Origin of the sequence: Streptosporangium sp. H16, assembly GCF_051918855.1 — a bacterium.
Taxonomy (GTDB): Bacteria; Actinomycetota; Actinomycetes; order Streptosporangiales; family Streptosporangiaceae; genus Streptosporangium.
The window spans coordinates 288,137-342,866 of the sequence record NZ_JBPXMD010000006.1; the positions used below are offsets into that span (position 1 = coordinate 288,137).

The window sequence follows — 54,730 nt, forward strand, 5'->3', positions numbered from 1 at the left end:
CCCGGACGGGCCCAGTAGACCTTGCGCGCCGGGAGGAAGACCGCGCCCGCCTGGGAGAACTTCGCCGACCACGCCCGTTCCAGGCAGTCGGTGACGGCGTTGAGATAGGCCAGCATGTCGCGGGGCTGGGTCGAGGGCCGCGGGGCGCGGCAGGTGGTCCGGCGCATCAGGCCCGTGCCGTACAGCGGGTTGCGCTTGAGCCGGGCCGTGGTGTCCGAGCGCCGCATGTAGCGGAGGTCGACGGCCATGTTCCGCGCCGCGGCGACCGGCGCGATCTCGACGCCGCCCAGCGAGCCGAGGTCTAGCTTCTCCGGCGGGGTGAAGTCCGGCGTGGTGATCTCGGTGTCCCCCGTCTGCCGAGGGGGTGCGCTTCCCGTCGCCACCGGTGCGGTTCCGGGGCCGGCGGGGACCTCGGCCTTCTCCTCACCGGCAAGACCGGCGATCACCACGACCATGGCGAACGCCAGGGCGAGAACACCGAGTACGCCGAAGGCCAGCGGGTTCGACCCCCGTGGGCGCATGTGACCGCCTCTCCAAAGAGTGGATCTCCGGGCGGCAATCTAGCGGATATACACACATATGGGTTTATGAGCGGGAAAAAATGGATACGCGGTGGGCCATCACGGGCCGGTGGATCTCGCTAAGCTCCCGACACATGGCGGCATCTTTCTCGTACCGAGCGGCTTCCTCGCGCCGAGCGACTGCCCTGCGCAGGACGGCCTCCTCGCGCAGGACGGCTTTCCCGCGCAGGACGGTTTTCTCCCGCCGAGCAGCCGGAAGCCTGGCCGCGACGGCCATCCTCGCGCTGGCCCTCGGCGCGTCCCCTGCTCTCGCGTCCTCGGCACCGGCGAGCGGCCCGGGCGCGGAGCCCTCCCAGGCCTGGCGGGCCGCGGCGGGACCTTCCCCGGCCGGGCAGAGCACCCGGCTCGCACAGGCCGCACAGCCCGCACAGGCCGGGCAGGTCGCGCAGGCCGGGCAGGTCGCGCAGGCCGGGCAGGTCGCGCAGGCCGGCAAGGTGACGAGCACGACGGTCCAGCTGGAGCTCCGGCAGGACGGCGTGCTCCACGTCAAGGAGGAGGTCGTCTTCGAGGGTGACGCGCCGTCGCGCGACCTCGTCGACCGGACCCGCTACGACGACAGCAGCGACCGGCTCTACCGGGTCACCGGTCTCAAGGGCGACGCCACGCTGACCGGCGAGACCATCACCCTGAAGGGCACCGGAAGCGCCACCCTGGAGTACGACGTCCAGGGCGCCGTCACGCCGCTGGCCGACGCCCAGGAGCTGCGGTGGTACGCGGTGGGCGCCTGGTCCGTCCCCGTCGAGCAGGCCAAGGTCAGTGTGAGCGGGCCGGCCACCATGCAGAACCTGTCGTGCTTCGCCGGACCCCTGAGCTCGGCGATCGCCTGCACCGAGGCCTCCATGGACCACACGGGCGTCACCGCCGAGTTCGGGCAGCAGGACCTCGGCACCGGCGAGGTGCTCACCGTGGTCGTCGGCTACCCCACCGGTGCGACCAAGGGCGCGCCGATCCTGGAGCGCCGCTTCGAGCTGTCCAACGCCTTCACCCTGAACGCCGTCACCGGCGGCGCGCTGGCCGGTCTGCTGCTCCTGCTACTCGGCGGCCTCGGTCTCCTCTACTGGACCCGGGGCCGCGACGCCCGCGTGGTCGGCCACGAGTCGGGCTCGCTCAGCGGTGTCGAGAACGGTCACTTCGCCCCGCCGGACGGCGTCCGCCCCGGCCAGATCGGCACCCTCATGGACGAGCAGGCCGACGTGATCGACGTGACCGCCACGATCGTCGACCTGGCCGTCCGGGGCTACCTCAGGATCGACGAGCAGCCCCGGCAGACGTACGAGACCCCCGACTGGAGGCTGGTACGGATGCCCGCCGCCCAGGTCGCCTCGCTGATGCCCTACGAGCGGGAGCTCTACGACGCCATCTTCGACGGCCACGACGCGGTGCTGCTGTCGGAGCTCAAGGGATCGTTCGGGACCAAACTGGGCAAGGTCCGCGAGGCGCTCTACCGCGACGTGGTCACGCAGGGCTGGTTCGCCCGCCGCCCCGACACCGTCCGCACCCGCTGGACGACCATCGGCGTGGTCCTCACCGGGCTCGGCGTCCTCGCCACCGTCGCGCTGGCCTGGTTCACCACCTACGGGGTGCTCGGCCTGGCTCTGATCATCGCCGGCGCCGCCCTGGCCGTGGGCGGCCAGTACATGCCCGCCAAGACCGCGAAGGGCGCGGGTGCCCTCGCCCACACCCTGGGCTTCAGGGAGTATCTGTCCGGCGCCGACATCGGCGGGGACGTCCCGGTGGCCCAGCGGGTGGAGCTGTTCTCCCGCTACCTGCCCTACGCCGTGATCTTCGACAGCGTCGACCGCTGGGCCCGCGTGGTCTCCTCGGTCACCGGCAACGGCCAGCAGGCCGACCACCTGTACTGGTATCACGGCCCGGCCGAGTGGGACCTGTCCAGGTTCGCCGACTCGATGCGGACCTTCACCATGACCACCTCCGGGGCGATCTCCACCACCCGCCAGTTCCGCTCCCTGTGAGGACCGCCGTACGCGAATCCGCGGCGGCTACCTGACGCGGATCTCGCCCACCGGGCGCCCCCCGCCGAGCAGGACCCCGGCGGCGAACTCGTCGAGCCCGGGAGCCTCGAAGCCGAGAGCGGTCAGGGCCGCGACGGTGACCGGGACCCGGGCACGCTGGCCGCCGTCCTCGATCTTGACGGTTCCCGAGCGGCCGTCGGTGAAGACGAAGGCGTCGAACGCCTCGGCCCCGGCCTTGACCAGCAGCCCGGGGACCGCCCGCATCAGCCGGGCCTCGGGGCGGGCGGTCCCCGACGTCCACTCGGGGTGGGCGCGGAAGGCGTCGGCGACGCGGCGCTCCGGGGTGCCCGGGTCGGCCCGGACGAGGGCGCGGAACGCCCGCGTCACGCCCAGCATCGAGACGAAGAACAGCGGGGCGCCGCAACCGTCCACCCCGCTGGCGGCGACGCGCTCGCCGGTCAGCTCCTCGACCGTGGCGCGCACGGCCCGCTGCAGCGGATGCGCCGGATCGAGGTAGGTCTCCAGCGGCCAGCCGTTGACCGCGCAGGTGGCGAGCATCGCCGCGTGCTTGCCCGAGCAGTTCATGTAGACCCTGGCCCGGTTCCCTCCGGAGCGCAGCACCTCGTCGCGGGAGGCGACGTCCTCCGGCAGGTCCTCCGGGCAGCCGAGCGCGCTCTCGTCCAGCCCGGCCCCGGCCAGGATCCTCCGTACCCCGTCCACGTGGAACGGCTCCCCCGCGTGACTCGCGCACGCCAGCGCGAGTAGCTCCCCCTCCAGAGCGAGGCCGGCGCGGACCATGGCGAGCGCCTGCAGGGGCTTCATGGACGAGCGCGGCGAGACCAGCGCGTCCACCTCCCCGTGGACTCGCACCAGCGACCCGTCGGCGGCCACCGCGAGCATCCGCGCCCGGTGGGTGGACTCCACGAACCCCGAGCGGACGACCTCGACCAACAATGACTCAGCAGACACCTTTGTCTCCTTTCGCCCGAAGTCTAGAGATGCCCGGGAGCACGGGATGATGGGGGCATGCGTGCGGTCGTACAGCGGGTGAGTTCCGCGTCGGTGGTGGTGGACGGCGTGACGGTCGGGGCGATCGACGAGCCGGGGCTGCTGGTCCTGGTCGGCGTGACCCACACCGACACGCGCGCCGAGGCGGCCAGGCTCGCCGCCAAGCTCTGGGGCCTGCGGATCCTCTCCGGCGAGAAGTCCTGCTCCGACATCGGCGCGCCCCTGCTGGTGGTCAGCCAGTTCACCCTGTACGGCGACACCCGCAAGGGACGCCGTCCCACCTGGCAGGCCGCCGCCCCGGGTCCGGTCGCCGAACCGCTGGTGGAGGCGGTCTGCGCCGAGCTGCGCGGGCTGGGCGCCCGCGTGGAGACAGGGGTGTTCGGTGCCGACATGAAGGTCGGGCTGACCAACGACGGCCCGATCACCCTGGTTCTGGACATCTGACCGCCCGGGACCGTACGCGCGCGCCCCGGGACGGCCGAGCGGCCCGGGACCGGGACAGCGGCCATCCGGGCGGGCCGGACAGCCGGGAACGATGACGGCGGCATCCGGGCGGGCCGGAAGCGGCCCGCCCGGGACGCGACGCCGTCAGGCGTGAGCCGTCAGCGGATGCGGCGGCGCAGGTTCGGGTCGATCTGGACGTTGCGCCCGGCGTCCGGCGGCACGATGACCTCCTGGGACGCGGCCACTCCCGCGGCCTCCAGCGTGGTGTCCACCGGCACGGTCCGCTTGACCACGGCCAGCGCGACCGGACCCAGCTCGTGATGGCGCGCCGAGCTTCCCACGAAACCGATCTCCGCGCCGTCGAGGGTCACCGGGGCGCCGTGCTTGGGCAGGGTGTCGACGCTGCCGTCCAGGTGCAGGAAGACCAGCCGGCGCGGCGGGTGGCCCAGGTTGTGCACGCGGGCCACGGTCTCCTGGCCCTTGTAGCAGCCCTTGTTGAGGTGGAGGGCCGTGCCGATCCAGCCCACCTCGTGCGGAATCGTCTTGTGGTCGGTCTCGAAGCCCAGGCGGGGGCGGTGCTCCTCGATCCGCAGCGCCTCGTACGCCCAGAGCCCGGCGGGCCTCAGCCCGAGATGCCCGGCCAGCAGGTCACGCGGGAGCAGGATGTCCCGCCCGACGGCGATGGCGCCCTCGGGCAGGTCGGGGTGCGCCTCCCCCGCCACGGAGACCACGGCGTAGCGATCCGTCACGTCGGCGACCTCGACCCTCAGCATGAACCGCATCTTGTCGAGGAACGCGGCCACCTCCGCGCCGGTGCCCGGCTCGACGTGGGCCCACACCGCCTCGCCGTCGTCGACGAGGACGAGGTGGTGCTCCACCCTGCCCTGGGCGTCCAGCAGCAGCGTCTCGGTGGGCCGGCCGGGTTGCAGATCGTCGAGTTTCTGCGAGCTGAGGCTGTTGAGCCAGCTCAGACGGTCGGGGCCGGAGATCCGGACGACCTCGCGGTTGCTCCGGTCGACCATCGCCTCCCCGGCGAGCAGCGCGCGCTGCTCGGCGAACGGGTCGCCGTAGTGTCCGGCGACGTCGGCGTCGGGGGTCTCAGCCGCGACCGCGCCGGGAGTGTCCAGCAGAGGGCTTCGCATGCACACAGCCTACGAGGCCTCGCCAAAGAGGGCTGCGGCGACTCTTCCCCCGGCGAGTCCCGGACCGTACGACACACCTCGGCGGCTCGGCGGGACAGAGGCAGAAGCGTGTCCCCCTGCGGCTCGGTGACGTACCCCGGCACCGGTCCCCCTGCGGCCCGGCGAACGTACTCCGGCGACGGCCTCCCCTGCGGCTCAGCGGCACTTGCGGCAGCGGCCGAAGACCGTCAGGTGGTGCACGTCGGTGAGGAACCCGAGCTTCTGGTCGAGGTTGGCGACGAAGTTCTCCACCAGGTCGGGGCTGACCTCGCTGATCTCCCCGCAGCCGCGGCAGACCAGATGCACATGATCGGCCTCGGCCGTCAGGTGGTAGGTGGGGGCGCCGTGCCCGAGATGGGAGTGGGTGACCATGCCGAGCTCCTCGAGGAGCTCAAGGGTCCGGTAGACGGTTGATATGTTCACCCCGCGCGCGGTCTCCCGCACCCGGGTGCAGATCTCCTCTGGAGTGGCGTGCTCGCAGGCCTTGACCGCCTCAAGCACCAGCTGGCGTTGCGGAGTGACCCGGTAACCGCGTGCCCGCAGTTCCTCATGCCACGACGTCTCGGTCATATCCAGAGTCTATGAGCATCGGGGCTCTCCCCGTCGTCCTACGGCCCGAGAGGCCAGGGAACGACGATCCGGTGCTCGAAAGGGGCCCATGACCCGACCACACCAGGCACCCTGAACACGTATCGCCGGACGGGAGTCGAGCCCTCAGGCCCGTTTCAGTAGGGGCTCATCTGGTCCAGCACTTTGGTGGCGAGCGCCAGGAACTCCTCTGCCTTCGCCATGTCCCGCACGACGTCTTCGGGAGTGATCTCCGGAGTATCGGGGCGGGGATACTCGGCGCTGTTACGTCTGCGGCGCATCCGGTCGAACGAGCGGAGCGACTGCCCGAGCGGAGGATCCAACTGGGCGGTGACCGCGTCCAGCACGGCGAGGTGACCGCCTCTGCTGGTGACTCGCAGACCTTGGTTCTCCAGAATGGACGCGAGGGCCTTTCGAGAGGCGTCGTAGAGAAGTTGATACGCTCCCGTCGCGTCCGTTTTGAAGCCGCTGCGAGCGAGCTCGATATGCCGCCCAGCCTGTGCCAGCAGGGTGTCCGCGTGTTCCCGGCTCGGTGGGACGCGCTCCAGCTGCCCCGAGGCCAGCATGCTGTCGACCTGGTCGCGTCCTTGCGTCCATCTCATGGGACGACCCGTTTCTGCATCAAAGAGTGAAGAGGCTTGTTTCGCAGGGATGCCACGAAGGGGTTGTCCACGTCGTCGGTCCACGTCGCCAAGGAGATCCTGCTGATGTTCACCTCGCGACCGAGAATTCGTTCGGCCGCTCGCGCCGCGTCGTAGAGCTCGTCCTCGTCTGCGGATCCCACGACGAGAACGTCGATATCACGTGGCGGCGGTCCGGCCTGATTCGCATATCGAGCAGCCCAGGAGCCGTAGATGTAAGCCTCGTCGATGCCGGAGATCGGCTCAAGAAGAGGCGGCAGGACGGCTGCCGGGCCAAAGGTCACCGCCAGCAGATCGGTCAGTGGCCGCGCGACGATCGTGTCAGGATTGGCGCGAACGAGACGAAGGTTGCCGTGTCGCCTCTCCGAGGTCAGCCCGGCATCCATGAGCCTGTCCACCTCACGGCTCACCGTCGCCTGGGACGAGCCTGTTCGTGCGGTGAGGTCGGTTATCGAATACTCGTTCTCTGGATGTAGATACAGCCAGGCGAGCAGCTCCCCTGTAACGTTGGAGCGGAGTAGAGGCAGCAGCAGAGGTGGCATTGCCCTCATAGATGAATAGTACCATCCATCTATAGCAAGTAGTTCACTTTAAGTGATCAAATTATCGCTAGAAGTGGCCACAGCCGCACAGGATGCCGACGGCGGTCGAACGACGGGCTCCGGCCGCCGTGGCGTCCCGCCGGCTCCTCGTCGAGCCGCGTCGGGGCTGGTCAGAAGGCGGGTTCTGGTGGGCGGCGGCGGGTCTGGAAAATTCATTTGCCCCGGGGGCGCGGAGTTTCATAACGTACAGGCACGCCGAAAGGAGGTGGTCCGAACGATGGTTGATCATAGTTGGGCTAGCGAGGTGGCTGTCCGCTAGGACGCCGCGACCGGACTCTGTCCGGGCGTCAGGCGACGTTCGGCGAATCCACGACAATCACCGGAACCCCGGGCCGCCGGAGGCGGGCGATCCCGCCTGTAGTCCACCGGCCCTCCTGCCGAGCAGGGGGAAGTGGCCCGGGGTTCTTCCCTTTCCAGCGCCTTCCTTCTGGAGTGTCCTGCTTCCGCGAAGCACCCCTCCGGAAGCCGTCCCTTTACAAGACCGTCACTCCTGGAAGCCGGGGTTGGCGCAGTGCAGCGGGCGCTCACCGCCGAGGACCCTGACGACGTCCTCGCAGATCATCCGGGTGTGGTTGATCTCGGTGTCGTAGGTTCCGGAGCCCAGATGCGGGGTCAGCACCACGTTGTCCATGTCGGCGAGCGGGTGGGCCGGGTCGAGCCACTCCCCGGTGAACCGGTCGAGGGCCGCTCCACCGAGATGGCCGGCCTTCAGGGCTCCGACGAGCGCGTCCATGTCGTGCAGGGCCGCGTCCGCGGTGTTGACGAAGATCGATCCGGGCTTCATCGCGGCGAACTCCGCCGCCCCGACCGACCGGCCCCCGGACGCGGAGGCGTGCACGGAGACGACGTCGGCCTGGGCCAGCAGGACGTCGAGCCCGTACCGGTTCTCCGCCGCGTCGGGGTCGTGGACCATGACGCGCATGCCCAGCCCCTTCATCCGCCAGGCCAGCGCGCGGCCGACCACCCCGTAACCGACCAGGCCGATGGTCCGGCCCGCGAGCTCCCACGCGCGGTACCGCCGGTAGGAGGCCATGCCTCGCCGGATCTCCCTGTCGCCGACCGCGACCCGGCGGGTCACCGCGAGGATCAGGGCGAGGGTGAGCTCGGCGATCGCGTCGGCGTCGCGTCCCGGGGCGCAGACGACGGGGATGCCCTTCGCCGTGGCGACCGGGAGGTCCACGTTCCCCGCCTCGCCACGGGCGCAGCCCACCACCAGCAGGGGAAGGTCCAGGACCGGACCGGCGACCTCGTCGGACTCGGTGATGAGGATGCGCGCGCCGGTGTCCGCGAGCTGCCTGGCGAGCTCGGCCGCCGGGTGGGGACGGTGGTCGGCCGGGTCGTAGTGGACGTCGATCAGCTCTCTCAGGCGGTTCCACTCCTGGCCTCGCATCGGCGCCAGTACGAGTGCTCGTGGTTTCACCGCGCCTCCTTTTCAGGAAATTTTGGTATTTGGGAGCTTTCCACGAACGTCACGATCGGTCTCGACAGTGACCGGACCGTCATCAACCGGCCCACCTGCTCCTCCCGTTTCCCGGTTCCCGTTCGGAAGGAGGGTCCCTGGCGAACGACGGCCGGGCGGCACGGGCCATGCCGGATCACCGCCTCCACCGAATCCGGCCCGGCGCGCGAGCGGTGTGAAGAACGGGGAGAGAACGCGGATCCGCCGGTCAGTGCTCGCCGCGGGCGGGGACGCCGAGGGCGGCGCAGGCGTCACGGTAGAGGCGGACGACCTCCGTGCGGACCTGGGCGCGCTCGGTCAGCGTGGTGCTCCAGGGGACCCGGACCGTGACGTCCCGCCCGCCGACCACGGCGGCGAACTCGATCGCCTCGGCGTCGACGCCGGTCGTCGTCGCGCCGGTGGCCTCGGGTTGCCCGCCGAGGCCCTTGCAGATCAGCAGCGCGTCATCGGCGTGGTCGTCGTTCATGTGGCGCCTGATGGCCTCGACCACGTCGGGGGTGAAGGGGGTGCTCATCCTCAGAGGGTAACCAGCGCCCCGCCGCACCCCATCGCGGGCAGCGGGCGAAGACCCGGGCCTCACCCGGCGTCGGGGACGAACCTCACCCGGCCCCGGGTGCGGACCTCACACCTCGTCGGGTACGAAGTCACCGACCCGCTTGAGCTCGGCCGAGATGTGGGACTGGAGCGGCTGCCCCATGGAGGCCATGTCGTACGCCCACATCAGGTTGCCGTTGACCAGCCCGTATAGGCGGTGGCCCGCCGTGTACTCCTTGGCGGTCGCGGTTCGGGCCACCACGTCGGTCTGGAGCTCGATCTTGTTGAAGACCACCTCGCCGACGTAGATCTCCACGATGCCCGTGGGGTGTGACAGGCACACCTCAAGCTGGCGGCCGGGGAGCTGGCGCCAGAAACCGGTCTCGGTGCCCAGCGGCCGGACCTTGTCACCCGCCTCGTCGAGCAGCCAGGTGCGGCTGGTGTAGGTCAGGAACGGCTTGCCGTTGTGACCGAAGACGATCTCCTGGCCGAAGTTGAAACTCTCGATCGTCGGATACCCCCCGACCCCGGCGCCTTCCCATCGGCCCAGGAGGAAGGCGATCGGCTCAAGGTCGGAATGCAGTTCGGGAACGTCCATGAAACGAGCCTAGGGCCGCTCAGGTACGGTTCGCGCCGGTGACACCGGGCCGCATAGGCTTCGAGCATGGCACGATCACTGGTGATCAAGGTTACCGCAGGCGAAGACTCACCTGAGCGCTGCAATCAGGCGTTCACGGTGGCCGCGGCGGCGTTGGCGAGCGGGGTTCCCGTCTCGCTCTGGCTGACAGGCGAATCCGCCTGGTTCGCCCTTCCCGGCCGGGCGAAGGAGTTCACCCTCCCGCACGCCGCCCAGCTCGGGGACCTGCTCGACGCGGTGCTCGCGGGGGGCAGGGTGACCCTGTGCACGCAGTGCGCGGCCCGGCGGGACATCACGGTCGACGACGTGATCGAGGGCATCCGCATCGCGGGCGCCCCTACCTTCGTGGAAGAGGTGCTGGGTGAGGGCGTCCAGGCCCTCGTCTACTGAGACCACCGGAACACCGCCCGCCCCGAGCCCGAGCCCACGGCCGTCGGGCCACCGGCCGCCCCGAGCTCGCGGCCGTCGGGCCACCGGCCGCCTGGCGAGGCCGGGCAGCCTGTCTCCCCCGCCGGTGGGGCGCCATCGTCAGCAGGACGCCTCCACCGGCGAGACGCCCCGTCGGCGAGGCGGCACCCGATCAGCGGGGCAGCACCGCGGCCAGACGCTCCTCGCGGAGCCGGTCGAACCAGGCGTCGTCGATCGGCGGCAGCTGGGCACCCACCGCCCAGGTGAGCAGCAGGTCGGCGAGGCCGTGGTTGCGGGCGAGCGCGGGGCCGTGCAGGTAGGTGCCGACGATCTTGCCGATGTGGCAGCCCTCGGTGCCGTCGCCGTTGCCCGTACCGACCGCCGTACGCGCCAGCGGCCGGATCCCGGCCCCGAGCCGGGTGACGCCCATGTGGTTCTCGAAACCGGTCAGCGTCGGGATGCCGAGCGCCGGGTCCGCCTCCCCCGCCAGCTCCCCGACGGCCCGGCCCTGGCCACGCCCGCTGGAGATGTCGATCAGGCCGATGCCGTCGACCGGCTGGCCCTCCTCGCCGCCGAACGTGGTGCCGATGATCTGGTAGCCCGCGCACACGGCCAGCAGGGCGGCGCCCCGCTGGATGGCCCGGTGCAGGCCGCCGTCGCGCCGGAGCCTTTCTGCGGCCAGGATCTGCGGCCGGTCCTCACCGCCGCCGATCAGGTAGATGTCGCCGCCCTCCGGGACCGGATCGGCCGAGCGCACGTGCACGGTCTCGACCGGGATGCCCCGGCGCTTGGCGCGCTGCTCCAGGACCAGGACGTTGCCCTGGTCGCCGTACGTGCTCAGTAGGTCCGGATAGATCCAGACAAGGCGCAGGGCGCTGTCAGACTGCACGACCGAACTCCGATCGGATCTGCTGGAAGGCGGTGTAGTTGGCGATCACGTCGACCTTGCCCGGTGGTTGCGCGGCGAGCGCCTGCTCGAACGAGCCCGCCAGCTGGAACGGCACGTCGGCCACGTCCAGCCGGAGCGCGAGGTCGAGCCGCCGTTCACCGGCCACGAAGACCGGCCTGCCGCGCAGCACCCGGTAGTCGACGTCCCACAGCCATGAGGTGTCGCGGCCGTCGGGCCCCTGGGCGTTGACGGAGAGGATCACCGGGAGCGAGGAGTCGAGCACGTCGAACGCCTCCAGCCAGCCGGCCGGGTTCTTGGCGAGCAGCAGCCGGGCGTGCCGGCCGTCGCGTTCCACCGTGGTGTACCGGCCGGCGACCGACCTGACCTCGCGCAGCCGGGGAAGCGCCCGCTCGACGGGCAGGCCGAACACTTCGGCGGTGGCCAGCGCGATCGCCGCGTTGGCCCGGTTGGCGCGCCCGGGAAGCTGGATGTCGAGCACCCAGCGCTGCCCGCGCGGGTCGATCACCGCGTCGTCGTCGAGGATCCAGGACGGCTCGGGCCGCCGGAAGGTGCACTCGCGGCAGGCCCAGTCGTTCTCCCCCGACTTCGAGGGGGCACCGGCGCCGATGCTGCCGGGCGGGACGTACTCCATGCCCTTGCGGTCGAGGGGGCCGCCGCACTCGGGGCAGCACCAGGAGTCCTCCTTCCACGGCTGGCCCGCCGACACCCAGGTGACCGAGGCGGCCGTGGATGCGCCCCAGGCCACCAGCGGGTCGTCCGCGTTGGCGATCACGTGGGTGTTCCTGCCGGCCAGCGCCCGCCGCCACTTCTGGGCGAGCAGCCAGATCTCGCCCGCCCGGTCCATCTGGTCGCGGCTGAGGTTCATCAGGCAGATGACCCCGGCACCGGTGGTGTCGATCACCTCGGGCAGGTACTTCTCGTCGACCTCCAGCACGCCGTACGGGGCGTGCTTGGCCGACGACAGCGCCGAGACGTGCCCGGCGGGCATGTTGGCGCCGAAGGCGTTGGTGGCGACGTCGCCGAGCTCCGACAGCGCGGAGGTGATCAGGCGGGTCGTCGTGGTCTTGCCGTTGGTCGCGCTCACCAGCACGAGCTTGCGGTCGTGCGCGAGCTTGCGCAGCAGGTCGGGCTCCAGGACCAGGCTCACCCGGCCCCCGATCACCGACCCGTCTCCGCGCCCGGTGACCCGGGACAGGGTCGCGGCCGTCCGGCCGAGAGCGGTGGCGAGCTGCGCCCGCAGCGGAAGCTGAGTCATGCCGTCTCCTCGCTTGGCGACCCGTCGCGGGACGACCCGGCGGCCGACCGGCCCGGCCGCGGGACCGGAATCACCGAATCGTTCATGCCGCAGATCTTAGCCCTGCTTCGGCACCGTCACCCCCCGGCGGCACGTCACACGCACCACCCGGTGACGGTGAGGTACGCGAGCCCCCGGATCCGGTCGGAGGACACCGGAAAGGACCCGGGCAAAGCCCATGGCGGAGCTCGGGGAAAGGCTCATGGCGAAGCTCGTGGAGCGAACCTTCCGCACGCCGGGGGACACCCCGGCCGAACCGCCCTCACTGCTCGGCGAAGGCGAGCTCCGCGGGCTCCGGCGAGTCGGCGTCGAAGGGCAGCACGAACCGGTGCGGCCACGACAGCACGCTCTCCAGCCAGCCCGCCCCCATCGTCTGGGACACGTGCCGGAGCCGGTCGGCCGGGTCGACGCCGATGGTGACCGTGAGGATGTCGCGCTCCACGCTCTCGCGCTCGTCGTCGCCGAGGATCACCCGCCAGGCCAGCTCCCTGTTCCTGTCCACCTCCATGGACAGCGGGTGGTGGCGGAGCGCCTTGGCCCGGTGGCCGAGCAGCTCGGTGCCGCCCGCGGGACGGTTGAACAGGGCGTACTCCATGACCGGTGCGGAGCCGCGCGGGTTGGGCGCGGGCTGACCGTGCGGGAAGAGCCTGTCCACCTCGTGCAGCCACCGCACCTGCGGGATGACCCAGGCGGGCCCCGGCCGCTCGCCGGGGTCACGGTCGGGACCGAGCAGCCTGGTCGCGATCGTGGCGACCTGCTCGGTCAGCTTGACCGGGTCGCTGACGGTACGCAGCGACCAGGCGCGGCGGCCCACGCAGCGCTCCACCGCCGTGGCCAGCAGGCACTCGCGCCGCCGCGGCGGGAGCTCCGCCCAGAGGTCGGCCAGCACCCTGGGAACCCCGGGCACCGGCCGGTTGGTGCAGAACGCCAGCACCAGCGTGTCGGTCCAGATCCGCAGCCAGGCCCATTCGGACGCCCCGGCGAGCAGGTCCGCCTCGCGCAGCTCGACCAGCGTGCACGCCCGGCCGGTGCGGCACTCCTGCCCGCAGGCCGCCGACCGGCGACCGCAGATGGGCGGCATGTGGCCGGGGACCGGGCGCTCGCGGTCCTCGCCCAGCGGCACCTGGATGCGCAGCGGCCGGTCCATGCCGTCGGCGAAGACCGCGGCGACGCCGGGCGGGAGCGAGACGACCTGCCGGGACTGCTCCTCGCTCAGGTTCGTCGCCGCGCCGACCAGCTGGCGGTCGTCCTCGGCGGGGAGCCGGTGGATGACCTTCAGCGCGGTGTTCTTCACCACGTCGGAGACCAGCTTCGTGGGGATCTGCTCGGCGACCACGATGCCCTCGCCGTACGCGCGGATCTCGGCGAGCATGCCCGCCAGGAGCTCGACGGCGTGCGTGCTGGCCCGCCCCGCGCCCCGGTCGCGCAGCAGCCGGTGCGCCTCCTCGATCACGATGACGTGCTTGAGCCCGCTGCTGCGCTCCTTCCTGGCCCGCATCCGCAGGTGCTCCACGATCCGGATGATCAAGGTGCCCATCAGGAACGCCTTGTCCTCGTCGTTGGCGACGTCCTCGATCGCGAGCACCACGTTGCGCTGGAGCAGGTCGCCGATGTCGGCGGGGTGCCCGCCCTCGAAGAACCGGCCCGCGGAGCCGACCCGCAGCGACCGCAGCCGCAGCGAGATGAAGCCCTCCACGTCGGCCTGGACCTCCCGGCCGTAGCCGATCTCCTTGATCACGTCCATCGCGTGCTGCTGAAGCTGTTCGAGGGTCGGTACGGCGGGCCTGACAGCGGCGCCCGGGGCGGCCCAGCCGGTGACCACGTCCCAGCCGTTGGCCTCGTACACCCGCTGCAGGGCGAGAGACATGATCTGCGGGAACGGCTCCTCGGCGTCGAAGGCCGCCATGAACAGCGCACGGACCATGTCGATGTGGGCCTGCACCGGATAGCCGGGCTCGGGGGCGAGCGGGTTGACGCTGAACGGCACGCTCTCCGGGGCCGACGGGTTGATCACGGTCACCGGGGCGAGGTGCTCGATCCGGCCGCCCATCGAGGCGTACTCGGACTTGGCCGGTTCGATGGCCAGCCACGGGATGCCCGCGCCGGTGAGCTGTTCCAGCAGGTGCCTGACGGTCTGGGACTTGCCGGAGCCGGTGGCGCCGGTGATGAACGCGTGCCGGTTGAGGGTGGCCAGCGGGACCTTGAACGAGCCGACCGGCCTGTCCTGGCCGTCGAGGATGGACCCGAGTTCGACGGTGAGCGCGCCGGGCACGTTGTCCGCCTCGCTGGTCACGTCGAAGAAGCCCGCGTCGAGGACCCGTACCCCCGGCACCTCCCGGTGCGGCAGCCCGGCGAGCGCGGCGAGCGCCCCCGCGGTGGCCGCGAACGGGGAGGCCGCGCCGTCCGCCGGGTCCTGCAGGGTCGTGGCCAGCGCCTCGGCGAAGCCGTACACGGGGCCGGACAGCGCGCTGCGCAGGCGGTAGGGGTGGTGGCTCATCTCGGCGGAGCCGACGAGCACCGGGGCGATCTGGCGCAGTTCCTCGGGCCCGGCGGCCCCGGCGAGCACCCGGACGTTCCACAGCCCGGCCTCGCGGAAGGCGTCCAGCTCCTGCATGCGCCGCTCGGCCCGCTCGGCGTCATAGCGGGAGCGCTCGGAGGCGTCACCGTACTGCCGCAGCACGTTGAGCTGGGTGCGCAGGTGCGCGACCTCGGCGTCGAGCAGGTCGGTCTGCTCGGCCACCACCAGCCAGGCGAACGGCCGGGACATGAGCGTGACCAGCGTCGACTCGAAGAGCGTGGGCCGCCTGATCTCGTCGGCGTCCGGCTCGCGGCGCCCGCCCAGCGGCGGGGCCTGCCGTCCCGGGCAGACGGTCCAGGCGAGGTCGGACAGGTCGCGAAGCCACTCGTCGCCGATCCGGACACCCCGGGCACCGCTGGGGAACAGCAGCGGCTCGGGACCGCCGGGGGCGTGCTCGGCCTCGGTGGCGGCCCTGCGGGGCGGGCGCGGCGGGGTGAGCGGCCCCGCGTTGGTGATCAGCTCCAGCGGGGCCCCGGACCCGCGCGAGAGCCAGCCGACCACGAAGGGCCGGTTGCGCTGGGCCGTGGAGAGTACGGCGGGCAGGACGGTGACGAAGTCCCACTCGGCGGAGGAGCTGCGCGAGGGCGCCGTGATCGCCTGGATTCTGTACCAGGGACCGGTCAGGGCATTGGGCGGACGGGACACACTTGGCTGCATTTGGTCTCCACCCGGGGGACCCGGCTCCAGGCCGGAGGGTTGACGCTTCACGGATCGCTCCGTCGTACCGGCCGACGCATGATCGAGATCGAGGGTAGGTCACCCCCGCAACCACGGTCGAACCTGACTCGGGGCTCGCACCCCGGCATTGACCATCCCATTACGAGATACGGACGGCTCGTTGACGCACCCGGTGAAAACGCCGCCGCTCGAACGGTCCTCACCCGAGCCTCCTTCGCCTGAGCCTCCCCCCTCCGGGTTGACGCCGCCCGGACCCGTACCGCCCGAGCCTCCGCCCTCCGGTCCCGCATCACCCGGGCTCTCGTCGGCGTGGGCCGGGATCTCATTGGCGGCGACGCCAGTCGAGCCTGGCCGGGGGCGGGCCGAGGTTGGGCGGCGCGTCCTCGAACGCGCTCGACGCGCGCGGCTCCGCCTTCCTCTCCTGGTGCGCGTGGTCCAGCGCGGCTTCCTTGATCTCGTCGAACTCGCCCAGCGTCGTCTTGGGGAAGGTCAGTATGGCCGGGTTCGCATCGGCGAGACGGACCCTGCGCCCCTCGGCGGTGGCGTCGGTAACGATCACCGAGGTGGTGGGAAGCTGCTGGAGCTGGTGGGGCTCGACGAGGAACTCCCTGGAGCGGTGCAGCACCCGCTCGGTCTCCCCCATCGCCTTGGTCGCGCGACGGCCCCACTCGGTGGACTCGGTGATGTCCTCCTTGAGGTCCGTGTGGCTCACGTCGCGTTCCTCGTCGCCCTCCTCGGCCTGGCCGACCGTGGAGACGTAGCCGCCGTCCATCCCGGCCCCGGCGGCGCTGATCGTCTCGGTGAGCTGGGCGAGCTCCAGCCGGTGCTCGGTGCCGACGTGCTCGCTGGCGACCCGGGCGTCCTCGGCGTTGCCGAGCCGCATGAACGTCACCGCCGCGTGCCCGCGCCCGAGCCGCTCCCGCACGGTCGGGGTCAGCGACCGGTAGGTGAGCACGAGGCCGGTCCTGGAGGTCTCGCAGGCGTCCATCAGCCGGTCGAGCACGTCACCGCGGAGCTTGTCCGCGCCCGCGACGATGATCGTGTGGTACCACGGCCGCTCGGAGGCGGGCGACTGGCGCAGGATGTGGGTGAGCGCGGTCGCCACGTACGTGCCCAGGACGCGGTTGCCGAACACGCCCGCCTGGCGGTCCATCGACACGACCCGCAGGCGCGCGGGCGGCAGGCGCACCGCCTCGGAGCCGAGGGTCTCCAGCTTGCGCAGCTGCGACTCCAGCGCCCACGCCCGCTCGATCACCACCCGGTCGCTGACGCCCCTGCCGAACAGCGTGCCGATCCGCTCCAGCTGGGTGGCGGTGATCAGGCCGAACCGCAGGTCCTCGCGGGGGTCGCCGACCTGGGCCAGGGCGCGCAGGGCGGCGGTGACCTGGTTGATCGTGGCGCTCTCGCCGAGGACCTCCAGGACCCGCTCCAGGATGGCGTTGTCGAACGACAGGTCCCTGGTCGAACGGTGCTCCTCGCTGACGCTCACGACGTGGGCGAGAACGTCGGCGAAGGCCTCCGGGGCGAGCGTCGCGCCCAGGTCGAGCCGGGGCAGGTCGACCGGCAGCACCCAGACCAGCGGGTCGTCGCCACCCCTGCGCGCGAGCTCGATCAGGTCCTTGGCGATCGCGCCCTCGGACAGGTCCAGCACGGTCAGGTGGCCGCCGCTGTAGAGGCGGGTCGCGCCGAGCAGGGTGATCAGCGCCGACCAGCCGGGCAGCGTGCCTCCGGCCACGTCGATCCGGTCGATCTCGTCGGGCACCGCCACCGCGTACCAGGTCAGCTGGCGGTCGTGGCGCTCCTTCTTCTCCGCCCACTCCCGGTAACGGGCGGCGTGCTCCTCCTGGGCGAGGAAGAGCTCCCTGTCACGTTCCTCCCGCAGCCGGTCACCGGCCACCTCGCGCTCCCTGATGCGGTGGCGCACCGCCCGGTCGCCCTGGTGGACGGCGTAGCTGCAGAACGCCGCGATGCCACCGGCGGCGATAACCCCGACGGCGGCGAACGACCAGCTGAGCATCTCGGTGAGGCCGAGGACGAGGATCAGGGTGGCGAGCGCGGCCATGAACCCTCGAACGATCTTGACCGGCCGGTTCAGGAGGTCCTCGTTGAGGCGTTCCCTGCGCACCCACTCGGGGTCGAGCGGCTCGGGAGGATTCTCGACGGGCGACGGTCGCTTGGGAGCCGGACCCGGATCAGGGTGCAACAAGGCGTACTGCCAGCCCAGGTAGATCCGGTCCGCCTGGAGCTGCGCATGCTCTGGATGCACGTCCGCCACGGAACCTCCGCCATCGGGCTCATCGGAAGCCTCGGAGACAGCGTAAGAGTTCGACATCATATTCGGGCAGCGTTCCCGTCAATCCGCTGTATTTTCCCCAGGTTCGCCAGGACTTAAGGGACAGATGAGTCGGATGAGACGGACGTCAGCGATTAACATCATTTCTCATGACTCCGCCTCCCGAGGGTCCCACCAGACGGCGCCCCATCGCGGTCCCGCTCGTCGCCCTGGTGACGGTCGCCGGTCTGGGAGTCACCGCCGCTCTCGGCGGCTTCGCCACGGCCCCCGACAAGCCTCCCAAGCGGCTCGGCCAGGGCTCGACCGTGGACCAGGAGCAGTTCACGACCACATTCGTCGGGTCCCGCACCGTGAGCGAGCCCGGCCTGTTCGGCAGCCCCGCCAAGCGTTTCCTGGAGATCGAGTTCCGGGTCGTCAACAAGGGCGACGAGACCGCGAGCACGGGACTGCTCTACGAGGGCGGCCTGGCCGGCGGGTCCTTCGGCTCGTCCCTGCTCAAGATAACCCCGGCGATAAAGGGCAAGTACGGCGCGTCGGTGTTCTCCCCCACCGGAGGGGGCGAGAGCGCACAACTCCACCCGGCCCTGCCGACCGGCGTGGTGGTCAGGTACGAGCTGGAGGACAAGCAGCGGGCTCCCAAGCAGCTGACGATCGACGTCGGCAAGTACGAGTGGCGTGAGGGGATCACCCTGTCGCCGGGCTGGTTCCTGGTGACGGAGAACGACGCGGGCAAGGAGAAACCCGTGGTGACGGCCCAGGTCACGCTTCCCGTCGCGCAGAAGGGAACACGCTCGTGAACGCCTCTTCCCGTTCCCGGCCCGAGACACGGCCTGAGACTCATCCGCTGCCCGAGACCCGGCCCCGGTCCGAGACTCGTCCTCGGCCCGAGAACCACCCCCGGCCCGGTTCCCGCTCCCGCTCCGGGGCGCCCGCCCGCCGCAGAACCACCGCGCCGCCGAGCCGGTGGCGCGCCGCCGGCGCCGTGCTGGCCGGGATCGCGCTGGCGGCCTCCGCCGTGGGACTGCAGGCCTTCGGCTCGGGAATCGCCGACCATGACGCGCCCCTCACCTCGACCGGCGACATCAACGAGGAGGTCACCGGCTCCCGGATCTCCGCGCGGGTCAAGGCCGTGCACGCGGCCAAGGCCATCGCGGCCAAGAACGCCGGCGGCGAGCAGAAACGGGTGACCGCCAAAGGGATCTTCATCATCGTCGAGGTGGGCGCCACGGCGACCTGGGAGCCGCAGCAGCTGGGACCTCCCCGGCTGCTGACGGGCGGCGGGCACCGTTACGTGGCCTCCGACAGGGTGGACCAGATGTCGACCATCACCCATCCCTACATCCAGCCGGGCTGGTGGACCGAGGGCGTGACGGTCTTCGAGATCCCTCCCGGGGAGCTCCCGGACTCGCGGATCCTGCTCGCCCCCTCATCCGGTTTCATCGTCGAGCCGAACGGACCCGAGATCGAGATAGACCTGGGTCTGGACGAGGCGGCCGCGCGACGGCTGACCTCCACCGCGAAGGACGTCTACGAGTTGGCGAGCAGGAACTGATGGGGACGCCGCACCGGGGAGGTCCCGAGGACGAGCAGGGCCGCGACTGGTTCGCCTCGCGGGAGGAACGGCTCGCGCGGGAGGAACGGTCCGCGGGCGAGCCCCGGCCCGCGGGGGAGAACGGGCCGGCGGGGGAGAACGGGCCCGTACGGCAGAACCGGCCCGCCTCGGAGGGCCATCCCTCCACGCCGTCTCACGATCCCTACCGAGGCAGCCCCTGGCCCGCCACCCTCGGCACCTGGCCGGCACCCCCCGGCACCCCCGGTGAGCGTCCGGCACCACCCGGCCCGATGCTCCCCGGCCAGATGCCTCCCGGCGCTGCCGGCGAGCGCCCGACGCCGCCAGGACCGATGTCTCCCGGCGTTCCCGGCGCTCCCGGCGTTCCCCCCAGGCCCCCGGCATCGCCCGGTCTCGACGACGACGCGCCCACGCGACCTCGCGGACGTCACGCGGAACCTCCCGCGGCCCACCGGCCGCGTACCGGACAGAATCCGGAACGGCCCGCGCTTCCCCGGGCCCGGCGGCTGAACCCGCCCGAGCCCGGGAACCGCCATGCCGGGCAGGGGTTCCCCGATCCGACGCAGCCGGCCCCCGCACCCCGGCCTCGGCCCGCCGCGCCACCGGCGCCTCCCGCCCCGGCCCCGGGTCTCCCCGCCGCGCCCCCCACCCCGACCAGGAGCCGCCCCACCCCACCTCAGCGCCGGCAACCTCCGGGCGGTGGCCAGTGGACGCCCGGCCCTCCGCGGACGTTCCCGGACGAGCAGGTCTGGCCCCCGAGGCCGCCCGTGGAAGAGCCTGCGGAAGAACCGGAGGGAGCCTCGACCCAGCCGTTCCCCTCCGTCACCGGGTCCCCGCTGCCCAGACCCTCCGCCACCGGAACCGGGACGGCGGCGGCGATGCCCGCGGCCGCCCCCGCCGCACCCACCGACACGCCGCCCGGGGAACGCCCACCGCGGGAGACCGCGGCGGCCACGGAGGAGACCCCGCCGACGAGGAGGCGCCGTACGGTGCTGCGGGCCGGCGCGACGATCGTGTTCGTGGGACTCGGCATCGCGGTCTCCACGTGGAACGGTTACACCGTCTACAGGACCGGCAACCCCGCCGACAGGATCTACACCGTCGCGGCGGGGGGTGCCATGACGCTGATGCACGTGTCGTGGAAGTCCTCGGTCGAGCAGGTGGACAGCCTGCCCGGCCAGAAGCCCCTCCCTGCCGACCGCCAGTGGCTGAAGATCAAGGTGACGAGGACCGCGCTGGACGCCGAGGGCATCAGCCTGCGCGGCGATCCGCAGGTCGAGATCAGGCATTCCGACAGCCGCGTGTGGAAGGTCCTCCCCGAGAGCGACGACGTCCCGGACGAGGCCAAGGACCACAGGATCGGTACCGCCTACACCTACAACATGGTCGCCGTGGTGCCCAGGAAACTGGCGGGGCAGGTCGAGGTCCACGTCCGCCCCGCCACGTACGACGTCGTGGAGGACGAGTCCGTGAAGGACATCTTCAAGAAGGCCGCGGAGCAGAAGGACCCTGTTCAGGACCAGGTTCTGCGCTTCCGGCGGTGAGCGCCTCCCCCGCCTCGCGACTGCGGGTGGCCGCGATGTCGAACGTGGCCGCCAGCAGGCAGACGGTCAGCGTCAGCACCGCCATCTCCCTGACGAAGGACACCGGCCCGGCCAGCGCCAGCCAGACGAACGGGTCCTCGTTGCCGATCAGCATCCGCACGCCCCGGTCCGCGTAGTCGGTGACCACCCTGATCCCGACGTAACCGAGGCAGAAGAGACCGAACAGCGCGGGACCGCCCCGGACGGCGAGCCGGAAGGCGTTCATCGGGGGAACCCAGCGTTCCTGGAACCCGGCCGTGGCACGCGTCATCGTGGTCTGGGTGAGGTTGTGCGTCCGCTCCATCCGGGTGGCCACGTTGTCGAGCCTGGTTCCCCGTACGACGGCCCGGGTGTCCTCGGCGAAGGCTCCGTAGACGAGCGAGGCGACCGTCAGCCAGGTGAGCGGGACGACCAGACCGTCGATCACATGGGGCCACACGTCCCCGACCGCGTCCCAGAAGGCCTTCCACCACGGCATCGCCTCCCCCGCCTCCTCGGCCCAGTCCCTGGCCGCCGCCACGACGACCCGGTGGTCCAGCCATTCCGCCCGCGCGTCGGCGAGGGCGAACAGGGCGTTGATGCTGTAGAAGGCGAAGGCCAGCTCGAAGAAGGTCGCGAACACGCCGCTGCCCCTGACCTTGCCGTTGACGTGCCACCAGCTGAACAGCGTCTTGAGCAGGTACGCGACCACGGCGACCCCCAGGGAGACCCGCACGTCCAGGGTGGAGAGCCCGGTGCCGCCCTCCACCTCCTGCCCCGCGAGACTCGCCGCGAAGTCCTGGTCGACCCGCCTGGCGGTGTCGACGGCGATGAACTCCCTGGCGTCCGCGTTCTGGAAGCTCCAGGCGAGGTAGATGGTGGCGAAGACCAGCGTGGCACGGTTCAGCGCGCCGAACATGCTCTCGTCTGCCTCGCCGCCCTCCCTGCGCGCCTGGATCTCCCGCAGCGCCCCGCGCACCGAGTGCAGCATGCCGACCATGATCACGAGCTCGTTCAACACGATCAGCGTGAAGACGAACATCGTGATGACGAGCCGTACCTGCCGGTAGTCGCCGTGGGAGACCTCGCTGGCGGCCACCATCAGCAGCCCCCGGACCACCCTGCCGGCCGAGAACCAGAGGATCAGCGACAGGGCGCAGGCGCCGAAGATCCTGAGCGTGTGCATGGGCAGCGAGGCCGCGGAAAGGGAGGCGGACCTCCGGCCGACTGCCGGCGACTGTGCGGGCATAACAGGCGTTTCAGGCACCCGACGCATGCTAACGACTCCCCTGACGGAGCGCAGCCCGACCGGCGAGGCCGGCCGAACGCCGCGCCCCCGACGCCTCCCGCCGGTCCCGTCGCCCCTCTCCGGACGTCGCGAGCCCGGCCGGATCCCCGCCAGGTGAAAGGCGCCGAGACGGCGACCGCCGCAGATTCCCCACGCTCGTCACCCGGACCGATCGAGGCCGGAGGGCCCGCCGAATAAACGACCGGCCCCGTTTGTTGCAGCGGCAATGAAGCGCATGGAAGTCTGGGCCGACATGGCCTGCGCGTGGGCCTACATCGGCAGGCGACGCCTGGAGCAGGCGGAACTCGGCGAGGACGTGGAGATCGTCTGGCGCCCGTACGTCATCGACCCGATGGCTCCGGTGCCGTCGGAACCGCTGGAGGAGGAGCTGCGCGACCCGGTCGCCGAGGGCGCCCTGCGAGCCCTCCGCGCGACCCCGGCCTCGACCCCGACCGGGGAGCGGGCCGGTGACAACGGACGGCCGCGAGGCGCCGTGTGGCGGGCGAACACGTTCGACGCCCACCGGGTGATCGCCCTCGCCCACCGGCGGGGCGGTGCCGCGCTCCAGGGCGCGGTCGTGGAGCGGATCCTGCGTGCCCACTTCGTCGAGGGCTCCGACATCGGGGACCGCGCCACCCTGGCGGCGCTCGCCGCCGAGGCCGGTCTGGACGGCATGGCCGAGGCGCTCGACCGCGGTGACGGCGCGGACGAGGTCCGCTCCGAGCTGTTGCGCGGCAAGGCCGAGGGCATCGCCACCTCGCCGACCTTCGCGGTCGGCGACACGATGGTCTCCGGCGCGCAGCCTGCCGAGGTCCTCGCCGACCTGGTACGGGACGCCGTTCCCCGTCGGGAACTCCCCGACGAGGTCAGGTGGCTGCGCCAGGCCGAGGCGCTGCTGGACGCCCGGGATCCCCTCGGCGCTCTGTGGACGCTGCGTCCGCTGCTGGCCGATCACGGCGACGACCCCGCCGTCCGGCTGCTGGCGGCCCGCGCCTACTTCGGCTCGGCCCAGCTCGGCCGGGCGGGGGAGACGCTGGAGGCGCTCCTGGAGCGCACTCCCGGTGACCACTACGCCCGGTTCCTGCTCGGCCGGACCCTCGAACGCGCCAACCGTCTCCCCGAGGCCCTGCCCCACCTGCGCCTGGCGGCGGCCATGTCCCCGGAGCCCGACTACGTCGACGCCCTCGATCGTGTCGAGAACCGGCTGGCGGACCGTCTCACGGTCTGACGCGAGAGGGCGGAGAAACCACTCCGCCCTCTCAGGAACGGCAAGCCCCGAAACGGCGAACCACGAGACGAGCGAACCGTCAGGACCGGCAAGCCTTCAGGACCGGCAAGCCTTCAGGACCGGCGAGCCTCCGGCGCGTCCGGCACAACGGAAAGGACCGGCCTCCCGAAGAAGAGCCGGTCCTCTCACCCTGCTGATTCGTGCTGGTTCGTGCTGTTCGGTCAATGTGCTGTTCGCTGTGGCGAGTCCGGCCCCGAGAGGTCAGACGGCCACGGCGAGCTGGGTGACCTCACCCAGGCGGGCCTGGGCCGGGATGTCCTTGGTGACCCCGCCGCCCGCGATGATGCGGACGGTCCAGTCACCGGGGGCGGCGAAGAAACGGAAGATGCCCTCGTCGGACACCACGACCTCACCGGTGAACTCTCCCGCGTGGTCGAGCAGGCGGGCGTATGCCGTGCCCGCGCCCGACACCACGCCCTGGATGACGGCCTGGCTCGAAAGGTCGATCCCGGCCGGAAGGGCAACAGTCTGTTCCGGAGCAGCGCATCCCTGAGTCATTATCGGGCCTCTCCCAGTTCGATCGGCACGCCGATGAGCGAGCCGTACTCGGTCCACGATCCGTCGTAGTTCTTCACGCTGGCCTGGTCGAGGATCTCGTGGAGGACGAACCACGAGTGCGCCGAGCGCTCCCCGATGCGGCAGTAGGCGATGGTGTCCTTGGAGAAGTCGACACCTTCGCCCTCGTAGAGGGCCTTGAGGTCCTCGTCCGTCTTGAAGGTGCCGTCGTCGTTGGCGGTCTTCGACCACGGGATGTTGCGGGCGGTGGGAACGTGGCCGCCGCGCTGCGCCGCCTCCTGCGGAAGGTGGGCGGGCGCGAGCAGCTTGCCGGTGAACTCGTCGGGCGAGCGCACGTCGACCAGGTTGAGCTTGCCGATCGCGGCGACGACGTCGTCACGGAAGGCGCGGATGGACAGGTCCTGGTCCTTGGCCTGGTAGTTCGTCTCGGGACGCGCGGGGACGTCCTTGACCAGCTCGCGGGAGTCGAGCTCCCACTTCTTGCGGCCACCGTCGAGAAGCTTGATGTTCTCGTGGCCGTAGAGCTTGAAGTACCAGTACGCGTAGGCGGCGAACCAGTTGTTGTTGCCGCCGTAGAGGACCACGGTGTCGTCGTTGGCGATGCCCCTGGACGACAGCAGCGCCTGGAAGCCCTCACGGTCGACGAAGTCGCGACGGACCGGGTCCTGGAGGTCCTGCTTCCAGTCGACCTTCACGGCGCCACGGATGTGGCCCTTGTCATATGCACTGGCGTCCTCGTCCACTTCAACGAGAACGACGCCGGGAGTGTCGAGGTTGGCCTCGACCCAGTCAGCGTCGACCAGGACGGCGGAGCGGCTCATTTTGATCCTCCAGGATCATCGTGCGGCGGGTAGTAAACGGCGAATGATCAAAAACATCTCGCAGCCGAGACAGAAACCAAAAGCGGCGTTGAGAAATGCGGCGAAAAGGGCCGCTGCGACGGCACCGAGGGCCAGCGGCGTGATCTGTGCGACGTATCCGACCAAGCCCACCAGAGCGAAGGCGAGTCCGACCCCCTGCGCGAAACGCGGCGGGGCGGCGTCCTCCAGTTCCTTCGGCGGGCTCTTCACCATCCCTTTGAAAATCATCCCGTACGGCGAGGTGCCGAGAACGCCCAGTGCGAACACGACGGCCTGCGCCGCCAGCAGCCACGCGCTGCCCGTCACGAGAACGAGTGCGAGGACGACGGTAGTGACGGCCGCTGCGAAGCGGAGAGCTCGGGAATCAACCTGCATCGCCTGATGCTCCTGAAGGGTTGTGCAGATCGGTGCGGCTCGACGGCCGCTTGAGATCGCCCTTAGGAAACGCGACAGAGAGCGGTGGTCACGCGGCAGAAATCAACCGCGCGCCGCTTCGTGAGCAGCTCTGTCGTGGAGTTCATGTCCACGACATTACCCCGGCGTCCCGCCATCTGTCACATCCCTGTCCAATTTCTGAGACATGATCGTTCAATGGGCGATAGGGTGCCCCGCTCATTCGCCGACCGCCAGACCGAGGGCACCGATGACGTCGGCTTTCCTGGGCTGGCCGGAGGCGCGCCTCACGACCTGCCCGGACGCGTCGAGGACGAGGACGGTGGGGGTGCGCAGGATGTTCAGCGATCGGACCAGGTCCAGGCGGGACTCCGCGTCGATCTCCACGTGCGCGACGCCAGGCACCATCCCGGCCACCTCGCCGAGGATCCGCCGGGTCGCCCGGCACGGCTGGCAGAAGGAGGTGGAGAACTGCACGAGCGTGGCCCGCTCCCCCAGCTCCGCGCGGATGTCGCCGGACGTGAGCCGCTCCACGTCGCCCCTCACCTCTCGTGCCACGCCGTTCCGTCGCCGCAGCACCACGCCCACGAGCGTGGCGAGGGCGAGGGTGACGACCACCACCGTCAAACCGGTCACGGAACACGACAACAGGCGTGCGCCCCGCGCCATTCCCGCGCCGGTCCCCACGCTCGGACCGTTTTCCCTGACCGGGCGGACGACCCGGCGGGACGGGCGCACCGGACGGGTCAGGAGGTGGGGATCGTGAGCAGCACCCGTCCCCCGGCGGTGGTGATCTCGAACGACGTGATCCGCTCCGGCGGGATCGTCGTGGTGCCCTCGAAGTCACCCGACGCGTCGTAGGCGGCCCGGTTGACGACCCAGTTGCCCGCCGTCTCCCTGAGCCCGCCCTCCCCGACCACCTCCAGCCGGCAGCGCGTGCCCTTGGCCACCCCGGTGAGCGTGACCTTGATCGTGGTCGCCCCCTCCCCCGCGGACGCGGTCACCACCGCGCGGACCGTGCCCGCGTCGTCGGCCCCCTTGAACCGCAGCTCGCTGGGGGCGAGCAGGATCTCCGGTGCGGGACCGGCCGTCGGGGACCCGGAGGTCTTCGGTGCGGGACCGGCCGTCGAGGACCCGGAGGTATCCGGTGCGGAGCTGGCCGCCGGGGATCCGAAGGTCTCCCCGGGCGGTGACGTGGAGGACCTGGCCTGGGCACTGGCCCTGGCGTCGCTGTCGGGCGCGGCCGGGTCCTCGAAGGACCGAACGCTCTCCTGACCGCCCTCCGCGGAGGTCACCGGTCTGTCCGCCATGGGCGCCGACGCCGTGCCGACCTCCCGGGAGCTCTGGGTGACGGTCCACAGGATGCCGCCGCCGAGCCCGACCACCAGGACCGAGGCGGCCAGCGAGAGCATCAGGCGGTTCGTACGGCGCCGCCTGACCTTGGCACTGAGCAGCCGGTCGAGCACCGCCGTGGGCGGGCTCGCCACCTGCGCCACGTCGCCCTCGGACACCCTGCCGAGGAACGCCGTCACCCCGGCCAGCTCCTCCAGCTCGGCCCGGCACTCGGCGCACTCGGCGAGATGGGCCTCGACGAGCACGCGCTCGTCCGGCTCCAGGGCACCGAGAGCGTAGACCCCGAGCGACATCCGTACTTCGTCACAGGTCATCATCATGGCGCGAGCCCCCGCTCCTCCAGCGCCAGTTTGAGCGCCCGAAGCGCGTAATACGTGCGCGATTTAACCGTTCCTGCGGGGATGCCGAGCGACTCGGCGGCCTCCTTGACGGATTTCCCCTGGTAGTAGACCTCGGCCAGCACCTCGCGGTGCTCGGGCCGCAGCGCGGCCAGCGCCTCGGCGACCGCCCACGACTCGACGGCCCGTTCCAGCTCGTCGTCGGCGGGCACCACGGCGAGCGCCTCGTCACCCGTCTCCGGAGGGCGCGCCTTGCGCGCCCGGTGCTGGTCGACGACGAGGTTGCGGGCCACCGTGAACAGCCACGCGCGGATGGAGCGGCCGGCGAACGCGTCAGGATGGCGCCAGGCCCGCAGCAGCGTTTCCTGCACGACATCCTCCGCTCTCCCCGAGTCGCCCGTCAGCCGCAGCACGTAGCCGTAGAGTGGCCCGCCGTGCTCGTCGAAGAGCGCCCTGACGAGTTGCTCGTCGGCGGTTCCGGCTTGGCTCACATCCTCACGACGTACGGCGGGACGATCCGGTTCAGGCACGGGACACGTTCAGCCTCGCAGGGGCACGTCGGAGGCCTCGCCCGAGATGCGCAGCCCCTCGGGAACGGCCTTGACCTCGGTCAACTTGAGGTTGTACGGCAGCTTGCCGATCGGGATGCGGTAGTTGATGAACCGCTCGGGATCGGGCACGGGGATGCCTCCGCCCAGGGTCACCTTCCCGGGGACGAGCTGCAGGCCGCCCTTGACGATCTCGACCTTCAGCGCCGCCTTCACGGGCACCTTCTGTCCCAGCACGGTGATCTCCCCGCCGACGTTGAGCTCGTCGCCCACGACACTGACCTTGATCCCGCGAGGTGCCCGCTGGTTGAGCGTCTCCACCGGGACGACCACCGCCCCCTCCACGCGCTCGGCGCGCATGTCCACCTGCTGGGGACGGAGCACCAGGTCCTCCAGCGGGGCCGTGACGCCGCGCAGGGTGAAGTCGACGCTCGACAGCCGGATGCCCGAGATGGTCATCGCGCCCGCGGCGACCCTGACCTCCTCGTAGCGCCCGGCGATCGCCTGGGTCAGGAAGGGGATGCCCTCGATCGTGACCTCCGGCGGGGTCGAGAGGTCGTACTTGGCCGTGGCCTGCGTGGCGATCTCGCGCTGGACTCCCGTGACGGCGACCCTGTCGAGGATCACCACGAGAACGAGAAGCAGGAGGAGAAAACCGATCAGCTTGCGCATCCGACTCCCTGTTCGTTCCCCGGCCCGAGAGGGGCCATTGGCGTGACCTCCCCCCGCAATCCTGTCCGAAACGCCGCGCCGGTGGTAGCGTCCACCTCGCTCAGCCGCCCGCGAACGGCGGGAGCACCTCGACCGTCGCCCCGTCCGTCAGGATGATCGTCTCGTGGGCCCGCAGGCCCACCGGATCCCCGTCCACCAGGAACGACGACCGGCTCACCACGCGAGCCAGCCCTTCACGATTCGATGTGATTTTCGTCATCAACTCGGCAAGCGTCGCGGCCTCGGACCGCTCCTCCGCAATCCCCGCCGCTTCCTTCGCCGCGGCCCAATATCTGACAATGACCGTCGCCATCAGTGAATCAACTCCCCAAGCACACGTACGGTTACCGTGCCATTACGGTGAATCCACATGGAGAACGGGTGTTCACCAGGTGGACGTTCGCTGGACGCTGAACCCTTGTGGGTTATCCTCACCTACTACGGGACCTGGGCAATGTAGCCCCCGGGTCCTTACGTGTTTGTACGGCTATCGCCGACATGACGCGGGAAGGAGGCATCGTGAGCAATCTCCTGCTGCTCACCAACGCCCTTGAGCCCTCAACTGAGGTGCTTCCGGCGCTGGGGCTGCTACTGCACTCGGTACGGGTCGCGCCCGCGGAGGCATCCGCCCTGCTCGACGCCCCGCCCGCCGACGCGATCCTGGTGGACGCGCGCCGCGAGCTCGTCCAGGCCAAGAGCCTGTGCCGGCTGCTGCGCACCACGGGCGTCGCCTGCCCCCTGGTGGTGATCGTCACAGAGGGCGGCCTCGCCGGGCTGACCGCGGAGTGGGGCACCGACGACGTCATCCTCGACACCGCTGGACCCGCCGAGGTCGAGGCGCGGCTCAGGATGGCCGTGGGCAAGCTCCACCTGTCCGCCGCCGAGGAGGTGCCGGACGAGATCCGCAACGGTGACCTGTCGATCGACGAGGCCACCTACACCGCCAGGCTCCGTGGGCGCGCGCTGGATCTGACCTTCAAGGAGTTCGAGCTCCTGAAGTACCTGGCGCAGCACCCCGGCAGGGTCTTCACCCGCGCCCAGCTCCTCCAGGAGGTCTGGGGGTACGACTACTTCGGCGGTACCCGCACCGTGGACGTCCACGTCCGGCGGCTCCGCGCCAAGCTCGGCGCCGAGTACGAGGCGCTGATCGGCACGGTCCGCAACGTCGGTTACCGGTTCGTCCCCGAGCGCGGCAACGAGCCCGTCGAGGAGCGCGAGCCCGCGCGCCGCTAGGCCCCTGTCGTCCTCGGCCCGTGTCCCGGGGTTCCCGGGAGTCGCCGGAAACGGTCGTGGCACGTTCCCGCCGCCGCCCCGCGGAGTTCTCGCGAGGGCGGTGAGCCGGACACGCCTGTACCGGGCACGCCGGACGGGTACGGCGGTCGTGTCCGGCCATGCGTGACGTGCGTGTGATGTGCGTGCCCTTCAGGCGCGTCCACCGGACGACGAGCCAGGCGTACCGGACGTTCCGGGCTTTCTGAACGCCCTGGGAGCTTCGAACGCTCCAGGCGTTCCTGATGCGCCGGGCGTTCCGGGCGCTCCGGGCGCTCCCGATGCTCCGGGCGTGACCAGCCCCGACTCGTAGGCGAAGACGACGAGCTGCGCCCGGTCGCGCGCCCCCAGCTTGGTCATCGACCGGCTGACGTGGGTCTTGACGGTGGCGTGGCTGATGGCCAGGTGCTCCGCCATCTCCGCGTTGGACATGCCCGTGGCGACCAGCGCCAGGATCTCCAGCTCGCGGCCGGTCAGGCGTTCCAGGCCGGGCCCCGCGACGGGCCTGGGCGGAGTGGACACGTACTCCTCGATCAGCCGCCGGGTCACGGAGGGCGAGAGCAGCGCGTCGCCGGCGGCGGCCACCCGGACCGACCTCAGCAGCTCGGCGGGTTCGATGTCCTTGAGCAGGAAGCCCCCGGCCCCGGCGCGCAGCGCGGCGAAGACGTACTCGTCGAGGGCGTAGTTGGTCAGGATCACCACGCGCACCGCGTCGAGCTCGGGGTCGGCGCCGATCCTCCTGGTGGCCTGGATGCCGTCCAGCAGCGGCATCCTGACGTCCAGCAGCGCCACGTCCGGCCGTAGCGCGCGGGACATCTCGACGGCCTCGACACCGTTGCCCGCCTCGCTGACGACGGTGATGTCGCCGGCCATGTCGAGCAGCGCCCGGAAGCCCGCGCGGATCAGCGCCTGGTCGTCGGCGAGCAGCACCCTGATCACGGCCGACCCGACAGTGCCTGGTCGCAGGCCGGCAGCATCCTGATCACGGCCGACCCGCCAGGGGCAGCTCGGCACGGACGGCGAACCCGCCCTGCGGACGCGGGCCCGCGGTGAGCGACCCTCCGGCGGCGACGGCGCGCTCGCGCATCCCGATCAGCCCCATTCCGTATCTCGTGACCTCCGCGGCGGACTCCCCGTCGTCCTCGACGCGCAGCACGACCTTTCCCGGCCGGTACTCGGTCGTCAGCGTGATCGACGCGGGCCCGGCATGACGAAGCACGTTGGTGAACGCCTCCTGCGCGATGCGGTAGGCCGCCCGGTCGACGTCCGGGGGCAGGTCCAGGCGCTCCCCGACGACGAGGACCCTGACCGGCAGCCCCACCGCCTCCGCCCTGGCGACCAGCCGGGGCAGCCTGGCCAGGCCCGCCTCGGGGCCGTCGGGCTCGGCCTGCCTCAGCACGCCCAGCGTGGCGCGGAGCTCCCGCATCGCCTCCCGCCCCGACTCCTTGATCGCGGTCAGTGCCTCGCGGGACCGGGCGGGGTCGTGGTCGAGCAGCTGCACGGCGACGGAGGCCTGGACGTTGATGACCGAGATGCTGTGCGTGAGGGTGTCGTGCAGCTCCTGGGCGATCCACAGCCGCTCCTCGTCGGCCCGGCGCAGCGCCGCCTCCTCGCGGGTGCGCTCGGCCTCGGCCGCCCGTCTCTCGACCTCGTTCAGGTAGGCGCGGCGGTTCCTGGCCGTCTCACCGAAGACCACCATCGCCACCAGCCAGCCGCTGAGCAGGGTGAAACCGCCGTCGGGGGCGGGGTCGACGTCGGCCAGCGCGATGAGGCCGTAGACCCCCACGGCCATCGCGACGGCCAGCCAGACCGCGAGACGACGCCGCCCGAGGACCGCCACCGTGTAGATCGACATCAGGGCGGGCGCGGCGGCGAAGATCCCCGGATACCGCCAGGCGTAGTAGGCGACGGCACAGGCCACGGTGATCGTTCCCACCGGCAGGGGCGCGCTCCGCCGGAACGCCAGCGCCAGCGACGACACCGTGATCAGCGTCAGGCCGAGCGTGTCCAGCGGACGCTCGGGGAAACCCGAGCTGGACAGCCCGCCGTAGGTGCCCCCGACGATCCCCGCCAGCACCCCGGCCGCGACCAGCGCGTCGGTTCTCCGGGTCCTCACCCCTGACACGGTAGGCCACCGTGACCACTGTGCCGACCCTCGGAAGGGGGAGGTCGCCCGTACATCCCCGGCCGTACGCCGGCCTCGGCCGAGCCGCGGACACCACTCACGGCGTACGGCCCTCCTGCCCCACCGGGCTCCTCGCGACGTACGGCGAAACGCCGCCGGCACCACGTGCGGAGAGGCCCACCGGACGCGTCCGATGGGCCTCCCGCGCGTGTCACACCTTCACGGTGTGCCATGCCTCACGACGTACCGCGATCCTCGCGGCGTGGCGCGTCTTTCGCCCGCGTTACGGAACGACCGTGATGTGGTCGGGCACCGGGGGCGTGATCGACGGGTTCGCCGCGAAGTGGGCGGCGAAGGCGTCGATGTCCAGCGGGCCGCTCCACACGTCCGCGCCGTCCCTGAAGGCGAGGAACGCGTCACCACCGCCGACCAGGAAGTTGTTGGCCGCGACCCTGATCGTCTGCGTGTCCGTCACGGCGACACCGTCGATCTTCATGTCGGAGACCTTCGAACCCCACGGCGCGCTCGCGCTGTAGGTGTAGGTGAAGTTCGACGACGGCTGCAGGATCTTGGTGAACGCCTGGGCGTTGGGACCGCCGACGAACTGCTGCTCGAGAACGGTCTTGAGCTGCGCCCCGGTGAGCGTGACCACCTGCATGAGGTTGTTGAACGGCTGGACCGTGAACGCCTCTCCGTACGTCACCACACCGTCTCCCTCACCGGCGGGCGAGCCCGCGTAGTTGAGGCTCGCCCGCACGCCGCCCGGGTTCATCAGGGCGATCTGGGCGTTGCCGCCGGTCCTGGTCGCGGCGAGCTGGCCATCGGCGATGAGGTTGCCCAGGGGGGACTCCCCGGAGGCCACGGCGGTGTTGGTGATGTCCGCGGTGATCCGGCCGATCGGCCTGTTGGCCACCGCCGCGACGCGGTCCTTCCACGTCTGGACGAACGAGGCGATCTCCGGGTCGGGGGTGACGGTCCTGGTCACGACCTGGTTGTCGGCCACGACCGAGGAGCGCACGACGTCGCGGGTCCTGACGTCCACCTGGAAGTCGACCTTGGTGATGACCCGGCCGAAGGAGCCGCCCTGGCTGTAGAGGCGGGTGCCGCCCTTGGGGTCGGCCACCTGGCACAGGTACGCCTGGTGGGAATGACCGCTGAGGATCATGTCGATCTCGGCGTCGACCTGGGTGGCGATCCGGTTGCCCGCGCCGGGCTGGGCGGCGCACGCGTCGGGCGACTGGCCCGCGGTGACCTGGTCGCCCTCGTGCACGAGCACGACCTGCGCCTTGACGCCGACGATCTTGAGGAGCTTGGACGCGACGTTCGCGGCCTTCACCTCGTCGATGAACTCGAGGTTCTTGATGCCCTCGGCGGTGACGATGTTCGGGGTGGTCTGGGTGACCAGGCCGATGAAGCCGATCGGCACGCCGTTCATCCAGCGGATCGCGACCGGGGGCAGCGCGGGGATGCCGTAGTCCTTGAGGAGGTTGCGCAGCGAGCCGCTGTTCGTCCCGCCCAGGGCCTCCAGCGCCTCCTTCTCCGCGTCCCGCGTGGGCCGCTTGAAGATGACGTTCGCGCCGAGGTAGCTGTACTTCGCGCCCTTCCACGTACCGGCGGGCGAGCAGCCGTCCACCGGGTGGCAGCCGCCGTTCATGATCCGCTTAAGCTCGGCGTACCCCTCGTCGAACTCGTGGTTGCCCACGGCGGAGGCGGTGACGCCGACCTTGCCGAGGAACTCCACCGAGGGCTCGTCGTGGTAGGCCGCGGAGATCAGGGGGGTGGCACCGATCAGGTCGCCCTGGGCGACCTTCAGCGTGTTCTTGTCGGAGAGCTGCTTGAGGTGGGTGGCGGCGAACGCGGCACCACCCGCGTCGACCGTGGCGCCGGTCTCGTCGACCATGCGGCCGGACGAACCGGTCGGCGGCTCGAGGTGGCCGTGGAAGTCGTTGAGGGAGAGCAGGCGGACCGGCACCGTCTTGGCGGTCTTGGCGGCGGGGCCGGCGGGCTTGTTGCCCGCCTGGGCCGGTCCCATCGCGAGCACGAGACCGGCCCCGGCGAGCACGCCCGCCATGGCCAGCCGCTGGAAGGAACGAGACATCATGAACCACGACACTAAGGGGGCTACCTGTGCAAGGAATGACCGAGAGGTAACGATTCACCCGGCGGGTGCATGGCGCCTTTTGCCAGTCCCCGGTGAGCTCGGGAAAGACATGCCCGCTTAGAGTCCACACCATGAACGCGCGTGTGGAGTACCGAGGGTCGCTCGGCGAGCAAGAGGTGTCCGGCGTCCTCGCGGTGGTGGAGGCGGCCACGGAGGCCGACGGGGTCGGGCCGCTCAACGAACATGTGATGCTGCACCTGCGCTACGGCGGCGACGAACGGGCCGGAGCCGTGCTGCTGTACGCCGGGGACGACCTCGCGGGCTACGCCCACGTCGACCCGACCGACCCCGTCGATGGACCCAGCGGGGAGCTGGTCGTCCACCCGGCGTTCCGCGGGAGGGGATACGGGCGGCGGCTGCTGGAGACGGTGCTCGACCACACCGGCGGGCACCTGCGCCTGTGGGCGCACGGCGGCCATCCGGCCGCCGAGGCCCTCGCCCGCTCGGCGGGATTCGACAAGGTCAGGTCCCTGTGGCGGATGCGCCGCTCCCTGTCCTCCGACATCCCCGGCTTCGAGCTTCCCGAGGGGGTACGGCTGCGCACGTTCGAGCCCGGCACCTCCGACCGGGAGGCGTGGGTGGCGCTCAACGCCAAGGCCTTCGCCCGGCACCCCGAGCAGGGGGCGTGGACGATCGAGGACCTGGAGCGGCGCGAGCGGGAGCCCTGGTTCGACCCGGCCGGATTCTTCCTCGCCGTACGGCCGGGCGGTCCCGGGGACGGCGACCGGCTGGTGGGCTTCCACTGGACCAAGGTCCACGGCGACGGCGACCACGCGCACGAACCCCTCGGCGAGGTGTACGTCGTCGGCGTCGACCCCGCCGAGCAGGGCGGCGGCCTGGGCAGGTCGCTCACCCTCGCCGGCCTGGCGTACCTGAGGTCGCGGGGCCTGAGCCAGGTGATGCTGTACGTGGACGAGGACAACCCGGCGGCGCTCCGCCTGTACGAGAAGCTGGGCTTCACCCGGTGGGACGTCGACGTGATGTACCGGAAGTAGAGACGTCCTCCGCCTGACGTACCGAAAGGCAGGGACGCGCCCTGGAAGCAGGGCGCGCCGGACCGGGTTCACTCCCGGTCCGGCGCGGTCACCCGAGGACTACTCGACCATCCAGTGGAGCGCGAAGTAGGACAGCGCGGCGACGAACGCGGCGGCCGGGATCGTGAGGACCCAGGCGGTCACGATGTTGCCCGCGACGCCCCAGCGCACGGCCGACAGGCGCTTGGTGGCGCCCACGCCCATGATCGCGCTGGTGATCGTGTGGGTGGTGGAGATGGGGGCGCCGAAGCCGATGGCCGCGGTGTAGAGCACGGTCGCCGCGGCCGTCTCCGCGGCGAACCCCTGCGGGGGATCGAGCGCGATGATCCGGCGCCCGAGCGTCCGCATGATCCGCCAGCCGCCCGCGTACGTGCCGAGCGAGATGGCCGTGGCGGCGGCGAGGATGACCCACTGGGGGATCGGGTCACCGTCGTTCTGGTAGCCGCCGACCACGAGGGCCAGGAAGATGACGCCCATGGTCTTCTGCGCGTCCTGGAGGCCGTGGCCCAGCGCCATCGCCGCGGCGGACACGGTCTGCGCGTGGCGGAAGCCCCGGTTGGTCTTCGTTGGCTGGGAACGCCGGAATCCCCACAGGATTCCGATCATGATGAGCCCGGCGAGGCTGAAGCCGATCAACGGAGACAGGATCATCGGGATGACGACCTTCTCCAGCACTCCGTCCCAGTGGACGGTGCTCGCCGAGGCGATCGCGGAGCCGACCAGGCCGCCGATCAGGGCGTGACTGCTCGACGAGGGGAGGCCGAAGTACCACGTGACGAGGTTCCAGGTGATCGCGCCGACCAGACCCGAACCGACGATGACGAGACCGTGGCTTCCCTGCGGGGCGTCGATGATGCCCTTGCCGACGGTCGCCGCCACCTGCGTACCGAGATGCGCACCCAGGAAGTTCATGGCCGCGGCCATGAACAGCGCGGCCCTCGGCGTCAGCGCGCGCGTCGAGACGGAGGTCGCGATCGCGTTCGCGGCGTCGTGGAAACCGTTGGTGTAGTCGAACACCAACGCCACGACCACCACGCCGATGACGAGTGCGAGCGTGAGATCCACTTAGCTTTCCTTGACCGCGATCGACTCGATCGTGTTGGCCACGTGCTCGAAGGCGTCGGCGGCCATCTCGAGCTGATCGATGACCTCCTTCATCTTGAGGACGGTCAACGCGTCGTACTCCCCGCCGAAGAGCTTGGCGAGAAGGCGGCGGTAGACCTGGTCGGCCTGGTTCTCCAGCCGGTTGATCTCGATCCAGTACTCGTTGAGGTTCTTCATCGAGCGCAGCCGCGGCATGGCCTCGGCGGTGAGCTCGGCGGCGCGCTCCAGGACCTCGACCTGCCGGACGACCTCCTTGGGGAGGTGGTCGATCTGGTACAGGACGATCAGATCGGCCGCCGCCTCCATGTAGTCCATGACGTCGTCGAGGTTCGAGGCGAGACGATAGATGTCCTCGCGGTCGAAGGGGGTGATGAAGCTCTCGTTGAGCCGATTCATGATCGCGTGAGTGCGCTCGTCGCCGGCGTGCTCACATGCGCGCATCTTCTCGGCCAGGGCTTCCCGGTCCGATCCGTCACTGATGATCTCTACCAGCAGACGGGACGCTGTGACGAGGTTGTTCGCCGAGTCGGCGAACAAGTCGTAGTAGCTGTCCTCACTAGGTGTGAGACGCAGGCGCACGTCGTTCTCCAGATGTGCGGGGATGGTCCGCAGAGAAGGGTACGGGTTACCAGCGGAAATGCGAACTTCACCTGCCAGACACGCACTCTTCGTGATGTCGTTACCCGGCGGGTACCCGGCGACACACGGCTTGAGGCAGTCTTGCGAGCATCTTTCCGGTGACCGTTTTTGCTAGTTTTCGGCCACATTATGCCGAAGGCAGGTCACGTATGGGACTCTCTCCTCCGGATCACCGTCCGGCGCGTCGCCCCCGCTCCCCCCCGAAGCTCCTACTTCCACGACGTTTCCCCGAGATCCACCGTGGTCGGGCAGACCGGCCGCCCCCGCGAACAATCAGGGTGATTTCCATCACGGCCCCTCACTAAACCGCGTTCGGGCCCCTCACGAGAGTCCGCACCCTCCCCCACCGACGATCATGGAAATCAGATGGGAGTCCGGTGGAAGTTGAGGTACGAACGGCTCGGCGTCGGCCCTCGCTGCCCCTGGTAGCGCGATCCGTACTTCTCCGAACCGTAGGGATGCTCCGCCGGGGAGCTGAGCCTGAACATGCAGAGCTGACCGATCTTCATACCGGGCCAGAGCTTGATCGGCAGCGTCGCGACGTTGGAGAGCTCCAGCGTGACGTGCCCGCTGAACCCGGGGTCGATGAACCCGGCCGTCGAGTGCGTCAGCAGCCCGAGCCTGCCCAGCGAGCTCTTGCCCTCCAGCCGCGAGGCGATGTCGTCCGGCAGCGTGACGACCTCGTACGTGCTCGCCAGCACGAACTCCCCCGGATGCAGGATGAACGGCTCGTCCTTGTCCGGTTCGACCATCCGCGTCAGATCGGGCTGCTCGACCGCCGGATCGATGTGGGGGTACCGGTGGTTCTCGAAGACTCTGAAGTAGCGGTCCAGGCGTACGTCAACGCTGGACGGCTGGATCATCTCCGGCTGGAAGGGATCGATCCTGACCCTTCCGGCCTCGATCTGAGCGGCGATGTCACGATCGGAAAGCAGCACGTGTGGAACCTACCAACGGCGGAGCTTCGAAGTTCGCCTCCGGGAGAGGAACCTGGCAACGGCGGAGCCGTGAAGCCAGCCTTCGGAGGGAACGCATGAATCTTGCTCCCGGGAGGGACGAGAGTCGCCCAACTTTCCGCTAGAGTGGTGACTCGCGGCACGCCGCACGCGGGTGTAGTTCAATGGCAGAACATCAGCTTCCCAAGCTGACAGCGCGGGTTCGATTCCCGTCACCCGCTCCACCCACAAAGGACCAGGTCAGGATGCGAATCCGAACCGGGGCCTTAGTTGTTTTCCGAGCCTCTTCGATCTTCCGTGCCCGTTACGTGCCCGATGCCAGTGGATCTTCTTTCTTGAGAACGGCTTCGGCGAGCTTTCCCATGCCGTCGGCGATCATCTGATCCCGCCCGTTCTCGGTGTGCAGATAGATCAGCGCGGCCCGCGTGGTCGAGTGCCCCATCCGGTTCATCAGCTCCCGCAGCGTCGCACCCGACTGCGAGGCGAACGTGTTGCCCGTATGGCGAAGGTCGTGGAAGTGGACGCCGGAGAGGTTGGCCCCCTTCAGAGCCTTGGCCCAGATCCGGCTGAAGGCCGGCCGCCGCAGCATCGCGCCCTTCGCGCCGAGGAAGACGAACGCCTCGTCATGCTCGTCGGTGTACGTGTCGAGGTGCACGCGAAGCTCCGAGACCACCACCTCGGGAAGGGCGACCGTCCGCGTACCGGCCACGGACTTGGGCAGGCCGACGGTCACCGACCCGTCCTTGAGTTCGGTGGTGGAGGCCACGACCCGAACCGTCCGGGCATCCAGGTTGAGGCTTTTGCGCCGGAGCGCCGCCAGCTCACCCCACCGCAGACTGCCGAACGTCGCCAGGAGCACCAGCGCCCGGAAACGCGGTTCGATCGCACCGGCCAGCGTGAAGACCTGTTCCATGGTGAGCGTCGGACGCTCGGGCGACTCCTCCTTACCGCCGCTCTTGATCTGGCACGGGTTGGACTTGATCATCTTGTCCTCCACGGCTGTGTTCATGATCGCCTTGAGCAGCCGGTACGCCTTGGCGACGGTGACCGGTCCGACTCCCCTGTCCAGGAGCGTCTTACGCCACTTGCGCACGTGAGCCGCCTTGATCTCACTCACGGCCAGGTTGCCGAAAGTCGGGACCAGGTGCAGGCGGAGCAGGCCCTCGTAGAGCTGGACCGTCTTGGGCCGCAGGCCGGGACGCTCGTTCACCCAGTCGGAGCCGTACTCCTTGAAGGCCACCTTGCCGAGGTCCGGATTGCTCCAGTCCTCCACGAGGATCTCGGCCTCCTTCTTGGTCAGCCAGACCTCCGCGTCGCGCTTGGTCGCGAAGGTCTCCGGGGCCGCCCGATCGATGTCATCCGGTCCCCTGTAGCGGGCTTGGAACCGACCGGAGGGCAGTTGCCGAACGCGCCCGAAGCGCCTCTTGGCCGGCTTGCCCTTGGCGGAGTTCCGGGGCTCTTCCTCAGGGGTGGCGAGTGTGGTCCTGGCCATTACGCGGCCCTCCTGCGTCGTGTGGTGGTGATCGGTTCGACCAGCCCGGCGGCGATGAACGCCTCAAGCGCCGCTTCGGGGATGCGGACGTTGCGTCCGACGTGGATGAAGGCGATCCGCCGTTCCTCGATCAGGCGACGGGGGAAGCGGACCGTGGTGTTCAGCCGTTCGGCCGCCTCTTCGACGGTGAGCAACCGGCCTTGCGCGAGTTCCGGGAGAGGCGAGGTGAGCTCTTGTCTGGTCTTCCTGGTCATGCCGCCACCTCTAGTCCCGGAGTTGCCGAAAGATCTGGAACAGGGAGGCCGTCCGCTCTGGCCTGGAGTTCGATCAGTCGTGCGCGGGTGCGCCGGCGGTTGGCGACCTCACGCAGCAGCCGTTTGGCCAGCGGGGTGCGGTTGGGGTCCTTGGAGGAGACCGGCCGCCAGACGTAGCGGTGCGGGTCGGTCACCGTCTCGTCGGGAAGGCCGAGCATGTCGAGCACCCAGGCCCGGCGATCCTGCTTGTGCTCACGCAGGGTCTTGTTCGACCACTTACGCGAGACCAGGACGCGACGGCCCGCGTAGCCGAGGTGTTCGGCCTTGTGTGCCTTGCCCTTGCAGCGGCCCGGCAGCATGCCCGCCTTGGCGCCCTTGGGCTGTACGCCGTACCGCAGCCAGTTCGGGCACGTCGGCGAGCACGGTTCGTAGCGCAGCGCTTCGACCATGCGGGTTGCGTGGTCCCGGCGAGCGTGGTTGTCCGGGTCTTCAGGGTCGAGGGGGTCGCCGAGGCTCTTGGTCAGGTACTTCGACAGGTAGCCGATGCACTGGTCAGCGTCCGGCGATCCGGCGAGCACGCCCTGAACATCGACTTGAGTACCGAAGCGGACCACGTGCAGCGGTTCGGCCGCCTCGTCGGTGCCGAGCTGGTCGAGTGCCTCGTCCCAGGTGGGCAGGAGTTCCCCGGTGGCCGGGTCGAGGTAGTCGCCGGCCTGCCCGTCCGAGTAAGGCTCAGCCCGTTCGGCCCGCTCACTCCAGACCGGCAGGTGTTCACCGTCGAAGCGGACTTCATCGACGGACGGCCACCACACTTGGTGATAGGTCGCGGCGGCGATCGCCTTGACCTCCGCACGCGGCATGGTCCCGCGGATCGCCATGTGCAGATGAGGAGCGAGCCGCTTCTGCGGTTCGACAGAGGCGAAGTACTGCACGTCATAGCCCGCCACCCGGCGAAGGTTCTGCACGAACCGGTCGACGAGCTTGGAGAAGTGCAGGGCGTCACGGGCAGCCGCCGCGTAGTCGTACGTACTCGGGTTGACCGGGACGCCGTTGCGAACGCGCCCGTAGGAGGGAAGGGTCAGCGTGACGAACAGGGACGGCCGGTAGACCTTGCCGTCGGAGGCGACGAAGGTCCGGCCGAGGGTCGTGTCCTGCTTGGCCCGCTTGGGCAGGTCCGGGGCGTCCTGACGCCGCCTGGTCGAGCGTGAGCGCTTGGGGGTCGACCGACCGCCCAGGACGTTGCCCCGCATCCCGGCGGTGTTGATCTCCGCGTCGATCCCGGCGATCGCCTCGTCCCAGTCAAGGGTGTCTTCCCCATTCCTCTCGGCCTCGTCGCGCTTGGCCTGCACGTCGGCCCGGAACTCGATCAGCCACCGCTGGTCTTCGGTGGAGGGGTTGGGTTCGGCGATCGGTTCGTGGTCGAGATGCCAGCCCTCCCGGCACTGTGCCCGGCGGAGCTGGCGGTTGCGGTTGGCGCACGGCGGGCACTTGGCCTCCTGCGTGGCGCCGCAGGGGATGTTGAACGACTCGGCCGTGCCGGTGTGAGTGTCGAGGCGCCGCAGCTCGATCGGCCGGATGCAGACGCCGTTGTTCTTGGCGACCTCGATCGCGACGTCCAGGGCGAACGGCAGGGTGTCACGGACGAGGCGGGGCAAGGTGCGGTCGGAGCCATCGGGCGGGGTGGCGGACGGTGGAACAGGAGGGGTGTCGGTCACATGGCCTCCTCTCGGTCGACCACGTCAGCGGTGATCCGGCAGGCGTCGCTGTAGGGGTGTTTGCGGAGCCGGGCGGTGTCGAGGTCGACGATCACCGTCACTTCGGCGAGGTCGGAGCCGTTGAAGGTCCGCAGCCGCCGGAAGGGCAGGCCCTCGATCTCGGCCGGGGTGCCGTGCAGGATGACTCTCATCAGGCCCCCTCACCCGTCAGCGGCAGCGTGTCGGCGGTGAACACGGCGACCATGTCGCGGATATCGGCGTCGGAGACGTAGCCGGCACGGGCACGCATCGGCTCGGGTGAGGTCTCCAGACGGGTGTAGGCGATGCCCGCGCCGAGGTCCGGCTGAGGTGAGATCAGGTCGGCGAGCGCGCCCCGATCCCGAGCGCCGTCACCGAGGACCATGTCCACCTGTTCGGACTCGTCCAGCCGCAGCGCGATCTTGTCGGGGAACAGGTTGCGGATGCTCAGGACGTCCTTGCGCGGGTCCTGCAACGCCGCCAGGACGCCGACTCCCACCGCACGGCCCTGCGTGGTCAGGGTCGCCAGCGCTGCCGAGATGCGGAGCTTGAGACCCTTGTCGGACTGGTAGGCGGTCAGGAACGCCACCTCGTCGACCACCACCAGGACGAACGGGTCATCGACGGTAGGGACGTGGTTGCGCTGCACTCCGGCGAACCGGCCTGCCCTCTCCTGCATGAGCTTCAGGGCCGCTTCCAGGAGATCGGCGCACTCGGCCGGGTTGGCGGCGTAGCGGTCGAACAGATCACGCCCGAAGGACAGTTCCATGAGCTTGGGATCCAACGCCCAGATCTGCACTAGGCCCGAACGGACGGCGGGCAGCAGGCCCCGGATAGTGGACCAGATGATCGAGCCCTTGCCCGCCCCGGTGGCCCCGGCGACCAGGACGTGAGTGCCGTGGATCTTGAGCCGCCACGGGGTGCCGTCCTCCTGCTTGCCGATCTCGACCGGCCCCACCGACGCCACGTCGGGAATCGGTAGAGCGGGTAAGGGGACGGCCAGCGGATCGCGTCGAGGGAAGGCCAGCAGCAGACGGCCCGACCGGGCGACGGTCACCCGGCACGAGGTGGCGCCGAAGCCATGGGCCAGGTTCTCGATGCGGTCGGACCAGTCCTTGACCGACTGTCCGGCGAGCATCTTCACCGTGACCAGGTCCGCCCACGAGGTGCAGGTGACGCGGACGAGGCGAGGCAGGTAGTCACGGCCCCGCAGGTGACGGCCGAGACCGGAGACGATCATCACCGGTTGCCAGTGCCGCCGGTAGATCCACACTCGTCGCCACCAGGCCAGCAGCCGCCAGCCCACCAGGCGCAGGAACGAGGCCCGATCGACCAGCCGCCACGTGGTGAGAGCAACGGGTACCAGGACGAGAAGCGCGATGCCCCACTGCCAGCCGTACAGCCAGCTCAGCGCGCCGGGAGCGACGGCGACGGGTGAGGCGATCGGGTAGCGCCAGAGCAACCGCACGGCACCGGCCAGCAGCCGCCAGGTGAAGATGACGATGGTGACGATGGCGGGAGTCTTGAGGACGGCCGGGCGGAACACCACGGCCGTGTCGGGGGTCGTGGTGACGAGGTGTTGCGCCTCGTCACCGGGCAGTTTTTTGAACATAGGCTTGAGCCCTCTCTTGATTCGCTGTCTGGGGAGACGAGGGGCCGCCGGAATGCCAGTTCCAGCGGCCCCGCTTACGTGTCAGGCCGCTTTGCCCTGGTCGGGCTCGTTGGCCGGGGTGGTGAACTTGCTCTCGACCGAGCGGGCGAACTGGTCGGCCTCGTGGGCGAGCTGGCGGGCGAATTCGACGTCGGAGGCCGTCACAAGGTCACCGGCCGAGGTGGTGACCAGGAGCGACACGGCCCCGAAGTCGAGCGCCAGGACCGGGGTGCGCGCCGGGTAGGGGTGGTTGGTGGCACGGGCGCCACGGCCGGTGTTGAGAGTGATGGTGCTGATGCGGTGAGTCCTGCGACGCGTCATCAGGCGACGTCCTTTCCAGCGGTGGAGGTGTGCTTGGCGGGGGCGGGGGCGACGGGGCCGGTGCGCGGGGTACGCATCTCGCGGACCTTGATGGAGTAGGCGAGGCGTCCGGCGCCGTTGACGTACGGGGTGGCGGTGACGTGGTCGAACTCGACCGGGGTGAAGGGCAGGTTCGGCATGGGGGCCGGCGGAACGGGCTGGACCGGGGCGAGGATCTTGACGGCCACGGTCTTCTGTCCGGGCTTGACGGTCGGGTCGGCGTCCATGACCGCGACCTGCCAGACGAGTTCTCCGGTGGTCTTGTCGCGGGACTGGACGAAGCGGCCGTTGGTGGAGGCGTCGAAGTCCTTGACCGCCTCGACCTCCCCGACGACGTAGCAGCCGTGCGGGAAGACCTGGGCGAAGCTGACGGGGATGGGTCCTTGCAGGGCCATGATGGCACTCCTCTTGTCAACTGACAGTCACTTAATCTATCAAGTCCCTCGAGGGTACGACGCCGTCACTTGATAGGTCAAGTGACTAAAGAATTTTTGAAAGTGGCTTCGAAAGGACAACGACTCGATACCGCTTGGCACGCTGCCCATGGCAACTCTCGCGCGACCGAGCGAAGATCCAATTCATGGAGCCAGAGACTGGAAAGTCGGGAACCTGGACTGATCTCACTCTGATCGTTTTGACCCTGATATGGCTTATAGGAACTCCATGCTTGTCTTTGCCATGGATCGCAGAAGGGCTGACGGCCTCGTTCGGAGGTCCCGCTGATAACGATCGCGCTATGCGGTTCCTCGTAGCCACAGCCGTCGTCGGAGTCGCCTCACCAGCACTCGCGGCCATCGTCGCCGGAAAAGCGCGAAGAGAGGCGACCGCATGCATATTCGGAGCTGGGACGGTCCTCTGCCTGGTTGCCGCCATGGTGATGCTCGGCGGGAACTACTCAGGCGGATCAGTCCCACCTCCGGAGCCACTGCCTTCCGGCTATTGCGTCGAGCGCAGCGGCGGGGACAACGACTGTCCCGGAGGATGAACAAGCGCATGCCCTGAGGTAGGGCATGACTTCAGCTAATCGGGTAGGCGTCTTCCAACTCATGGCGATCGGCTGGAAGAAGCACTTCCGCCACAACAAGGGCATGACCGGCCGCGTCACGCACCGCCGCGTAGACGCACAGCAGCGGGACGTTCTTCGGCATGCCGAGCCGCTTGACCTCCTCGGTCGTGGGCATGCGCGCGACGATCTGTTCCACGATGTGGTCGAAGCGCACCCCCTTGCGCGACTGGAGATGCTCGCGAAGCCCCTCGGTCAGCAGGTCAGCACTGGTCAGGTCGGTGCCCTCGGAGAGTTCCAGCGGCAGCCACACCGAGACGATCTCGGTCGGTTCGCCGTTCCGGCTGACCAGGCGACGCCGCAGGAACGCCTTGCTCTTCGGGGTGATGTCCAGCAGGGACGCGATGCGGTTGGGTACGGACAGCGCCGCCGCCTCCACCACCTCACCGTCGGAGGCACTTTCGGGACCGGTCAGGTACGCCTGTCCGGGGCGGGGTTGTTCCATCGAGGTCATCGCCGGGCGACCACGCACAAAGCGGCCCTTGCCCTGTTGAGAGTCGATCCAGCCCTGTTCGCGTAGCACGCGCAGTGCGGCGACGACGGTGGGCCGGGAGACGCCGAACTCGTTGATGAGTTGGTTCTCACTGGGCAGGAGTGAGCCCGGAGGGTAGTCCCCCGACTCGATGCGCCGTTGAAGTGCCTGAACAAGCTGGGCGTACTTCGGAGGCACGGACTCTAGTGACATTACGACCGTCCATCACCCGACAGGTTGTTTGACCAAGTCAGAGCGTAACCTGGCCTCCCCCGCCTGTCACGTCACCGGAAGGCAAGGGGAACGAGAGCAGAGAACATCCCGGCAGGCAGAGAGAGGGAAGAAGGGCGTTGCGGTTATACGGGTGGGGCCGCGCACGCCGTCTCTGCTGCCTGCCGGGACGTGATCAGACGCGACGAGGCAGCGGTAACGCTCTTCGATGCCCTCCGCACCGAAGGACACCACCCCGCCGCGCCCGCCTATCGACCGACGTAATCGGCCAGAACTTGAGCAGCACCCGCCACGTCGCTGATCGGGTGGCGCTTCTCGGCCGACTGCCAGGAGTAGAAGGCGCCGCCGTAGCCGACGAACACCCACACCGGCAGGCCCACCTGTGGACGGGGAATCATCAGCGCACTGTCGTTGTCGCGCAGTTCGGCCCGTACGCCGAGCCGCAGCAACGCGTTCCGCAGCCGGGTGAGGGCATGCGCCTCGTTCTCCTGGCGTTCCTGCTGGAGGCAGGCCGCAGCGGTCTGCATGATCGGATTCATCTCACGTTCCTTTCGACCCGGCCGGTTGCGAGGCAGTCGAGACATTCCTGTTCTCCCTGCGTCTCGGGATCACCACCGCTCTCGCCGACGAGAAGGGCACGGCGCGAGCTGCGCAGCTTGGTTGCACGCGGGGCAGGGGCGTGTCTCGCTGGTCTCCTCTGGCCGGGTCACCGTCGCCATCTCCTCGAATTTGATCCGCGTTCCCTGCGGCGGAAAGCGGGCTGACGTACCGTGTTGCTTGATGGCAAGTCCACCGGCAATCCGAGAAGGACAGGACCCCCAAACGGCCCCCCTGAATCCCCCCTCTTGAGCCCCCAGCCGGGAGGAAGGCCCCAGATGCCCGACAACATCCCCAACGTCCAACTCCGGGCTTGGCGTAACGAGCACCGTCTGACGCGCGCCGAACTGGCCCACCGGATCAACACGACACCGGTCGGCGTCAAGGAGTCCCTGGCGTGCGACGAGGAGCGCATCCGACGTTGGGAGGCCGGAGAGGTCAGATGGCCCCATTCTCCGTACCGGCTCGCCATCACCCAGCTGACCGGACTTCAACCCGAAGCCCTGGGATTCCGGCCGAACAGACGCGGGGCCGGCCAGCTCGTCGAGGCCACCAGCGTCATTCCCATGGATGCGTTGCGAGCCGAGGTCGACCTGTACGGCACCATGGAACTCGCCCAGCAGCTCCAAGCGTCCGACGTCGGAACCGGCACTCTTGAAGCCCTCGCCGAGGCTGTCGATCTGCTCTGCCGCGCCTACCCCGTCGTTTCAGCCGCCACGTTGCGCGACCGGACTCAGAAGCGTCTTTCTCAGGTCAACGGTCTACTGGGCGGACGGATCACCCTCGCCCAGCACCGTGAACTCCTCGTCATCACCGGATGGCTAACGGCCTTGCTCGGATGCGTTCACTACGACCTGGGAGAGCGTGAGGAGGCCGAGACCGCCCGCCGCGCCGCCTACGAGATGGGCCGCCAGGTCGGCCACGGTGAACTCATGGGCTGGGCACACGAAATGTCCGCGTGGTTCGCCCTGGTCGAAGGCCGCTATGAAGACGTCGTGACCTCTGCCCGCATGGGCCAGGCCGTCGCCGGCCAATCCAGCGCCCAAGTTCAACTCACCCTGCAAGAGGCCCGCGGACTGGCCCGGATCGGTGACCGCCGTGAGGCCGACAAAGCTCTCAGCCGAGGAGCCGATGCCCTGGCGAAGCTCCCGCTCCCCAGCAATCCGGATCACCACTTCGTGTTCGACCACGCAAAGTGGGTTTTCTACGCCGCCACCGCCTACACCTGGCTTGAAGACAACGACCGCGCCGAGGAACACGCCCTTGAGACGATCCAGATGCACACTCGCCCCGACGGCACTTCTAACGCTCCTATGCGGGTCGCCGACGCCCGCATAGACCTCGGCATCGTCCACGCCCGACGTGGAGACCTGGACGCATCAGTAGAGCAAGGCATGGCCGCGTTCGACCTCAACCGTCGATCTCTTACCGATCTCGTCCACCGAGCCGGAGACCTAGACCGCGTTCTACGCCAACGCTACCGCCGTGAAATACTTTTTAAAGAATTCCACGAGCGGTTTCTGACTGCCCAGCGAGCACTCACCGCTCGCCACCCAGAGCTTCTTGACTGACTTTTCAGGTTAGCGGGCATTAAGTAAACCCAAAGTTTAGCTACTTAGAAAACGAAAACTTGAGGCCCGCTACGGCCTTCAAGTTCGTGCAGAAAGTCCAAGTTTGCGGAACTGAGTCTTTCCATTGTCGTAATAAAAGAAATTGGAGATCGACCTTCGGGATAATTTCGTCGACCGACCTCCCTGGAAACCAGGTTAGCCAAAGATTGAAGCGCCTCTTCCTCTACGATCTCTCCAGAGTAGGCGGGATAAATAACGTAAAAACAAATAGACCTAAGCCCTTTTTCCATCCTTTTCTCGGATTCCTCGACAACCCGGTCCGCCTTCCACATAACCTCTCTAATTCGCCTAGAAGCGTTTGCTCCGAACCCTGACCTCCATGCAAGGGCCTTAACCTCTACGGCGTACCCGACTCCTGAGTCACGTAGAGCAAGAAGGAAGTCGGCAGCAGAGCCGTCTACTGTCACGCTCGTTTCCAGCAGGTCACCAGGCTTGAGCGCCCTAGCTAGGAGTTCTTCCGCCATCTTCTCTGCCAGCACGATTTTTTCCCGAGCGTACGCCTTGGAACCTTGAATTGCCTGGCGCAGCGGAGCAATGTCTCCCTGAGACTCCGGAGCTACTACATCTTCCACAATCAAAGAGCGCACGTCACTAGTGGCTTCTTCGATTTTTTCCTCTAGCTCGTTTACCTCTTCTTGCTTCTCTTCTTTATTCTGTCGAGCGAAGTGGGCTGCCTCCTCAAACGCCTTTCTCGTCTCAGCCTCAGCTTTTCCTATTTCCACTCGCTCTCTATTGTCAATCTGCTTTTGCCGATTCCTCCACTGATACCCTCCGCAGCATAAAAATATAAACCCGGCTAAAATTAGGATGGCAGCAATAGTCGGCCAAACTCTAATCAGAAGTAGAAGCTGGTCTTGTTGTTGCTGAACCGCTTCCCTCGCAGCAGGAGTAAGCTCCTGCATTTTCTTGGCAGTCGTATGAATAACACTCTTGCTCTGGAGAAGCAAAAAAGGGATTCCTAGTCCTGCCGCACACAGAAGAGTTCCCACACTCACAAGAAATTTATGGAAATCAGTGTACTCAAATTTGGGCAGCACGCGAATACCATAGCAAACTTTCCAAGCGTATGTAAGCTGCCCCCGGAAGAAGCTCAGCTAATCCCACCAGAGCTGATTAATGAAGAGCCTCCTACGCCTTACACTTGCCGAATTGTTCTTATAGGTATCAAGCGGCGGCGCGCCGCACCGCCGTACCCGGCCCTCTGCCGCCCGCCGACCGGGCGTGCGGCGTGGGCGCCGGTCCCGGCCGGCGGCGCCCCGGGCCATCCACCGACCCGCGCACCCGCCGTACCTAACCCACTCGCCGACCACCGGCCCGCCGCCTACAGTGACGACATGGCCGAGAGCACTCCACCTCCAGACAGTCGCTACTCCGAACTCGGCAGGCTCGGCGAAGAAGAGCGCTACATGGCCCTTGAGCTTCGAGAAATCCGAGCCGAGATCGCAAGCCTCGTGCAGCAGCTCCTCCCCCACCACTCCCGCACAGACAAGATCGACGAAGTCGTGCAGGCCAGCGGATACAGCCGACACCTGATCGACGTCCTCCGCTACAAAGATCACCCCTGGCACCGCCCGACCTCTTAACGGCGAGACCAACAAGAACAGCCTCCGGCGGGGGGCTCGGCTCCGGGATGATCACAGTTGCAAACCTGTGAGCCGTAGATAGCTGAGGTAGAAGCCGGATCTTCCCGTCTGCCACGTCCCAGGCAAGCCCAACATCTCGACTCCTCCGGATCAAGGCCGTCTGTGACCGTTGACGTCCCATGGCCGAGGAACGTCTACCGGTTGACGTACACGCGAAGACGGCCTTGATCCTCCGTCCCCGAGCTGTTGCCCCTCCGGGGTGGGACGAGGCAGACGGGAAGATCCGGCGGGCGGGGTGTGTGCGTCCGCACGGGGTTCTCAGGCCGTGCCCGTTGCGTGCCCGTCAGCAGAGGGATCAAGGGGGGACTCACGGGGAACCACGGGCAACCGAAGCACTCCCCCGCAGGTCAGCGTCTCCCCAGCTCAGCGACCAGGTGCGTTAGAGACTTCCCAAGCTGACAGCGCGGGTTCGATTCCCGTCACCCGCTCCACCTCAGGAAAATGGCATCTTCTCGGCTGTATAACCCCACATGCTCAGGCTCATGCCGTGATGCCACACTGTCGCGGTGTCCCGAACCGACCTCAGCGATATCGAGTACCTACGCCACATCGAGCACCTGGCGCGCGAGATCGTGAACGCGGCAGACAACGAGGGATGGCTCACTCTTGCCACCATCTCCGATGAGGCCACGCCACTTCAGCGAGCAGTGATCGAGACAGCCCGCCGGCTCCGCCACCATCACTTCAACGGGGACGGGTGTCTCGATGAGGACCTTCCCCTGATGAAACTCGCCGGGGTGGTCATCCTCCGGCCAGACGCCCTTCCCGTTGGCATGGAAGAGAGCTACAGCGAGATCTGCGACCGTCTGAACGTCGAAGCCCGGTCTGGAGGGTGGGCGATCTGGAACACCTGGGCCAAAGACGGCCAGCCCATCTCAATCGTTCTGATCGACTCCATCGGCACCGAAGGACTGCTCACGAACTGGGCGCGGGGCATCGAGGTCTACCCGATCACCCCCCTCCCCGCCCAAGTGGTCCTGACACGGCAGGGATGGATCACCCCCATGACCCTGTCCCCTGCCAGCGCCCGGAAATTGGGGGCGACTCGGCCCACATGTCAAACACTCCCATGAACCCCGAGGCTTCCGGCGGAAGCACTCCAACTCTAGGATGATCGGGTATACGCAGGTGCGTGATCCATGTCACCCTGCACCTATGCTCACTGTCCGCCAACTCCTCGATTACCTCACTGGCCTGCCCGACGAAACTCCCGTTGTGATCGACGTTCACGACGGCGACAACTGGCACCTCCGCGTGGAGAAGGTCAGTGTCACGACCGCGCAGGACGCGACCAAGGGCGGAGACCCTCGCGAGGGCACCGAAGTCGAGATCTTCTGGGAACCCGGTCAGCACGGTTGGACCATGAACGGCCCCTCCAAGACGCTCTTCACTCTGGACGATGTAGAGAAGCTGATCGCCGAACGGAATGCGTTCCGAAGAGAGCTAGGAGAGCTGCGCTCCGGACTCTGCTTCTCCCTTGGCAAATATCACCGAGCGGCAGGCCCGCAAGAGCTCACCGTCATATCCGTACTCAGTGATCAAGAGATCTTCGAAGAGATCAAGCGACTCCGCACCGTCGCTGCTGAGTCCGCCACCGCACCCGCTTCAGAGCTTTGACCGTCGGGCCATTAGCGGGCCATTAACCAGAGTGACGAGGGGTCAACCACGGTCACTCACGACCGGCCGAACGCCCAGCTCAACCGCTCTACAAGGCGTGATCGATGCACTTCCCAAGCTGACAGCGCGGGTTCGATTCCCGTCACCCGCTCCACGCTTCAAGGCCCAGGTCACGGATGATTCCCAAACCTGGATCTTGATGTTCCCCCAGAACCCAACGAGCCTCTGTTCCTGTTGCGTGCCCGATGGCTTCGTATCTCTTCAACAGTTCAGCTCGCTTCACGCAATGGCTGGAACTGGACACTGAGCCGCATCTCCAACGCCTCCGCAAGCCTCTCCAGCATCGGAATCGTCGGCATCGTCCCACCTGCCTCGAACCGCGCCACCGCGGGCTGCTTCAACCCGGTGCGCTCGGCCAGTTCGGCCTGAGTCAGCCCGAGTTGTTCACGGCGCAGCCGTACCGCCTCGCCAAGCTCGAAACGGATCCGCGCCGCTTCGTACGCGGCCCCCGAGCCGGGACGTCCCATGATTTCTTCCCGCTTGTCGGCCCACGTCTTACGCTCGCCCATTCCGCTCACTCCTCCTCTGCCGTGTGAGCCTCAGCGATACATCGCCGCATGGCTCGCCACGCACGCTCGACTTCGGCAGTCTCACGCATCCGCTGCTTACAGAAGACCGTCAACAGGATGATCCGCCTGCCCGGTGCGATCCAGTAGCTGACGCGCACCGCCTCTCGCTCAAGGTGGAAACGCAACTCGCGCAACTTACCGCGCAACTGCCGGGTGTAGGGCTCATCAAGCAGGACACCCCGCTCGGCCAGCAGGTCGACATAGAACACAGCCGTCTCCTGGCCTTCTTGATCAAGCGTGTCGAACCACGTGTCCACCTCCGACTCCAGCTCCACCTATCCCCGAGTCATAACACGGACGTTATACATCAGACAAGGGTCGCGCTTCTGAATCACGCAAACCCATAAGGAATCAAGCGCTCCAGCCGGACAGCCAACCCAAATTCGTCCCTCCCTCCGACAAACCAAGACGGACGAGATGATCAAGTGGGCAGGGTGTGGATGGTGTACGGGCAAGACCAGACCACAAGCTGATCGCCGGGCCATCAGCGAGCCATTAACCAGGGTGGCGAGGGGGCAACCACGGTCCCTCACGACCGGCCGAACGCCCAGCTCAGCCGCTCTACAAGGCGTGATCGATGCACTTCCCGAGCTGACAGCAGCGAAGTAGAAGGCCAGCACATCCGGTTGGGCGATGCTACGGCGCACCAGCAGCCAGCGGCCGAAACCGGGCTCGGCCTCCCACGGCAACGTGGCCAGCGCCCAGTCATACACCCGAGGCCCCTTGGCGCCGTCACCGGCCGAAACGCGCTTCCACGCCTCGGCTGGGGCATCGGCGACCAGGGTGTCGGCGTGCAGGTCGCCGCCCGGCCCCAGCCCGACGCTCTGGCTGCGCGGCACGGCTACCACATACCCCATGCCGTGCCGCTCGCAGAAGGTGCGGAACTTGTAGTCACCGCCGTAGGCCTCATCGGCGGTGATCCAGCGAGCAGGCACCCCGGCAGCCAGCGTGCGCTCCAACATGGCCCGCGCTATGGCCGGTTTGGTGGCGAAAGCGACCTCCTGCGGAATCGCCGCCCGCGTGCGGCGTTCTGGGTCGGTCGCCCAGGACTTGGGCAGGTACAGTTCCCTGTCGATCAACGCCCGCCCTCGAGGTGAGGCGTAGGCGACGAACACGCCGATCTGGCAATTCTCGATCCGGCCGGCCGTGCCGGAGTACTGGCGTTGCACCCCGGCCGAGCGCTCACCCTTCTTGAGGAACCCGGTCTCATCGACGATTAACACCCCGTCGGTGTCACCGAGTTGCTCCACCACATAGGCCCGCAGATCATCGCGGACCGCGCCCGCTCCGGCCCGGAAACCAACCGCTGCTCGTCCTGGGTGCTCACGATCCGATGCCGGTTCACCCAACTGCCCAGCGTGCTGGCGTTGATGTCGAACTCCCGCGCCACCGACGCGCCCGTCCGCTCGCCCTCCAGCACCATGTGGATGGCTTCTTCCTTGAACTCCGGCGAGAACTGCCTATGACGCCTCGTCACGCACCTACCTCTTCCAGACTTCTGTCAGCTTATGTAGCTGAATATCCGGAATCTTCAGGGCACCTCAAGCCGTCATGGATTGCATCTCTGGTTGCGATACAAGGGTGTTCAAAGCTGTTCAGAATGGACCGTGCAGGCCCGTTGACCTGCATTGAACCGTTTGGAACAGCCCTGGGTCGATCTTTTAAGCGCAAGATCGTGATTCGAAGTATGCGACGTTGACGGAACCCCTCTTTGGCAGGGTCAGGTGAGACATCGGGAGGAAGTACCCTTCTGAGCTGTATGTAGGGCGAGACAGGACTGTTGACGATCGTGACCTTGACTGCTGCCGACCTGGGTGTCGGCGGGAACGCGGGCTGCCCGCCGTACGCAGCACTCGCCGTACCAAGCCTCACCCGCCGACCATGGACGCGCCGTCGCCGGCCCCGCCACTGCGTCCACACGGAGAACAGCTCTGGCACAGCCCTTGAGCTCCCTTGATCTTGTGACAAGATCGCGGGATGCTGCGACTCACCGATTTCATCATTGACTGCCAGGACACGATGAAGCTGGCGGCCTTCTACTCCGAAGTGACGGGCCGCCCGATCAAGGAAAGCAGTCACGAGAACTGGGCAGGCATCAAGTTTGGCGAGGTCGAGCTGGCCTTCATCCGGGTGGACGACTACCGCGCTCCGCAGTGGCCCGACGGCGAGCACCCCAAGCAGTTCCACCTCGACTTCGAAGTGGACGAGATCGAGTCCGAGCAGCGCCGCGTCCTCGACCTCGGCGCGACGCTGCAGCAGGACTTCATCGGCCCCGAGGGCTACGGTTGGCGGGTCTACACCGACCCGAGCGGCCACCCCTTCTGCCTGTGTCGCAACAAGGGCGTCGTCTGGACCGACCAGGGCCCGATCTGGCCCAAGCGCGACTAGAGCTACGGGTCAGCCATCACAACCAGTACAGGTCACGATCGCGCTGTGGCTGATCATCAAACCGGTTGACGGCGATCGGGCCTTGATCGTTTCTGGACCTGTTCGATCTTACAGTTGGCAGCATAGCTCGAAGCGGCCTTACGGGGCCGAAAACACGTTGCAGGAGCAGACTGAGACGCGGGAGGCTGCCCGGCGTGAAAATGCACGCCAACCAGCTGACGGTGTCACCGGAGACAGCGCGCACATTGGTGGATGAGCAATTCCCTGAGTGGCGGGGCCTGCCTATCACGGGCACCGCCCACCATGGGACGGTTAACGCCATCTTCCGCATAGGCGACCACTTCACAGCTCGGTTCCCTCTGCAGTCCGGGCATGTCGACTCAACGCGGCGCTGGCTGGAGTCCGAAGCGGAAGCAGCCCGCGAGCTGGCAGGTCGCACGCGGTTTCCCACGCCCGAGCCGGTCGCGCTCGGTGAACCCGGCGCGGGATACCCGCTTCCATGGTCGGTGCAGACGTGGCTGCCCGGCGTCGTGGCCACCGATGAGGACCCGGGTGGATCGGTCGCATTTGCCCACGATCTGGCCGATCTCATCAATGGCCTGCGCGCAGTCGACACGCGTGGCCGCACGTTTGCCGGCAAAGGCCGGGGAGGCGACCTTCAATCCCACGACGCGTGGATGGAGACCTGTTTCAAGCACAGCGAACAACTCCTGGACGTTCGCCGGCTTCGCCAGATGTGGGAAAACCTTCGGAGTCTCCCGCGCAAAGCAGGCGACGTGATGACCCACAGTGATCTCATTCCCGGCAACGTGCTTGTGTCCGCTGGTCGGCTGGCCGGGATTCTCGACGTCGGCGGCTTCGGACCGGCCGACCCTGCCCTAGATCTCGTGAGTGCCTGGCATCTGCTTGAGGCTGGGCCGCGGCAGGTGCTCCGCCTGGACCTCGAGTGCGACGACCTTGAATGGGAGCGAGGCAAAGCGTGGGCCTTCGCACAGGCGATGGGACTCGTCTGGTACTACCTGGAAACCAACCCAGTCATGAGCCGGATGGGCCAACGCACCCTGGAACGCATCTTGGCAGACACCCCCTCGCGGCACCGATGAGGGGGGCCGTCGTGCCAGATGCGTGCCAGATCGAACGGTGACCAGCGGGGTTTCACGGGGTCTCACGGCTACTCGACCGCCTCTGAGCTGCGCGCCCGTTTCCCCGCTCAGGGAGGGTAGATCGGTAGCCGATTCCCGAGCTGACAGCGCGGGTTCGATTCCCGTCACCCGATCCACACTTCAAGGCCCAGGTCAGGACGCGAATCCGAACCGGGGCCTTTGTCGTTTCCGGAGCGCTTTCGATCTTCTGCGCCTGTTACGTTCCCGATCCCGATGGATCTTCTTTCTTGAGGACGGCTTCGGCGAGCTTCCCCATGCCGTCGGCGATCATCTGATCCCGCC

58 protein-coding genes, 1 tRNA gene and 1 pseudogene (2 of these 60 cut by a window edge) are annotated in these 54,730 nt (G+C 68.7%); 16 read left to right on the forward strand and 44 right to left on the reverse strand.

Annotation, left to right across the window (positions count from 1 at the left end; all coding sequences use genetic code 11):
- A protein-coding gene (locus tag ACTOQ2_RS13095) for a neutral zinc metallopeptidase (protein WP_440099840.1) crosses the window boundary here: on the reverse strand, positions 1-521 show its 5' portion. 508 nt of this gene lie to the left of the window's left edge; the window shows 521 of its 1,029 coding nt (coding positions 1-521); it begins with the start codon at positions 519-521; its stop codon lies off the left edge, out of view.
- A gap of 134 nt (positions 522-655) precedes the next feature.
- Here ACTOQ2_RS13095 and ACTOQ2_RS13100 point away from each other — a divergent pair, with 134 nt between their 5' ends.
- Positions 656-2,554 (forward strand): DUF2207 domain-containing protein, encoded by a 1,899-nt coding sequence (locus ACTOQ2_RS13100; protein ID WP_440099841.1) that lies wholly within the window; start codon positions 656-658, stop codon positions 2,552-2,554.
- A 27-nt stretch (positions 2,555-2,581) separates the two neighbouring features.
- On the opposite strand, the gene ACTOQ2_RS13105 is transcribed toward ACTOQ2_RS13100, so the two are convergent.
- Positions 2,582-3,523 (reverse strand): asparaginase, encoded by a 942-nt coding sequence (locus ACTOQ2_RS13105; RefSeq protein ID WP_440099842.1) that lies wholly within the window; start codon positions 3,521-3,523, stop codon positions 2,582-2,584.
- A 57-nt stretch (positions 3,524-3,580) separates the two neighbouring features.
- On the opposite strand from ACTOQ2_RS13105, the gene dtd reads away from it, so the two are divergent.
- The gene (dtd, locus tag ACTOQ2_RS13110; protein WP_344746920.1) at positions 3,581-4,006 is read left to right on the forward strand and encodes a D-aminoacyl-tRNA deacylase; all 426 of its coding nucleotides are present in this window, start codon (positions 3,581-3,583) and stop codon (positions 4,004-4,006) included.
- A 158-nt stretch (positions 4,007-4,164) separates the two neighbouring features.
- On the opposite strand, the gene ygfZ is transcribed toward dtd, so the two are convergent.
- From ygfZ to ACTOQ2_RS13145, 7 genes are all read right to left on the reverse strand, one after another.
- Positions 4,165-5,148, reverse strand: coding sequence for a CAF17-like 4Fe-4S cluster assembly/insertion protein YgfZ (gene ygfZ, locus ACTOQ2_RS13115; RefSeq protein ID WP_440099843.1), 984 nt, complete (start codon positions 5,146-5,148; stop codon positions 4,165-4,167).
- Positions 5,149-5,343: 195 nt separating this feature from the next.
- On the reverse strand, positions 5,344-5,757 hold the full coding sequence (locus tag ACTOQ2_RS13120; RefSeq protein ID WP_440070433.1) for a Fur family transcriptional regulator: 414 nt from the start codon (positions 5,755-5,757) through the stop codon (positions 5,344-5,346).
- Between the two features lie 155 nt (positions 5,758-5,912).
- A complete protein-coding gene (locus tag ACTOQ2_RS13125; protein WP_440099844.1) occupies positions 5,913-6,377 on the reverse strand; it encodes a hypothetical protein in 465 nt (154 codons plus the stop codon).
- Complete coding sequence (locus ACTOQ2_RS13130) at positions 6,374-6,967, reverse strand: hypothetical protein (RefSeq protein WP_440099845.1); 594 nt, start codon at positions 6,965-6,967, stop codon at positions 6,374-6,376. The genes ACTOQ2_RS13125 and ACTOQ2_RS13130 overlap by 4 nt, the downstream gene beginning before the upstream one ends.
- Before the next feature lie 535 nt (positions 6,968-7,502).
- Positions 7,503-8,438: an NAD(P)-dependent oxidoreductase gene (locus ACTOQ2_RS13135; RefSeq protein WP_440099846.1), complete on the reverse strand. Its 936-nt coding sequence runs from the start codon at positions 8,436-8,438 to the stop codon at positions 7,503-7,505.
- Positions 8,439-8,685: 247 nt separating this feature from the next.
- A complete protein-coding gene (locus ACTOQ2_RS13140; protein WP_440099847.1) occupies positions 8,686-8,991 on the reverse strand; it encodes a DUF2470 domain-containing protein in 306 nt (101 codons plus the stop codon).
- A gap of 108 nt (positions 8,992-9,099) precedes the next feature.
- Positions 9,100-9,609, reverse strand: a complete 510-nt coding sequence (locus ACTOQ2_RS13145) for an FABP family protein (RefSeq protein WP_440099848.1) — start codon at positions 9,607-9,609, stop codon at positions 9,100-9,102.
- Positions 9,610-9,675: 66 nt separating this feature from the next.
- On the opposite strand from ACTOQ2_RS13145, the gene ACTOQ2_RS13150 reads away from it, so the two are divergent.
- Positions 9,676-10,038, forward strand: a complete 363-nt coding sequence (locus tag ACTOQ2_RS13150) for a DsrE family protein (protein WP_355622372.1) — start codon at positions 9,676-9,678, stop codon at positions 10,036-10,038.
- A 190-nt stretch (positions 10,039-10,228) separates the two neighbouring features.
- Here ACTOQ2_RS13150 and ACTOQ2_RS13155 read toward each other — a convergent pair whose 3' ends face one another.
- The 4 genes from ACTOQ2_RS13155 to ACTOQ2_RS13170 form a co-directional block, all read right to left on the reverse strand.
- Positions 10,229-10,945, reverse strand: a complete 717-nt coding sequence (locus tag ACTOQ2_RS13155) for a type 1 glutamine amidotransferase (protein ID WP_440099849.1) — start codon at positions 10,943-10,945, stop codon at positions 10,229-10,231.
- Positions 10,935-12,221, reverse strand: coding sequence for a MurT ligase domain-containing protein (locus ACTOQ2_RS13160; RefSeq protein WP_440070440.1), 1,287 nt, complete (start codon positions 12,219-12,221; stop codon positions 10,935-10,937). The genes ACTOQ2_RS13155 and ACTOQ2_RS13160 overlap by 11 nt, the downstream gene beginning before the upstream one ends.
- Positions 12,222-12,522: 301 nt before the next feature.
- Entirely contained in the window at positions 12,523-15,495 is a 2,973-nt protein-coding gene (locus tag ACTOQ2_RS13165; protein WP_440099850.1) for an ATP-binding protein, read from the reverse strand.
- Between the two features lie 343 nt (positions 15,496-15,838).
- Complete coding sequence (locus tag ACTOQ2_RS13170; RefSeq protein WP_440099851.1) at positions 15,839-17,782, reverse strand: hypothetical protein; 1,944 nt, start codon at positions 17,780-17,782, stop codon at positions 15,839-15,841.
- A 176-nt stretch (positions 17,783-17,958) separates the two neighbouring features.
- Between ACTOQ2_RS13170 and ACTOQ2_RS13175 the strand changes: the two genes are divergently transcribed.
- The 3 genes from ACTOQ2_RS13175 (at position 17,959) to ACTOQ2_RS13185 (ending at position 20,923) form a co-directional block, all read left to right on the forward strand.
- On the forward strand, positions 17,959-18,606 hold the full coding sequence (locus tag ACTOQ2_RS13175) for a hypothetical protein (protein ID WP_440099852.1): 648 nt from the start codon (positions 17,959-17,961) through the stop codon (positions 18,604-18,606).
- The gene (locus tag ACTOQ2_RS13180; RefSeq protein WP_440099853.1) at positions 18,603-19,361 is read left to right on the forward strand and encodes a hypothetical protein; all 759 of its coding nucleotides are present in this window, start codon (positions 18,603-18,605) and stop codon (positions 19,359-19,361) included. The genes ACTOQ2_RS13175 and ACTOQ2_RS13180 overlap by 4 nt, the downstream gene beginning before the upstream one ends.
- A gap of 785 nt (positions 19,362-20,146) precedes the next feature.
- On the forward strand, positions 20,147-20,923 hold the full coding sequence (locus tag ACTOQ2_RS13185; RefSeq protein ID WP_440099854.1) for a hypothetical protein: 777 nt from the start codon (positions 20,147-20,149) through the stop codon (positions 20,921-20,923).
- On the opposite strand, the gene ACTOQ2_RS13190 is transcribed toward ACTOQ2_RS13185, so the two are convergent.
- Entirely contained in the window at positions 20,862-22,208 is a 1,347-nt protein-coding gene (locus tag ACTOQ2_RS13190) for a hypothetical protein (protein ID WP_440099855.1), read from the reverse strand. The genes ACTOQ2_RS13185 and ACTOQ2_RS13190 overlap by 62 nt on opposite strands.
- 256 nt (positions 22,209-22,464) lie before the next feature.
- Between ACTOQ2_RS13190 and ACTOQ2_RS13195 the strand changes: the two genes are divergently transcribed.
- The gene (locus tag ACTOQ2_RS13195) at positions 22,465-23,457 is read left to right on the forward strand and encodes a DsbA family protein (protein WP_440099856.1); all 993 of its coding nucleotides are present in this window, start codon (positions 22,465-22,467) and stop codon (positions 23,455-23,457) included.
- A gap of 261 nt (positions 23,458-23,718) precedes the next feature.
- Here ACTOQ2_RS13195 and ACTOQ2_RS13200 read toward each other — a convergent pair whose 3' ends face one another.
- From ACTOQ2_RS13200 to ACTOQ2_RS13240, 9 genes are all read right to left on the reverse strand, one after another.
- The gene (locus tag ACTOQ2_RS13200; protein WP_329089613.1) at positions 23,719-24,015 is read right to left on the reverse strand and encodes a DUF1416 domain-containing protein; all 297 of its coding nucleotides are present in this window, start codon (positions 24,013-24,015) and stop codon (positions 23,719-23,721) included.
- Positions 24,015-24,854, reverse strand: coding sequence for a sulfurtransferase (locus tag ACTOQ2_RS13205; protein ID WP_440099857.1), 840 nt, complete (start codon positions 24,852-24,854; stop codon positions 24,015-24,017). The genes ACTOQ2_RS13200 and ACTOQ2_RS13205 overlap by 1 nt, the downstream gene beginning before the upstream one ends.
- A gap of 15 nt (positions 24,855-24,869) precedes the next feature.
- Complete coding sequence (locus ACTOQ2_RS13210; RefSeq protein ID WP_440099858.1) at positions 24,870-25,268, reverse strand: DUF4395 domain-containing protein; 399 nt, start codon at positions 25,266-25,268, stop codon at positions 24,870-24,872.
- A 62-nt stretch (positions 25,269-25,330) separates the two neighbouring features.
- Positions 25,331-25,444 carry a putative leader peptide gene (locus tag ACTOQ2_RS13215; RefSeq protein WP_362840590.1) on the reverse strand — a complete coding sequence of 38 codons (114 nt, stop codon included), beginning with the start codon at positions 25,442-25,444 and terminating at the stop codon, positions 25,331-25,333.
- Positions 25,445-25,505: 61 nt separating this feature from the next.
- Positions 25,506-25,844, reverse strand: a complete 339-nt coding sequence (locus tag ACTOQ2_RS13220) for a TlpA family protein disulfide reductase (RefSeq protein ID WP_440099896.1) — start codon at positions 25,842-25,844, stop codon at positions 25,506-25,508.
- A gap of 188 nt (positions 25,845-26,032) precedes the next feature.
- A complete protein-coding gene (locus ACTOQ2_RS13225) occupies positions 26,033-26,959 on the reverse strand; it encodes a zf-HC2 domain-containing protein (protein ID WP_440099859.1) in 927 nt (308 codons plus the stop codon).
- Positions 26,956-27,468: a sigma-70 family RNA polymerase sigma factor gene (locus tag ACTOQ2_RS13230; RefSeq protein ID WP_350969222.1), complete on the reverse strand. Its 513-nt coding sequence runs from the start codon at positions 27,466-27,468 to the stop codon at positions 26,956-26,958. The genes ACTOQ2_RS13225 and ACTOQ2_RS13230 overlap by 4 nt, the downstream gene beginning before the upstream one ends.
- Before the next feature lie 48 nt (positions 27,469-27,516).
- Positions 27,517-28,197: an LmeA family phospholipid-binding protein gene (locus tag ACTOQ2_RS13235; RefSeq protein ID WP_440070450.1), complete on the reverse strand. Its 681-nt coding sequence runs from the start codon at positions 28,195-28,197 to the stop codon at positions 27,517-27,519.
- A gap of 100 nt (positions 28,198-28,297) precedes the next feature.
- Positions 28,298-28,549 carry a MoaD/ThiS family protein gene (locus tag ACTOQ2_RS13240; RefSeq protein WP_440082717.1) on the reverse strand — a complete coding sequence of 84 codons (252 nt, stop codon included), beginning with the start codon at positions 28,547-28,549 and terminating at the stop codon, positions 28,298-28,300.
- Positions 28,550-28,755: 206 nt separating this feature from the next.
- Here ACTOQ2_RS13240 and ACTOQ2_RS13245 point away from each other — a divergent pair, with 206 nt between their 5' ends.
- The gene (locus tag ACTOQ2_RS13245) at positions 28,756-29,469 is read left to right on the forward strand and encodes a winged helix-turn-helix transcriptional regulator (RefSeq protein ID WP_344746945.1); all 714 of its coding nucleotides are present in this window, start codon (positions 28,756-28,758) and stop codon (positions 29,467-29,469) included.
- 321 nt (positions 29,470-29,790) lie between these two features.
- Here ACTOQ2_RS13245 and ACTOQ2_RS13250 read toward each other — a convergent pair.
- From ACTOQ2_RS13250 to ACTOQ2_RS13260, 3 genes and pseudogenes are all read right to left on the reverse strand, one after another.
- Positions 29,791-30,444 (reverse strand): annotated as a pseudogene (locus ACTOQ2_RS13250) (response regulator); the annotation flags it as partial.
- A 43-nt stretch (positions 30,445-30,487) separates the two neighbouring features.
- Positions 30,488-31,621 carry a sensor histidine kinase gene (locus ACTOQ2_RS13255; protein WP_440099860.1) on the reverse strand — a complete coding sequence of 378 codons (1,134 nt, stop codon included), beginning with the start codon at positions 31,619-31,621 and terminating at the stop codon, positions 30,488-30,490.
- Positions 31,622-31,913: 292 nt separating this feature from the next.
- Positions 31,914-33,731, reverse strand: a complete 1,818-nt coding sequence (locus ACTOQ2_RS13260) for a bifunctional metallophosphatase/5'-nucleotidase (protein ID WP_440099861.1) — start codon at positions 33,729-33,731, stop codon at positions 31,914-31,916.
- A gap of 131 nt (positions 33,732-33,862) precedes the next feature.
- Between ACTOQ2_RS13260 and mshD the strand changes: the two genes are divergently transcribed.
- Positions 33,863-34,786 carry a mycothiol synthase gene (gene mshD, locus ACTOQ2_RS13265; RefSeq protein WP_440099862.1) on the forward strand — a complete coding sequence of 308 codons (924 nt, stop codon included), beginning with the start codon at positions 33,863-33,865 and terminating at the stop codon, positions 34,784-34,786.
- Between the two features lie 99 nt (positions 34,787-34,885).
- On the opposite strand, the gene ACTOQ2_RS13270 is transcribed toward mshD, so the two are convergent.
- The 3 genes from ACTOQ2_RS13270 to dcd all read right to left on the reverse strand — a co-directional run bounded on the left by ACTOQ2_RS13270 (position 34,886) and on the right by dcd (position 37,506).
- A complete protein-coding gene (locus ACTOQ2_RS13270; protein WP_440070454.1) occupies positions 34,886-35,890 on the reverse strand; it encodes an anion permease in 1,005 nt (334 codons plus the stop codon).
- On the reverse strand, positions 35,891-36,508 hold the full coding sequence (locus ACTOQ2_RS13275; RefSeq protein ID WP_030924556.1) for a DUF47 domain-containing protein: 618 nt from the start codon (positions 36,506-36,508) through the stop codon (positions 35,891-35,893). It lies immediately after the preceding gene.
- A gap of 422 nt (positions 36,509-36,930) precedes the next feature.
- Positions 36,931-37,506, reverse strand: a complete 576-nt coding sequence (gene dcd / locus ACTOQ2_RS13280) for a dCTP deaminase (protein WP_440099863.1) — start codon at positions 37,504-37,506, stop codon at positions 36,931-36,933.
- Between the two features lie 168 nt (positions 37,507-37,674).
- Between dcd and ACTOQ2_RS13285 the strand changes: the two genes are divergently transcribed.
- Positions 37,675-37,748: transfer RNA gene (locus ACTOQ2_RS13285), tRNA-Gly, on the forward strand.
- 80 nt (positions 37,749-37,828) lie between these two features.
- On the opposite strand, the gene ACTOQ2_RS13290 is transcribed toward ACTOQ2_RS13285, so the two are convergent.
- The 9 genes from ACTOQ2_RS13290 to ACTOQ2_RS13330 all read right to left on the reverse strand — a co-directional run bounded on the left by ACTOQ2_RS13290 (position 37,829) and on the right by ACTOQ2_RS13330 (position 45,319).
- Positions 37,829-39,016, reverse strand: a complete 1,188-nt coding sequence (locus ACTOQ2_RS13290) for a tyrosine-type recombinase/integrase (RefSeq protein WP_440099864.1) — start codon at positions 39,014-39,016, stop codon at positions 37,829-37,831.
- Positions 39,016-39,270: an excisionase family DNA-binding protein gene (locus ACTOQ2_RS13295; protein ID WP_440099866.1), complete on the reverse strand. Its 255-nt coding sequence runs from the start codon at positions 39,268-39,270 to the stop codon at positions 39,016-39,018. Before ACTOQ2_RS13295 ends, ACTOQ2_RS13290 begins: the two co-directional genes overlap by 1 nt.
- On the reverse strand, positions 39,267-40,985 hold the full coding sequence (locus tag ACTOQ2_RS13300) for a replication initiator (protein ID WP_440099867.1): 1,719 nt from the start codon (positions 40,983-40,985) through the stop codon (positions 39,267-39,269). The genes ACTOQ2_RS13295 and ACTOQ2_RS13300 overlap by 4 nt, the downstream gene beginning before the upstream one ends.
- Positions 40,982-41,176, reverse strand: coding sequence for a hypothetical protein (locus ACTOQ2_RS13305; RefSeq protein WP_440099868.1), 195 nt, complete (start codon positions 41,174-41,176; stop codon positions 40,982-40,984). The genes ACTOQ2_RS13300 and ACTOQ2_RS13305 overlap by 4 nt, the downstream gene beginning before the upstream one ends.
- A complete protein-coding gene (locus ACTOQ2_RS13310) occupies positions 41,176-42,615 on the reverse strand; it encodes an FtsK/SpoIIIE domain-containing protein (RefSeq protein ID WP_440099869.1) in 1,440 nt (479 codons plus the stop codon). The genes ACTOQ2_RS13305 and ACTOQ2_RS13310 overlap by 1 nt, the downstream gene beginning before the upstream one ends.
- 81 nt (positions 42,616-42,696) lie before the next feature.
- Complete coding sequence (locus tag ACTOQ2_RS13315) at positions 42,697-42,975, reverse strand: hypothetical protein (protein ID WP_343981662.1); 279 nt, start codon at positions 42,973-42,975, stop codon at positions 42,697-42,699.
- Positions 42,975-43,409: a plasmid replication, integration and excision activator gene (locus ACTOQ2_RS13320; RefSeq protein WP_440099870.1), complete on the reverse strand. Its 435-nt coding sequence runs from the start codon at positions 43,407-43,409 to the stop codon at positions 42,975-42,977. Before ACTOQ2_RS13320 ends, ACTOQ2_RS13315 begins: the two co-directional genes overlap by 1 nt.
- A 621-nt stretch (positions 43,410-44,030) precedes the next feature.
- A complete protein-coding gene (locus ACTOQ2_RS13325) occupies positions 44,031-44,747 on the reverse strand; it encodes a GntR family transcriptional regulator (protein ID WP_440099871.1) in 717 nt (238 codons plus the stop codon).
- A gap of 281 nt (positions 44,748-45,028) precedes the next feature.
- Positions 45,029-45,319, reverse strand: a complete 291-nt coding sequence (locus ACTOQ2_RS13330; RefSeq protein WP_440099872.1) for a hypothetical protein — start codon at positions 45,317-45,319, stop codon at positions 45,029-45,031.
- Between the two features lie 336 nt (positions 45,320-45,655).
- Here ACTOQ2_RS13330 and ACTOQ2_RS13335 point away from each other — a divergent pair, with 336 nt between their 5' ends.
- Entirely contained in the window at positions 45,656-46,948 is a 1,293-nt protein-coding gene (locus ACTOQ2_RS13335) for a hypothetical protein (RefSeq protein WP_440099873.1), read from the forward strand.
- A 44-nt stretch (positions 46,949-46,992) separates the two neighbouring features.
- Here the strand turns inward: ACTOQ2_RS13335 and ACTOQ2_RS13340 are convergent, their stop codons facing one another.
- Positions 46,993-48,045 carry a hypothetical protein gene (locus ACTOQ2_RS13340; RefSeq protein WP_440099874.1) on the reverse strand — a complete coding sequence of 351 codons (1,053 nt, stop codon included), beginning with the start codon at positions 48,043-48,045 and terminating at the stop codon, positions 46,993-46,995.
- A 297-nt stretch (positions 48,046-48,342) separates the two neighbouring features.
- Here ACTOQ2_RS13340 and ACTOQ2_RS13345 point away from each other — a divergent pair, with 297 nt between their 5' ends.
- The 3 genes from ACTOQ2_RS13345 to ACTOQ2_RS13355 all read left to right on the forward strand — a co-directional run bounded on the left by ACTOQ2_RS13345 (position 48,343) and on the right by ACTOQ2_RS13355 (position 50,268).
- Positions 48,343-48,591: a hypothetical protein gene (locus ACTOQ2_RS13345; protein ID WP_440099875.1), complete on the forward strand. Its 249-nt coding sequence runs from the start codon at positions 48,343-48,345 to the stop codon at positions 48,589-48,591.
- A gap of 566 nt (positions 48,592-49,157) precedes the next feature.
- Positions 49,158-49,724, forward strand: coding sequence for a hypothetical protein (locus ACTOQ2_RS13350; RefSeq protein WP_440099876.1), 567 nt, complete (start codon positions 49,158-49,160; stop codon positions 49,722-49,724).
- An 82-nt stretch (positions 49,725-49,806) separates the two neighbouring features.
- Positions 49,807-50,268 (forward strand): hypothetical protein, encoded by a 462-nt coding sequence (locus ACTOQ2_RS13355; RefSeq protein WP_440099877.1) that lies wholly within the window; start codon positions 49,807-49,809, stop codon positions 50,266-50,268.
- A gap of 269 nt (positions 50,269-50,537) precedes the next feature.
- On the opposite strand, the gene ACTOQ2_RS13360 is transcribed toward ACTOQ2_RS13355, so the two are convergent.
- Genes ACTOQ2_RS13360 through ACTOQ2_RS13375 form a run of 4 tightly spaced genes read right to left on the reverse strand, consistent with a single transcriptional unit; the run spans position 50,538 to position 52,374 of the window.
- Positions 50,538-50,837 (reverse strand): helix-turn-helix domain-containing protein, encoded by a 300-nt coding sequence (locus ACTOQ2_RS13360; protein ID WP_440099878.1) that lies wholly within the window; start codon positions 50,835-50,837, stop codon positions 50,538-50,540.
- 5 nt (positions 50,838-50,842) lie between these two features.
- Entirely contained in the window at positions 50,843-51,154 is a 312-nt protein-coding gene (locus ACTOQ2_RS13365) for a type II toxin-antitoxin system RelE/ParE family toxin (RefSeq protein ID WP_440099879.1), read from the reverse strand.
- Positions 51,155-51,172: 18 nt separating this feature from the next.
- Complete coding sequence (locus ACTOQ2_RS13370; protein ID WP_440099880.1) at positions 51,173-52,150, reverse strand: IS701 family transposase; 978 nt, start codon at positions 52,148-52,150, stop codon at positions 51,173-51,175.
- Entirely contained in the window at positions 52,114-52,374 is a 261-nt protein-coding gene (locus tag ACTOQ2_RS13375; protein WP_440099881.1) for a transposase, read from the reverse strand. The genes ACTOQ2_RS13370 and ACTOQ2_RS13375 overlap by 37 nt, the downstream gene beginning before the upstream one ends.
- Positions 52,375-52,874: 500 nt before the next feature.
- Between ACTOQ2_RS13375 and ACTOQ2_RS13380 the strand changes: the two genes are divergently transcribed.
- Complete coding sequence (locus ACTOQ2_RS13380) at positions 52,875-53,285, forward strand: VOC family protein (protein WP_440099882.1); 411 nt, start codon at positions 52,875-52,877, stop codon at positions 53,283-53,285.
- Positions 53,286-53,485: 200 nt separating this feature from the next.
- Positions 53,486-54,388, forward strand: a complete 903-nt coding sequence (locus ACTOQ2_RS13385; RefSeq protein ID WP_440099897.1) for an aminoglycoside phosphotransferase family protein — start codon at positions 53,486-53,488, stop codon at positions 54,386-54,388.
- Between the two features lie 256 nt (positions 54,389-54,644).
- On the opposite strand, the gene ACTOQ2_RS13390 is transcribed toward ACTOQ2_RS13385, so the two are convergent.
- Positions 54,645-54,730, reverse strand: partial view of a hypothetical protein gene (locus tag ACTOQ2_RS13390; protein WP_440099883.1) — the 3' portion only. The gene runs 61 nt beyond the window's last position; 86 of the gene's 147 nt are visible here — the last part of the coding sequence; the start codon falls outside the window, past its right edge; it ends in the stop codon at positions 54,645-54,647.

What these genes read in the sequence shown, in the direction of transcription:
- ACTOQ2_RS13100 (WP_440099841.1), top strand. Translation starts at nt 656, where the DNA reads ATGGCGGCATCTTTCTCGTACCGAGCGGCTTCCTCGCGCCGAGCGACT.
- dtd (WP_344746920.1), top strand. Translation starts at nt 3,581, where the DNA reads ATGCGTGCGGTCGTACAGCGGGTGAGTTCCGCGTCGGTGGTGGTGGAC.
- ygfZ (WP_440099843.1), bottom strand. Translation starts at nt 5,148, where the DNA reads ATGCGAAGCCCTCTGCTGGACACTCCCGGCGCGGTCGCGGCTGAGACC.
- ACTOQ2_RS13120 (WP_440070433.1), bottom strand. Translation starts at nt 5,757, where the DNA reads ATGACCGAGACGTCGTGGCATGAGGAACTGCGGGCACGCGGTTACCGG.
- ACTOQ2_RS13125 (WP_440099844.1), bottom strand. Translation starts at nt 6,377, where the DNA reads ATGAGATGGACGCAAGGACGCGACCAGGTCGACAGCATGCTGGCCTCG.
- ACTOQ2_RS13130 (WP_440099845.1), bottom strand. Translation starts at nt 6,967, where the DNA reads ATGAGGGCAATGCCACCTCTGCTGCTGCCTCTACTCCGCTCCAACGTT.
- ACTOQ2_RS13140 (WP_440099847.1), bottom strand. Translation starts at nt 8,991, where the DNA reads ATGAGCACCCCCTTCACCCCCGACGTGGTCGAGGCCATCAGGCGCCAC.
- ACTOQ2_RS13145 (WP_440099848.1), bottom strand. Translation starts at nt 9,609, where the DNA reads ATGGACGTTCCCGAACTGCATTCCGACCTTGAGCCGATCGCCTTCCTC.
- ACTOQ2_RS13150 (WP_355622372.1), top strand. Translation starts at nt 9,676, where the DNA reads ATGGCACGATCACTGGTGATCAAGGTTACCGCAGGCGAAGACTCACCT.
- ACTOQ2_RS13160 (WP_440070440.1), bottom strand. Translation starts at nt 12,221, where the DNA reads ATGACTCAGCTTCCGCTGCGGGCGCAGCTCGCCACCGCTCTCGGCCGG.
- ACTOQ2_RS13165 (WP_440099850.1), bottom strand. Translation starts at nt 15,495, where the DNA reads ATGCAGCCAAGTGTGTCCCGTCCGCCCAATGCCCTGACCGGTCCCTGG.
- ACTOQ2_RS13175 (WP_440099852.1), top strand. Translation starts at nt 17,959, where the DNA reads ATGACTCCGCCTCCCGAGGGTCCCACCAGACGGCGCCCCATCGCGGTC.
- ACTOQ2_RS13195 (WP_440099856.1), top strand. Translation starts at nt 22,465, where the DNA reads ATGGAAGTCTGGGCCGACATGGCCTGCGCGTGGGCCTACATCGGCAGG.
- ACTOQ2_RS13200 (WP_329089613.1), bottom strand. Translation starts at nt 24,015, where the DNA reads ATGACTCAGGGATGCGCTGCTCCGGAACAGACTGTTGCCCTTCCGGCC.
- ACTOQ2_RS13205 (WP_440099857.1), bottom strand. Translation starts at nt 24,854, where the DNA reads ATGAGCCGCTCCGCCGTCCTGGTCGACGCTGACTGGGTCGAGGCCAAC.
- ACTOQ2_RS13210 (WP_440099858.1), bottom strand. Translation starts at nt 25,268, where the DNA reads ATGCAGGTTGATTCCCGAGCTCTCCGCTTCGCAGCGGCCGTCACTACC.
- ACTOQ2_RS13215 (WP_362840590.1), bottom strand. Translation starts at nt 25,444, where the DNA reads ATGGCGGGACGCCGGGGTAATGTCGTGGACATGAACTCCACGACAGAG.
- ACTOQ2_RS13225 (WP_440099859.1), bottom strand. Translation starts at nt 26,959, where the DNA reads ATGATGATGACCTGTGACGAAGTACGGATGTCGCTCGGGGTCTACGCT.
- ACTOQ2_RS13235 (WP_440070450.1), bottom strand. Translation starts at nt 28,197, where the DNA reads ATGCGCAAGCTGATCGGTTTTCTCCTCCTGCTTCTCGTTCTCGTGGTG.
- ACTOQ2_RS13240 (WP_440082717.1), bottom strand. Translation starts at nt 28,549, where the DNA reads ATGGCGACGGTCATTGTCAGATATTGGGCCGCGGCGAAGGAAGCGGCG.
- ACTOQ2_RS13260 (WP_440099861.1), bottom strand. Translation starts at nt 33,731, where the DNA reads ATGATGTCTCGTTCCTTCCAGCGGCTGGCCATGGCGGGCGTGCTCGCC.
- mshD (WP_440099862.1), top strand. Translation starts at nt 33,863, where the DNA reads ATGAACGCGCGTGTGGAGTACCGAGGGTCGCTCGGCGAGCAAGAGGTG.
- ACTOQ2_RS13290 (WP_440099864.1), bottom strand. Translation starts at nt 39,016, where the DNA reads ATGGCCAGGACCACACTCGCCACCCCTGAGGAAGAGCCCCGGAACTCC.
- ACTOQ2_RS13295 (WP_440099866.1), bottom strand. Translation starts at nt 39,270, where the DNA reads ATGACCAGGAAGACCAGACAAGAGCTCACCTCGCCTCTCCCGGAACTC.
- ACTOQ2_RS13305 (WP_440099868.1), bottom strand. Translation starts at nt 41,176, where the DNA reads ATGAGAGTCATCCTGCACGGCACCCCGGCCGAGATCGAGGGCCTGCCC.
- ACTOQ2_RS13310 (WP_440099869.1), bottom strand. Translation starts at nt 42,615, where the DNA reads ATGTTCAAAAAACTGCCCGGTGACGAGGCGCAACACCTCGTCACCACG.
- ACTOQ2_RS13315 (WP_343981662.1), bottom strand. Translation starts at nt 42,975, where the DNA reads ATGACGCGTCGCAGGACTCACCGCATCAGCACCATCACTCTCAACACC.
- ACTOQ2_RS13320 (WP_440099870.1), bottom strand. Translation starts at nt 43,409, where the DNA reads ATGGCCCTGCAAGGACCCATCCCCGTCAGCTTCGCCCAGGTCTTCCCG.
- ACTOQ2_RS13330 (WP_440099872.1), bottom strand. Translation starts at nt 45,319, where the DNA reads ATGAATCCGATCATGCAGACCGCTGCGGCCTGCCTCCAGCAGGAACGC.
- ACTOQ2_RS13335 (WP_440099873.1), top strand. Translation starts at nt 45,656, where the DNA reads ATGCCCGACAACATCCCCAACGTCCAACTCCGGGCTTGGCGTAACGAG.
- ACTOQ2_RS13345 (WP_440099875.1), top strand. Translation starts at nt 48,343, where the DNA reads ATGGCCGAGAGCACTCCACCTCCAGACAGTCGCTACTCCGAACTCGGC.
- ACTOQ2_RS13355 (WP_440099877.1), top strand. Translation starts at nt 49,807, where the DNA reads ATGCTCACTGTCCGCCAACTCCTCGATTACCTCACTGGCCTGCCCGAC.
- ACTOQ2_RS13360 (WP_440099878.1), bottom strand. Translation starts at nt 50,837, where the DNA reads ATGGGCGAGCGTAAGACGTGGGCCGACAAGCGGGAAGAAATCATGGGA.
- ACTOQ2_RS13380 (WP_440099882.1), top strand. Translation starts at nt 52,875, where the DNA reads ATGCTGCGACTCACCGATTTCATCATTGACTGCCAGGACACGATGAAG.
- ACTOQ2_RS13385 (WP_440099897.1), top strand. Translation starts at nt 53,486, where the DNA reads ATGCACGCCAACCAGCTGACGGTGTCACCGGAGACAGCGCGCACATTG.